Raw genomic sequence first — 51,064 nt, forward strand, 5'->3', positions numbered from 1 at the left:
ATATTTTTATTTTTAAAATAGAACAGTAATAAAGAATGTAACAAGTAAGAGATAAACTTGAAAAAGAGGTTTCAAAGAATGAGTCTTTTCATAAAGAAAGCAATGGATGAAGAAAAGAAAAAAGTATTGAATCAAACTTTAGGAGCGATTGATTTAACTCTTTTAGGTATTGGAGCAATTATTGGTACAGGTATTTTCGTATTAACTGGTATTGTAGCAGCGAAACATGCTGGTCCGGCGATTGTATTATCTTTTGTATTAGCGGCAATTATATGTGCATGTGTAGCTTTCTGTTATGCTGAATTTGCATCTACAGTTCCAGTTTCGGGAAGTGTATATTCATATACATATATGACACTAGGTGAGATTTTTGCATTTATAGTTGGCTGGTGTGTTATGCTGGAGTATTTATTAGCGACTTCTGCGGTTGCAGCAGGCTGGTCAGCATATTTTCAGTCATTGCTACTAGGTTTTAATATTCACATTCCTACCATTTTTGCTTCGGCACCAGGAATGGGGAAGGGTGGAATCATTGATTTACCAGCAGTTCTTATTATTTTAGTTGTTACATTTTTATTAAGCCGTGGTGCAAAAGAAAGTGCACGAATAAATAATATAATGGTTATTATTAAACTGGCTGTTATTGTAGGGTTTATTGTTGTAGGGACACAATATGTAAGACCAGAGAATTGGCAACCATTTTTACCGTTTGGTTTTCACGGTGTGGTAGGAGGCGCTGCTACTGTATTTTTTGCTTTTTTAGGATTTGATGCAGTTGCAACAGCCGCAGAAGAAGTGAAGCGTCCACAACGTAACGTGCCAATTGGGCTACTTGTTTCCTTGTTCATTTGTACGGTTCTATATGTAGGTGTTTCATTCGTGTTAACTGGAATGGTTCCGTTTACGGAATTAAATGTTGCTGATCCGGTTGCATATGCGTTGCGCACTGTAGGAGAAGATAGAATTGCTGGGTTGTTATCGGTGGGAGCGATAGCAGGTCTAACAACAGTTCTGTTAGTAGCTATGTTTGCATTTGTTCGTGTATCTTACTCGATGAGTCGAGATGGACTGTTACCAAAAAGACTTTCAAGTGTCCATAAACGTTTACAAACTCCATTTTTTAATACGTGGGTTACAGGTATACTAGCAGCTTTATTAGCGGGATTAGTGGATTTGAATTTATTAGCTAATTTAGTGAATATGGGAACGATAACAGCATTTGTGTTTGTATCTATAGCTGTCATTGTATTAAGAAAGACACATCCTAATATGAAGAGGCCATTCCGTGCCCCTCTAGTACCTTTTTTACCTATCGTTTCAATAGTAAGTTGTATATATTTGGCATTGAACCTTTCTAAGCTTACTTTAATTAGTTTTGTGGCATGGATTATAATAGGGGTTTTCATATATTTTGTATATGCTAAAAAACATAGTAATGTTAGAAATAGAAATAAAGTATAGTCCATTGAAATAATACTTGTAATGGAAATGAAAACACGCTACTTATTCATATAAGAACAAGTAGCGTGTTTTTTCTATTTAATAATCCCATTTTCTAAAATTTTAATAGTTGGTGCCACTTTCACATTAGCTTTTGAAAAGGCACACGGCCAATCATCTTCGACTTGTTTCCATTCTTTATATTGAAACGCTCTCGCATAATCACCAAATCCGAATGGATCAAGTTGCTGTTTTTGAATGTTGTGGATTAAATCGTTCAAATCTTTGTTTAGTTGTTTTGTAATAAGAGAAGTTAATTTCTTTCTATCTTTGTCTATATCCATATTGAATGTAAGTTCAGAGACAGCAATTTTCAAATCCATTTTAACATGAAATTTGAAGTGGTTATCGCTATAATCTGTATGGATATCACGATCCATGCTAAGAACATTTATTGTTACGAAATCGCCGCCATCGGTATCTTTTAAATCACTATTACTTTCAACTGAAGTAGAAGGGATTTTCAATGTAAGCGAAACCGGTGTATTCGCTTTCTTTTGTAACAAAAGAAGAAGGGCGCTTTCATAACGATTTAATGACATTTTATAAATTCCGCGAGAAGTTAATAGCGCGGAACCAGTAACGATAACATCCTTTTTACCTTTTTTTATTTCTGAAATAGCAGGTGTTATACCTTTATTAAACGTTTGCCTGTGAAATTCATGGAATGTCGTAAAAACGGTCCGATTGTACAGTTTGTTCGTATTAATTAAATCTGTTAAATACTCGGGAAGGGCAGGCTTATCTTTAAAGTTATTATATATAACTGAAGAAATTGGACCGTCTACTGCAACCATGCGCATGTTTCCAGTGTTTTTAGGATCACGATACCAAACATCAAGGTAAGGCATAGCCCCTTCTTGTTTTAAAAAATTTGTGCTAAATAAAATGAGCTGTAACTTTTCTGTAGATACTAAACCGCCACTTGAACTATTAAACGTTGCTTTTGCTTCTCGAGGTGTACGTACTTTCGCTTCATGTGTTTCGTACTTTTTTTCTACATCTTCATTAAAAATAGGATTTACGTGGTACACAATTAATTTTCCTTTTGCTTTTGCATCAAAGCCGTAAATTAATGAAATCGATTGTTTTTCTAAGTCGAGTCGATCTCCACAGCCTGTTAAAAAGGTTATGAGAAAGTAAAGTATAGTGAAATGAATAAAGCGCCTCATTTAAACTCTTCTCCTTTTCCAATGCTGATAAAGTGTCATGTATAAGAGAAATACGACCGGGAATAGAAAAACGATAAAATAACTTGCAGTTCCCCAAAATTCTCGCAACGCACTTATTTGGTAAGAGGAAGGGATATAAAAGAATAAGATGAAGATACACCCGAATAATAAACCATAAATAGGTAATGAACTCCTTTTTTTGTTAAGTAATTGATTGATTCCATCTGAAGCAGTAAAAATATAAGGAATGCAAGAATCAAAAATAATAAAGAGATAAAATGACAAAAAGATAATTTCAAATCGCTCAAGAAATGAGAAGTGAAATGGTGTAACAAGAGAAAGAGTCGGCCATAAAAACTTAGTTATACCATCTGGGCTAAAATAAAGGAAAGAAACGAACGTCACTTGCAGGTAAACGAATAAAGTAATCAAATTCGCAAGAACAATCCCTTTTTTTGCAGATGATTTATTACTGAGGTAAGGATAAAGGACGAATGCAAACTCAAATCCGAGAAAGGCAATAATAGTTGATTTTACTGTGTTGAAAACTGGTATCCATCCCTCTTTAAGGAGAGGAAGAAGATAAATCCAATGCCCATCTTTAAGTGGGATAAATAATAGTAATGGCATCCAGAGTGTAAATAAGACAGTAAAAACAGCATAGCGGCTAATAATAAGAACACCTTTACATGCGAGCATTACCATTGGAATAGATAATAGCATCATGATTAAAAACATTGGAGATCTAGGCAAAATCCAAATGTGAATAACGTATAAGAGGGAAAAAATTAAAGAAACCGCTGCAAGAACAGCATATAAAATCCAAAAAATCATTCCTACTCTTCCTAACCATTTTCCAAGATAACGAGTTAGCACATCAAGTAAATGGTAACCAGGATGCTTCTCCATGATTTTTACAATACATAGACTGACTAAAGTAGTGATAGCGCATCCTATAATAATAGACATCCAGCCATCTGTATTCGCCCCTTGGGCCACTTCACGTGGCAGTGTAAGTACACCGAATCCTACTTGAACACCACTAATCGTTAAAATGTATTGAAATAAACTAATCTCCCTCTTTACACGCTTTGTCACTTATCTTCCTCCTTTTCTTCTATATCCGGTTGTCGATTTTCTTGTTTTAAGTTAAGGGATAGTGGTCGTTTCTTCATTAGTTTCCATGGCAAACGCACAAGAACGTCTTTTAAATCCGTAGCAAATGATGGAGAAAAAGGACTACCGTAAGGAACACCAAGTGATTCCATAGAAAGAATATGGATGATGATAACTGACATTCCAACCATAATTCCAATGACTCCGAATAAAGAAGCGATTATCATCATTGGAAAGCGAAGAATCCGAACTCCTGCTGACATTTCCAGATTGGGAATGATAAAAGAAGCGACTGCGGTAATAGATACGACGATAACCATAACATTACTTACGATTCCTGCTTGAACTGCAGCTTGTCCAATAACAATCCCTCCTACGACGCCAATTGTTTGTCCGACGGGACCGGGAAGTCGAACTGCAGCTTCGCGTAGCATTTCAAGTACTAATTCCATCAAAAGTGCTTCTAATATAGGCGGAAAAGGAATTTTGGCTCGAGATTCTCCAATTGTTAACAATAATTTAAGTGGAATTACTTCATAATGAAAGGAAATCATAGCAATATAAAGAGCAGGAGCAAATATTGCAATAAATAGTCCAGTGAAACGAAGGAGTCGTATAAAAGATGGAATCATAGGTCTGAAGCTGTAATCATCTATCGTCTGAAAAAAGGATGAAAAGGTCATAGGTCCTATTAATACGCCTGGTGAGCGATCTACAATAACGGCAATTCGCCCATCTAGAATATGATGTGCTGTTGTGTCAGGACGTTCAGTTATTGATAATTGCGGAAAGAGAGTAAAGGAATTATCTTCAACAAATCCCTCTAATTCACCAGTAGTAAGAATCGCATCAACTTTTACTGACTCGATACGGGATGCCATTTCTTTTACGACATTTTCGTTCGCAACATCTGCTAGATAAAGCAAAAAAACCTTTGAAGTAGCTCGTTCACCAACAGTGAATTCCTTCACTTTCAATTCGCGATTTGGAATATATCGACGAATAAGTGCAAGGCTGTCGCTCGCTACTTCATTAAATCCTTCGTGTGAGCTTTTTATGGAGCTCTCTGTTGTAGGTTCTTCAATGCTCCTTTTTGGTGCCGCTTGCGTATCAAGCTCTAAAGCGGATAGTTGCCCGTTTATAAATAAAATACTTTTGCCGTGTAAAAGAGATTGTTCAATGTCTGTCCACTGTTGAACTTTTTTAATATTTCCGATAGAAACAGAGGCTTCCCAAAAATCGTCTTCATTCCACTCTTTAAATAAGAGAGGACGAAGAATGTTTACGTTAATAACAGTTTTGTCTACAAGTCCTTCCATATATATAAGTGCAGCTTCCTGTCCGTTTTTTAATGGAAAAGTGCGTGTTATTAATTCTGGAATACCGCTAAACAGTTTGGACAAGTGCTTTAAATTAAGGGAAAGGGAAGAAGAGATAGATTTATTTAATGTGTGATTAGCTTGCTCTTTGGTAGAAAAAGATTTTTCACCACGAATCCATTTATTAAAAGACCCCATTTGTTCGCTTACTCCTTGTTATGTTTTATATGGGTTATTATGGATAGTTACAAGCTGACATATGCGTAGTTTAAATTTTATATTGTATATTTTTAACTTTAACGCTATAATTATAGTGTTAAAGATGGAATCGTGATATGACCTGTTATGAATCTATCGTTTTATTTATGAATAAATGGATTGGTATTTTAGCAAGATGTGCTAATAAACTACTCCACCATGATGATAGCGTGCCAAAAATGTGGTGCGTATATTTTCGTGGTGGAGTTTTTTTATTCTCAAAAAGGGGGAAAGACCATGAATGACAACATGGTTCATATTACAATTGACGGAAAAAAGTATACAGCGGAGCCTGGTTCGACGATATTGGGTGTTATTAATGAGAACGGGATTGAACATCCGCAAATTTGTTACGTGCCAGAAGTAGATCCTATTCAAACATGTGACACTTGTATTGTAGAAGTTGACGGAAAGTTAATGCGTTCTTGTTCGACGATAGCAACGGAAGGTATGAACATTGAACGTGCTTCTGTTCGCGCAAAAGAAGCACAAACAGAGGCGATGGATCGGTTACTAGAAAATCATTTATTATACTGTACAGTATGTGACAACAACAATGGGAACTGTAAACTGCATAATACAGCAGAATTAATGGAAATCGAACATCAAAAATATCCGTATGAACCGAAAGTAGATGTAAGTGAAGTTGATATGACGCATCCGTTTTATCGCTATGATCCTAATCAATGTATTGCATGCGGTCAATGCGTTGAGGTGTGTCAAAACTTACAAGTAAATGAAACGTTATCGATAGACTGGGAAGCGGAACGCCCACGAGTTATTTGGGATGAAGGAGTAAATATTAATGATTCTTCATGCGTTAGCTGTGGTCAATGTGTAACGATTTGTCCTTGTAACGCTTTAATGGAGAAAACGATGCTCGGTGAAGCTGGATTTATGACGGGATTAAAACCAGATATTCTTGAACCGATGGTAGATTTAATTAAAGAAGTTGAGCCTGGGTATAGCGGTATTTTTGCGGTATCAGAAGTGGAAGCGGCCATGCGTGATACTCGTACGAAGAAAACGAAAACAGTATGTACATTTTGTGGTGTAGGTTGTTCGTTTGAAGTGTGGACGAAGGGGCGTAAAATCCTTAAAGTACAGCCATCTTCAGATGCACCAGTTAACGCAATTTCCACTTGTGTAAAAGGGAAATTTGGTTGGGATTTCGTAAATTCTAAAGAACGAATAACAAAACCTTTAATTCGTAAAAATGGAACGTTTGTTGAATCTACATGGGAAGAAGCACTGAATGTAGTTGCAAATAAATTAGGCGCTATTAAAGAAGAGTACGGTAAAGGTTCTATTGGATTTATTTCTTCCTCTAAAATTACAAATGAAGACAATTATGTAATTCAAAAATTAGCTCGACAAGTATTTGGAACGAATAATATTGATAACTGCTCACGTTATTGCCAATCACCAGCAACGGATGGTTTGTTCCGTACAATTGGTATGGGCGGTGATGCCGGAACGATTAAAGATATTGCGCAATCTGGTCTTGTTATTATTGTGGGATGTAATCCGACAGAAGGTCATCCTGTTCTAGCTACACGTATTAAACGTGCACATAAATTACACGGACAAAAGTTAATTGTAGCTGATCTTCGTAAAACCGAAATGGCAGAGCGATCAGATGTCTTTATTAGTCCAAAACAAGGAACAGATCAAGTATGGTTAATGGCTGTTACGAAATATATGATCGATCAAGGTTGGCATGATCAGGAATTTATTAATGAGAATGTAAACTTCTTTGAAGATTTCAAAGAGAGCCTAGAAGAATATACACTTGAATATGCAGAAGAAGTAACAGGTATTTCAAAAGAAACACTTATTCAAATGGCTGAAATGATTCGTGATGCAGATGGTACATGTATCCTTTGGGGTATGGGGGTAACGCAAAATACAGGTGGTTCTGATACTTCCGCTGCAATTTCAAACTTACTTCTTGCAACAGGGAACTATCGTCGTCCAGGAGCAGGTGCATACCCACTTCGAGGTCACAATAACGTACAAGGTGCTTGTGATATGGGTACTTTACCAGGATGGCTTCCAGGATATCAGCACGTTACTAACGAAATGGAACGTGTGAAATTTGAAACTGCTTACGGAGTGAAAATTGATAGTGAACCAGGTCTTAATAATATTGAAATGCTTCACGCAATTGACGAAGGAAAAATGAAAGCAATGTATCTTGTCGGAGAAGATATGGCTCTTGTAGATTCTAATGCAAATCATGTACATGAAGTGTTGTCGAGCCTTGATTTCTTCGTTGTGCAAGATGTTTTCCTTTCTAAAACTGCTCAATATGCAGATGTTGTATTACCAGCAGCGCCATCTCTTGAGAAAGAAGGTACTTTCACAAATACAGAGCGCCGTGTCCAAAGATTATATCAAGTTCTTCCTACGCTAGGAGACGCGAAACCAGACTGGTGGATCGTCCAGGAGGTTGCGAATAAACTAGGGGCAAACTGGAATTATAGCCACCCAAGTGAAATCTTTGCTGAAATGGCAAGTTTATCACCATTATTCTCGCAAGCGAACTATGAAGTGCTTGAAGGATGGAACAGTTTCCATTGGGGAAGTTTTGATGGAACAAATACACCACTTCTGTTCCAAGATGGATTTAACTTCCCAGATAAAAAAGCTCGTTTTGCGATTGCTGACTGGGTACGTCCAGCTGAATTTCCAGCTGAGTTCGACCTTCACATTAACAACGGTCGTATGCTTGAGCATTTCCATGAAGGGAATATGACAAATAAATCAACAGGTATTCAAACGAAAGTACCTGGTGTTTTCGTTGAAATCTCTCCAGACCTTGCAAAAGAACGTGGCGTAAAAACAGGTTCGTTAGTTCGTCTTGTCTCTCCTTTTGGAGCATTAAAATTACGTGCACTCGTTACAGATCGTGTAAAAGCGAATGAGTTATATTTACCGATGAACTCTACAGATAACGAAACGGCAATTAATTTCTTAACAGGTCCTGCTGTGGATGTACGTACGAATACACCTGCGTATAAACAAACGAAAGTGCGTATGGAAGTGTTAGAAGTTGATGGCGAAAATCCGATGCCAAAAGCGAACCCACGCAATAAAAAACGTCACCCTCAAGCTGGCATTGAGGTACATCGTAAGTGGGCACGTCCAGGGTATGTGCATTTAACGGATAAGTAGGAGGAGAAAACTATGGCTGCACCTATAAAAATGATTCAAAAACAAGAATTAACTGAGGAAGAAATAAAACAGCAAAAATTAGATGATTTAAAGGAGCTTTTAACTAATAATGAAGAAGCTCTAAATCAGATGTTTAATATAGTAGGGGAATTAAATGACATTGGAATGCTAGAAGCTGCAAATTCTATGCTGAAAGCGAAAGAACCAATTGCAAAGATCGTTCTAGGTCAAGTAACTCGTGAGCCTGTTACAAATTTAATTAATAATATGATGGGTGCTGCAGGGGCGTTAACTGAACTTGACCCAGAACTTACGAAAAAGCTTATAGGTAGTTTATTAGTCGGGCTAGAAGAAGGTAATGAACATCTAGAAAGTAATAAAAAAGTAGGGGTATTCGATCTTATGAAAGTATTGAAAGACCCAGATATTAACCGTGCTATCGGGTTTGGGCTTCATTTCTTAAAAGGTATGGGGAAAGGGTTAAAAGACGAATAAACTTCATGAAGTGAACCTTTCCGCCTAAATATTTGTACGAAATAGTTTGGGCGGAAGGCTCATTTTGGTAAAATATATAATAAAGTAAAATGAGGCTTTTGGGAGGTATGATTGTATGTCAAAAAAAGTACATGAATTTAATGATATGATAAGAAAACTTCGAAAAGAACTTTTCGGAAAAGGACCAGAACGAATTCATACTGTTTTTGCAGAAAATATGGCTATAGCGACTCTTTATGGAAACTTAACACCTACTGAAAAATTTATTTCAAGTACGATGGACGGTGCGGAAATGGTTCATATGGCTAGAACGAAAATGATTCAAGAGGTGTATGCTGTGAATTCACGTGAACATTTGGAGGAACTTGTTGGAGCGAAATTAGTGAATTTGTTTTCAGATATGAAAGTAGAAGAAGATATTGCAGTTTCTGTATTTGTTTTTGATAAAAATATAACGTGAGAGAAGGATACTGATCGTGAAACCGATACAGGTAGAAAGAGAAATCTTTCGTTATGAACAAGGAGCATTTAAACATATAGAGGACAGCATTGTAACAGAGTTTCCTGTCACCATTAAAATGAACGGACAGGAGTTTGTTACAATGGTTAGTACTCCAGAATATATAGAAGATATGGTAATAGGCTTCTTAGCGTCTGAAGGAATCATTCGGAAGTATGAAGATATTGATAGTGTATGGGTGCAGGAGAAAGAAGGATTTGTGCATGTAACAACGACAAAAGTAAATCCGTATTATGAACAAATGCAAAATAAACGCTATATTACGTCTTGTTGTGGTATGAGTAGGCAAGGGTTTGTTTTTGCAAATGATGCACTAAGTGCAAAAAAAATGAAGGGTGTCCATGTACAGGTTGCTGCAGAGGATTGTTTTCGGTTAATGAAAGAAATGCAGCAATCTGCGGATACGTTTCATCATACTGGTGGGGTTCATAATGCAGCTTTATGTGATGTGAATGGTATTATTTTAAGTCGAATGGATATTGGTAGGCATAATGCATTAGACAAAATTTACGGTTATTGTTTAAGAAACGATATTTCTATAAAAGATAAAATCATTGTTTTTAGTGGTCGTATTTCTTCGGAAATATTATTGAAAGTTGCAAAAATCGGTTGTGAAATTATACTATCAAAATCAGCTCCAACTGAGTTAGCTTTGCAACTAGCGGAAGATTTAGGTATTACGACAATAGGATTTATTCGTAATCACTCCTTAAATGTATATACCCATCCAGAACGTGTTTTAAATATAAAATAAAAGTGAGGCAATGAAGATGAAATCAGTTACATTAGACAAGTTGCAACGTCCGTTAAAGGATTTACGCATTTCAGTTACTGATCGCTGTAATTTTCGCTGTCGATATTGTATGCCAGAAGAAATATTTGGTCCTGATTACTCGTTTTTGTCTAATGATAAAATTTTATCTTTTGATGAAATTGAAAGGATAACACGTATTTTCGTTTCTTTAGGTGTGAGAAAATTACGGATTACGGGCGGAGAACCGTTACTTCGAAGAGGGCTTCCAAAGCTTATTGAGCGCCTTAATAAAATTGATGGTGTAGAAGATATCGGTTTAACAACCAATGGATCGTTACTTAAAAAGTTTGCTCCTGATTTATATAAGGCGGGACTATCACGTGTAACAGTTAGCTTAGATTCCTTAGAAGAAGAGCGGTTTTTCTATTTAAATGGTAATAGGAGCAAAGTGCAAAGGGTTCTGGAAGGAATACAGGCTGCAGCTGAAGTTGGAATGAAAATTAAAATAAACATGGTCGTTCAAAAGGGAAAAAACGAACAGGACATTTTGCAGATGGCGCAATATTTTAAGGAAAATAAGCATATTCTTCGTTTTATTGAGTATATGGATGTTGGAAATTATAATGGTTGGGATTTAAAAGAGGTCGTCTCTAAACAAGAAATAGTAGATACGATTCATCAAGTTATGCCGTTAGAACGGATAGAAGCAAATTATTCTGGTGAAGTGGCTACTAGGTATCGTTATATAGGAAGCGATGAGGAAATAGGTATTATTTCATCAGTAACAGATTCTTTTTGCTCATCATGTACGAGAGCTCGTATTTCTGCAGAAGGAAAATTATATACTTGCTTATTTGCTTCTAAAGGAAATGATTTAAGAGAATTGCTTCGTTCTGAACATACAGATGAGGACATTACAGATGTAGTACGCGATATATGGAATAATAGGGAAGATCGTTATTCAGATGAACGCTTAAATCATACAAATAAGAAAACAATACCTAAAATTGAAATGTCACATATCGGTGGTTAATATATAAAGCTAGCTTCATAGTGAAAAATGGAAAATTTACAAGAGTTGTGGATTTTCTATTTTATAGTAAAAGTGATGATTGATATCTCTGTAAAAGATGTGCAGAGAAATTAAGCAGCATTCAAAAACCTTTATTTTGAGGAGATTTTTTGAAGCTGCTTTTTTATTTGGAGAAAATGGAGGAATGGGTAATGGCATTTCATAAGCCGGAACAAATTGCTGAGCTTGTCATTGAGGCCGGTGTTCAAAAAGTAAGACAGACATTGCCAGCGATGCTTATTCTCGGTTTTTTAGGAGGAGCGTTTATTGCGATAGGTTTTTTACTTAACATTCGAGTTTTAGGGAATTTACCTGAGCGCTGGGGAAGTCTAGTGAATGTTTTAGGAGGAGCAGTATTTCCTGTTGGACTCATGCTCGTAGTATTAGCAGGAGGAGAATTAATTACGGGAAATATGATGTCACTGTCTATGGCGCTTTATGCAAAGAAAATTACATTGATAAGCGTACTGAATAACTGGGTTTGGATTACTCTCATGAATTTTATTGGGGCAATTTTCGTTGCGTATTGCTTTGGGCATCTTGGCGGATTAACAGAGGGAGAGTATTTAAATAAAACGGTAGCGATAGCGGAAGGGAAGTTACATGAATCATTTGGGAGAACTTTAATTTTAGCAATTGGTTGTAATTGGCTCGTTTGTCTTGCTCTTTGGCTCGCTTACGGGACGAGTGATTTTGTCGGAAAAATCATCGGAATTTGGATTCCAATTATGGCATTTGTAGTGATTGGATTTCAGCAAGTAGTAGCAAATATGTTTGTCATTTCCGCTGTTATTTTTGCTGGTCATCTAACGTGGATGGATTTGGCTAAAAATTTTGTTCCTGTTTTTATCGGAAATGTAATTGGAGGAGCGGGGTTTGTTGGTTTTGCTTACTTTGCTTGTTATCAGAAACAACATTCTAATATGAAATAGAGTTCTTGAGAGGAAGGGTATGTAATGGCTGATCGGTATTCACGACAACAGTTGTTCAAACCAATTGGGAGTAAAGGACAAGAAAAAATTCGAAATAAACATGTGTTAATTGTAGGGGCAGGCGCATTAGGAAGTGCAAGTGCCGAAAGTTTCGTACGTGCAGGTGTTGGCAAGTTGACGATTATTGATCGTGACTACGTTGAATGGAGTAATTTACAAAGGCAACAATTGTACTCTGAACAAAATGCGAGAGAGAAAATGCCGAAAGCAATTGCTGCAAAAAATCGGCTAGAACAAATTAATTCGGAAGTACAAATACATGCTTTCGTAATGGATGCAACTTCAGAAAATATGGAAGGTCTATTAAAAAATGTAGATGTAATCATTGATGCAACAGATAATTTTGATATTCGATTTGTAATAAATGATTTATCACAAAAACATAATATTCCGTGGGTATATGGTTCTTGCGTTGGATCGTATGGTATGAGTTATACAATTATTCCACAAGAGACACCGTGTTTACATTGTATGCTTAAAAATATTCCTGTTACAGGTGTGACATGTGATACCGCTGGAATTATTAGCCCTACTGTTCAAATCGTCGCAGCATATCAAGTGGCAGAAGCACTCAAAATTTTAGTGGAAGATTTCTCAGCAATTAGAAAAACATTTTTCATGTTTGATATATGGAGTAATCAAAATCATTTTATAAAATTAGGGAAAATAAAAACAGACGCTTGTCTCTCATGCGGTTCAAATCGAACTTATCCTTATTTATCATACGAAAATCAAACGAAAGCAGCTGTTTTATGCGGAAGAAATACAGTTCAAATTAGAACAGTAGACAATAGGAAATACAATTTTGATGATATAGAAAAAGTATTACAAAAACTGGGGAAAGTAGATCGGAATCCGTATTTACTATCTTGCCAATTCGATGATTACCGCGTGGTTGTTTTTCGAGATGGTCGTGTTTTTATTCATGGTACAAATGATATTTCGAAAGCGAAACAACTATATTATCGCGTATTCGGTTAATAGAGAGGGTGTCAACAATGGAAAGAAGAGTGCCAATTACGGTTGAAGAAGCTGTTCGTAAAGTGATGGGATTTGCTGATAAAGGCTTAAAGGAGCTATTACCAATTGAATTAGCTTATGGACGTATATTAGCAGAGGATTTAGTAGCTGACCATGATGTACCGTCATTTAATCGTTCGCCATATGACGGATTTGCTATTCGAGCAGAAGATACTAATTTAGCAAGTTATGAAACGCCAATTGTATTTGAAGTAGTGGGTGAAATTGGTGCAGGATCGCTATTCCATGAGAAAGTAGCTCCGTTTCAAGCAGTTCGAATTATGACGGGAGCACAAATTCCGAATGGGTGTGATGCGGTTGTTATGTTAGAGCTGACTTGTCAATATGAGAAGAATGGCAACAATTATATGGAAGTGAAGCGATCATTCAAAAAGGGCGACAATATTTCTTTTCAAGGTGAAGATGCTCGTAAAGGAACAGTTCTTGCAAAGAAGGGATCGTACATTAATCCAGGTATTTCAGCTCTTCTTGCTACATTCGGTTATAGTGAAGTACCAGTTGCGAGGAAGCCTGTAATTGGACTGTTAGCGACTGGGAGTGAATTACTGGATGTCAATGATTCATTACAGCCAGGGAAAATCCGAAACAGTAATACGTACATGATATTGTCTCAAATTCGAAGAGCGGGCGGAAGAGTAAAATATTTTGGGAAGTTTAGTGATGATTTTAATACGTGTTTTACAGCTGTGAAAGAAGCGCTTGGCCAAGTAGATATGTTAATTACAACGGGCGGTGTATCAGTAGGAGATTATGATTATTTACCAGCTATTTACGAAAAGTTAGGTGCATCTGTTCTTTTTAATAAAGTTGCAATGCGACCAGGAAGTGTTACGACTGTAGCACAATTAAATGGCAAGTTATTATTTGGTTTATCAGGAAATCCATCAGCTTGTTACGTAGGGTTTGAATTATTCGTAAGACCGTGTATTCGGACGTATATGTTTAGTGAAAAAGTACATTTAAAAAGAGAAAAAGCGTTATTAGGAGAAGATTTTCTAAAACCGAATCCATTTACAAGATTTGTACGAGCAAAATTGCAATATGATGAGGGGAAATTAATCGCTTATCCATCAGGGTTTGATAAATCTAGCTCAGTTTCTTCATTGGCAGAATCCAACGCGTTTATCGTATTGCCGGGCGGGACAAGAGGATATAAAAAAGATATGTTTGTCGATGTTCTTTTATTAGAAGATAACGAAGGTAGTGAATGGCCTTGGACATTTCATAAAGTGAGAGGTGGTTTTAATGGAACAAGTGCTATTTGAGATTGTAGATAATCCGATTTTAGTTGAAGAAGTAACGAATAAAGTCGCAAGAAGAGAAGCAGGTGCGATTACAACATTTATTGGTACGGTGAGAGAATTAACAAAAGGAAAACGAACGCTACATTTAGAGTATGAAGCATATAAACCGATGGCAGTAAAACAACTTATGAGAATTGGAGAAGAAATTTGTGAAAGATGGCCGGATACAAAAGTAGCAATTACGCACCGTGTAGGGCGGCTAGAAATAATGGATATTGCGGTAGTCATTGCAGTTTCATCACCGCATCGTAAAGTAGCTTATGAAGCGAATGAGTACGCGATTGAACGTATAAAACGAATTGTTCCAATTTGGAAAAAAGAATTTTGGGAAGATGGAACGATGTGGATTGGAGATCAACTTGAAAATACACCATATCCAGAAGGAAAACCAAAGAAGGAAGAATGAGAAAATGATTATAATTTTATTGTTTGCAAATTTGCGTGAGGAAGTTGGATCGGATCGATTAGTGATTTCAGAAAAGCAAGAAATGACAGTGCAACAATTAAAAGAATGGCTTAAAGCCAGCTATTGTTTACAATCGTTGGATAAAGTGATGGTCGCTGTTAACGAAGAGTTTGTAATGAATGAAGAGATGATAAAAGCTGGAGATATAGTCGCATTAATCCCGCCTGTTAGCGGTGGATGATAAGCTTTTTCACCAGATGAAGCGCCAAGAAAATGTTGTATATAAATTAGAATAAGAGAAGGGATGAGTTCTATGCTTACTCAAGAACAAATAATGAATGCATTAAAACATGTAGAGGATCCAGAGTTACACAAAAGTGTTGTAGAATTAAATATGGTTAGAAATATACAAATGAACGGAACAGAGGTTAAACTTGAAGTAGTACTAACAATCCAAGGTTGTCCGTTAAAAGCAAAAATTCAACAAGATATTGAAGAATCACTTCACGCAATTGGTGCCTCTAAAGTGGAGGTAACATTTGGTTCTATGACACAAGAAGAACGTACAGCTTTAACAGAGAAATTAAAGAAAAATACTAGAACAGAAACTGGTATGCCGAGCATGCTTCGCCCGGATTCAGGAGTACGTTTTATTACTGTAACGAGCGGAAAAGGCGGAGTTGGAAAATCAACGGTGACAATTAATCTTGCAACTGCACTAGCGCGTATGGGCAAAAAGGTGGGGATATTAGATGCAGATATATATGGTTTTAGTATTCCAGCTATGATGGAAACGAATAAGAAACCAACGATGATTGATCAAACGGCAATTCCAGTCATTAGTCACGGTGTTAAAATCATGTCGATGGGATTTTTTACAGAAGGAAATAACCCAGTTATGTGGCGCGGACCGATGCTAAATAAATGGATTCAAAATTTTCTTGCGAATACGCACTGGGGAGAATTAGATTATTTATTACTTGATTTACCACCAGGTACAGGAGATGTTGCGATCGATGTTGCAGCGATGATTCCGCAAGCGAAAGAAATAATTGTTACAACTCCGCACAATGTAGCTTCATTCGTTGCTTCAAGAGTCGGTGTAATGGCAAAACATACGAAGCATGAGATTTTAGGTATTGTGGAAAATATGGCTTATTATGAAGAACAAGATGGCTCGAAAAATTATCTCTTCGGAAAAGGCGGCGGCGAAATGCTTGCAGAACAATTGCAAACAGAAGTAATTGCTCAAATACCTTTTGCGAAACGTGAAGAAAATAATGGTTCATCTGTATATGATGAAGATTCTCTTGTTGGAGAAGTGTTTACATCGTTAGCTGAGGATATTATTTATAGAGGATAGAGGGGGAAGTTTAGTATGGCATGTAACATTGATCATTCTATTGAAGATGTGATGAATAAGCTTGAAAGTCAAAAGAGTTTTTTACCTGAAGGGATTTTTAAAGAGTTAAAGAGTTTTTTGCAAGGTATTCATTCACAGAAATTATTAAATGATGTTTTTCACCTCCTAAAAAAGTATGATTTAGTCAGTGAGGAAGAACGAGAGACGAGAAACGCACAATTATTGTACATTTTGAATTAAGTACTCTTTGGCTTTAGAATTTTTTCAAAAGGGGTGAATGTGATGGATATGAAAAAGATGATGGAAACGATAGAAGTAACTAGAGTGACTGACGAGGAATTATCGATTTCGAATTTACATCCAAAGCTTGTGAAGTTATATAGTCAAAAAAATGTTGCTCATTATACCGAGTTATTAAAGTATATTTTATCATTATCCGTGCAGCTCAACCTACATCTTGTATTGAAATATTTTGGCGTGCGACCGGTTGTTGCGACAGATGAGCGTATGCAATTTCAAGAGATATTTAAATGCTTAGCTAAGAAAGATGAGAATGGGGAATGGTTTCTAAATTTTGTTTCTTTATATGTAGGGCTAATTGTAGTTCTTCGTTTTGATGAGAAAGTGATTGAGAGCAATTTTTTTGATGATATGGTAGTGGATGAATGTAATGAAATATAGGATTCTGCTCATAACATTTTTCTATATTAAATGCTTTAACTGCGATTTTAGTTGGTTATGTAAATATGAAGGTAACTAATTAAGAAAAAGGAATGAAACTAGTTGGATAAAAAGAGTTCTTCAGTTGTTTCCGTCGTTTTTTCGTGTTACCATTAAGCGAATTTTTCATAAGGAGAGAAAGCGATGAAATGGATTTATTTTCTTATTATTAACATTATAGCTTTTAGCCTTATGGGGCTTGATAAACGAAAAGCGAAGAAGAAACAGTGGAGAACGCCAGAAAGTACGTTGTTTTTATCAGCGGCAGCTGGGGGAGCAGTTGGAGCTTGGATTGGCATGTATATGTTTCATCATAAAACTCATAAAAAGAAATTTGTTTTCGGCATACCGTTACTTGTTGTAATAACGGTATGTTTATTATTCGTTGTATGAGAAATGTCGAAAGAAATGCAGATTGATTATTGGTAAATTGAGCATGTGAGACCGTATAATGGAGAAAAAATGAGAAGAGGAGAAAAAGGAAGATGGGGAGTCAATCAGCAGAGCAAAAAAAAGGGATACTATATGCGGCTGGTGCTTACACGATGTGGGGAATCCTACCGATTTATTGGAAATGGGTTGAGGAAGTTCCAGCAGATGAAATATTAGCACACCGCATCGTTTGGGCGTTTGTTTTTATGTTACTCGTATTAGGTGTTACGAAGAGGTTTCGCCAGTTTATTGGGGAATTTGTGAATCTTTTTAAACGACCTAAATTATTAATGTCATTAACAATAGCTTCAGTCTTGATTAGTGGAAACTGGTTTGTTTACATATGGGCCGTTAATCATAATCATGTTATTGAAGCGAGTCTTGGCTATTATATTAATCCGCTTATTAGTATTTTACTTGGTACAGTCGTTTTAAAGGAAAAGTTAAACTTCTGGCAATATGTTGCAGTTGGTTTAGCTGGAGTGGGGGTTATCATTTTAACAGTACGTTTCGGGGCTATCCCGTGGGTTTCTTTATCACTTGCCCTTTCATTTGGATTATACGGATTAACGAAAAAATTGTTAAACTATGATGCGACAATTGGACTTACGATGGAAACGATGTTAGTAACGCCGTTTGCGATTATTTATCTAGTAATGACAGGAGTACATGGTTTCGGCTCATTTGGCTCTATCTCAATGTTATCGACATTACTATTAATAGGAGCGGGTATTGTTACAGCTCTACCACTTTTTTATTTTGCAAAAGGAGCCCAACTTATTCCGCTTTATATGGTAGGTTTTTTACAATATATTGCACCAACAATTAGCTTAATTTTAGGTGTATTCGTATTTGGTGAACATTTCACATCTACTCATATGATTGCATTTTTCTGTATATGGGTTGCATTATTTGTATTCTCGGTAGCGAAGACTAAGTTTTTAGTGCAGAAACAACCGAAATTTATAAAAAATAAATCAGCAAAAGTATCATAATGCGTAGTATTTTCTACGCATTTTTCTTTATACTGATACTATATAGGATTTCCATTATAGCTAGTAAGGAGCTGAGAACATGGAAACAATTTTACATAATGATCCGCTTATGGCAGCTGTAATTTCATGGTTTTTAGCACAATTAACGAAAGTAGTCTTTAAATTAGTTAAAACAGGTGAATTTGATTTTGCAAAGTTTTTTGCTTCAGGTGGGATGCCAAGTTCTCATGCTTCAACAGTTACAGCGCTTGCTACAGGAGTTGGAGTAGTGGAAGGTGTGGAAAGCTCGATGTTTGCGGTTGCTACTATTTTTGCCATTATTGTTATGTATGATGCTTCAGGAGTAAGGCTTGCAGTAAGTAAACAAGCAAAAATATTGAATGACTTTTTTCACGGTAGAGAAACAGAATATAAGAAGTTAAATGAACTTGTTGGGCATACACCGTATGAAGTAGTAGTCGGTGCTTTATTAGGAATTATTGTCGGAGTAGGGTATTGTTTATGAGCAGAACATTTTATATGTTCTGCTTTTCTTTGTTTTTATACATATTCAGCTACCTTTTTGAATATCGTTATACGGATTTCGAAAGGGTGGGTGAGTAACTTGTTATTATATGAAAAAGTGCATGAAGAAATAGCGAGAAGAACAACTGCACTTCAAACAATGCAACGGCAAGATGGTACGTGGCGGTTTTGTTTTGAAGGAGCTCCATTAACAGATTGCCATATGATTTTTTTATTAAAATTATTAGGTAGAGATAAAGAGATAGAACCGTTTGTGAAAAGATTAGCATCACTTCAAACAAATGAAGGAACATGGAAATTGTATGAAGATGAGGTGGGAGGTAATTTATCAGCTACCATTCAATCTTATGCCGCCTTACTTGCATCGGAAAAATACACAAAAGAAGATGCGAATATGAAGCGAGCGGAAATGTTTATAAATGAGCGCGGTGGGGTAGCACGTGCTCATTTTATGACGAAGTTTTTATTAGCGATTCATGGAGAATATGAATATCCTTCTCTTTTTCATTTGCCAACACCAATTATGTTTCTGCAGAATGATTCCCCTCTCAGTATATTTGAATTGAGTAGCTCAGCACGTATTCATTTAATTCCGATGATGTTGTGTTTAAATAAAAGATTTCGAGTAGGGAAAAAGTTATTGCCAAATTTAAATCACATTGCAGGCGGGGGCGGAGAATGGTTTCGAGAGGATCGGTCTCCAGTTTTTCAAACGTTAGTAAGTGACGTGAAGAAAATTATAACGTATCCACTTTCTTTGCATCATAAAGGATATGAGGAAGTAGAACGTTTTATGAAAGAGCGTATTGATGAAAATGGAACATTATATAGCTACGCAACTGCCTCGTTTTATATGATTTATGCTTTACTTGCATTAGGACATTCTATTCAATCACCAATTATTGAGAAGGCTATAATGGGAATTACATCTTATATATGGAAGGTGGAGAGAGGGAGCCATTTGCAAAACTCTCCATCAACTATATGGGATACAGCTTTACTCAGTTATGCTTTGCAAGAAGCTCAAGTTCCGAAAGCAAGTAAAGTGATTCAAAATGCATCAGCATATTTACTAAGAAAACAGCAAAGGAAGAAAGTAGATTGGAGTGTACATGCACCGGATCTCTTCCCGGGTGGTTGGGGCTTTTCGGATGTGAATACGACGATTCCAGATATTGATGATACAACTGCTGTGTTAAGAGCATTGGCGCGAAGTAGAGGGAACGAACATGTAGATAATGCTTGGAAGCGAGCGGTTAATTGGGTTAAAGGATTGCAAAATAATGATGGTGGTTGGGGGGCTTTTGAAAAAGGGGTAACGAGCCGTATATTAGCAAATTTACCAATCGAAAATGCAAGTGATATGATTACAGACCCTTCTACACCAGATATTACAGGAAGAGTGTTAGAATTTTTCGGAACGTATACGCAAAATGAATTGCCCGAGAAACAAAAACAAAGTGCGATAAATTGGTTAATGAATGTACAAGAGGAAAATGGATCGTGGTATGGGAAATGGGGAATTTGTTATATATATGGTACGTGGGCAGTGTTGACTGGTTTACGGTCACTAGGAATACCATCTAGCGATTCATCATTGAAACGAGCCGTTTTATGGCTTGAACATATACAGCATGAAGATGGTGGCTGGGGAGAATCTTGCCAAAGTAGTGTGGAAAAAAGATTTGTTACTTTGCCATTTAGTACACCATCCCAAACAGCATGGGCGTTAGATGCCCTCATTTCTTACTATGATAAAGAAACGCCAGTTATTCGAAAAGGTATTTCATATTTGCTCTCCAACCCTTATATAAATGAAAAATATCCTACTGGAACAGGTTTACCAGGTGGGTTTTATATTCGTTATCATAGTTATGCTCATATATATCCGTTGCTTACTTTGGCTCATTATGCAAAAAAATATAGAAAATAAACCGAGAGATGTCTCTCGGTTTATTTTGTTGGGTAGTAGGTCCCTTTTGAAAAGAATAAGGTTGTGATGTACCTTATTTTTCGGTTGATTGGCGCTTTTGACGTGCATCAGCGGCATTTGCACGTGCGTTTGCTTCTAAGTCATTGTGGTCAGCGAGTTCGCGAGAGAACTCAACATCAATGCCATCAGTTGTTTTGCTTTGTTTGAAATTTTTTTTATTCATTCGACACAATCTCCTTGCAATTTATCCCGCATAACGGGTAGTAAAACTCCCACCTTAAAACTCAGATGGAACAAAGAAGCTAGGTGGGAGATTAAATGCCCGATTGGTTCAACTAATAATCAGTGGGGGATGAACAAACTTCCCACTGATTAAAGTTTCACTTTATGCGACGTTGCAAAGTTAGTTTGACACAAATAGACTTTTTTATACAAAGAGGAGTTGGAAAGTAAAAAGCCGAAATATACAGTATAAGTAATAGAAATGGGGGATAGGAATGGAGTTTTTAAATGGGAAAACAGCTGTTGTAACAGGAGCTGCACAGGGAATTGGAAAAGAGATTGCAAGGGTTTATGCAAAGCTAGGGGCGAAAGTATTAATTAGCGATGTAAATGAAGAGACGCTACAAAAAACGACACGTGAGTTATCAGATGAAGGATATGAAGTGTGCTCATATCGATGTGATGTGAGTAATCAAAATGAAGCAAAGTCGTTAATTGAATATGCGGTTCAAAAATTTGGTACATTACATATTTTGGTGAATAATGCTGGAATTACAAGAGACGCAATGTTACATAAAATGGAGAAATCTGCTTGGGAACAAGTATTACAAGTGAATTTAACTGGAGTTTTTTATTGTATGCAACCAGCGCTTCTTTATATGAGACAACAAGGATATGGAAGAATTATTAATATTTCTTCTATAAGTAGAGAGGGGAATATTGGACAGGCAAATTATGCTGCAACGAAAGCTGGAGTTGTAGGATTAACGAAAACAGCAGCGAAAGAAGTTGGAAGTTTCGGTATTACTTGTAATGCGATTTGTCCGGGGTTTATGGATACAGATATGACCAAAACGATACCAGATAAAGTGAAAGAAAAGATGGTTGGCGCTATTCCAGTTGGTAGAATTGGAACGCCAGAAGATATTGCGAACGCAGCAGCCTTTTTAGCATCAGAATACGCATCTTATATTACAGGTGAAGTATTAAATGTGAGCGGAGGACTGCAAGTTTAAAGGAATACATAATGAAAAGAACCTGACCGGATAGGTCAGGTTCTTTTCATTAATTTAAGTTAAGCCAAACGCTCTTTACTTCTGTATAGTTATTTAATGCATAAGATCCCATTTCACGGCCAAGACCAGATTGTTTAAATCCTCCAAATGGAGATGCTGCATCAAACACGTTATAACAGTTTACCCACACTGTACCTGCACGTACTTTACTTGCAACATAGTGTGCTGTTTTAACATTTTCTGTCCACACACCAGCCGCTAAGCCGAATTGTGATTTATTTGCACGTTCAATTACTTCATCAATATCGTTAAATGGTATTGCAGAAATAACTGGACCGAAAATTTCTTCTTTTGCGATCGTCATTTCATCATTTACGTCAGCGAATACTGTAGGAGAAACGAAGTAGCCTTGATCGAATGGATTACTTCCTCCGCAAAGTACTTCAGCGCCTTCTTCAATCCCTTTTTCAATGTAGCCCATTACACGTTTTTGTTGTTCTTCAGAAACGAGAGGACCAATTGTTGTTTCAGGGTTAAGACCGACACCTTGGTTTAGTTTTTTAGAATAGAGGACGAGATCAGCCATGACATTATCATACATTTTCTTCGGAACAAATAAGCGTGATCCAGCAGAGCATACTTGTCCTTGGTTAAACATAACACCAGAAAGTGCACCAGGAATCGCGCGAGATAAATCAGCATCCGGCAAGATGATATTTGGTGATTTACCGCCTAACTCAAGTGTAACGCGTTTTAATGATTCGGATGCTTGTCGCATAATTTGTTTACCGACAGGAGTAGAACCGGTAAATGCAATTTTATCAACGAGTGGATGATTAACGAGAGCTTGTCCAGCTGATTCACCGAATCCAGGTACGATATTAATAACACCTTTCGGGAATCCAGCTTCTTCAATTAATTCAGCTAAGTATAGAGCAGATAGTGGAGTTTGTTCTGCAGGTTTTAAAACGATTGTACATCCTGTAGCAAGCGCTGCTCCCATTTTCCACATTGCCATAAGAAGCGGGAAGTTCCAAGGAATAATTTGACCAACGACACCAACAGCTTCATGGCGTGTATAGTTAAAGTAATCACCGGAAACAGGAATTGTTTGACCAACGATTTTCGTAGCCCAGCCAGCGTAATAGCGCATATGCTCAATTGCAAGTGGGATGTCTGCTGCCATTGTTTCACGGATTGGCTTTCCGTTATCTAATGTTTCGAGCTGTGCGAGCTCTTCTTTATGTTCTTCCATTAAATCAGCTAACTTGTACATGAGACGGCTTCGCTCAGCAGTGCTCATACGAGACCAAGGACCTTCGTCAAAAGCCATACGAGCTGCGACTACAGCTTTATGAATATCTTCGCGACCAGCTTCAGAAACGACGGCAAGTGTTTCACCAGTTGCTGGGTTAGGTGTTTTAAATGTTTTACCGGAAGCGCTTTCAATGAAAGATCCATTCACATATAACTTTTTTGTACCTTGAAGAAACTTCTCTACCTTTTCATGAAGATTTACAGCTAGTTGACTCATTGTATAACCCCCTTGAAAATATAATGTAAACGCAGTACGAGACGGCGCTTATTCCGAAATCAAGGATGTGGAAACTAGATGGAAAGCCTCTAATTAAAATCATAATTAAGAAATACTGAAAATTCAAATTTCATTTGTGTTACAATTGTAAAAAATATGTAATGTAAGAGAATCTTCTATATGATTATAAAAAAATCCTGCTTGTTTTTGCTTTCTAGTAGGAAAAACTAGAAGAACAATGGTACAATAATACATCGTGAGAGGAGGGGTAAAAATGAAAGATTATCATGATGATCCACGCTTTCGAATAGCCCATAGAGAAGCGTTAATTGGTCTTGGACTTGCTATTATTAATTTTATAATTTGGTACGGATTTGCTTATGGGCTTGGTAGTAAAAATCCGAATGAATATACATATGTATTAGGTTTTCCCGCATGGTTTTTTTATAGCTGTATCGTTGGATTTATCGTTATGGTTATTTTACTTAGTTTAGTTGTTCGTTTTGTATTTCAAGATATTTCACTCGATGAGGAAGAAAAAAGTGAGGAATAATAGATGAATTGGTATGTAATCATTCCAATGATAATTTCGTTTATCGTTGTATTTTTAATTGGTGTATATGCTTCAAGACGCGTGCAAGCAACTGCTCATAATAAATTTTTGCAAGAATATTTTCTTGGTGGGCGTGAGCTAGGCGGTTTATTATTAGCGATGACAATGATTGCTACGTACGGTAGTGCAAGTAGCTTTATTGGTGGCCCTGGTATTGCTTACAATATGGGTCTTGGATGGGTACTGTTATCTGCGATTCAAGTTGTAACAGGGTATATCGTTTTAACGGTTATCGGTAAAAAGTTTGCAATTATCGCTAGGAAGATGGAAGCAATTACTCTTATCGATTATTTAAAAGGGAGATACAATAATAAAGCAGTTGTTATACTTTCTGCGTTATGTATTATTATCTTTTTATTTTCAGCGACAGTAGCCCAGTGGGTCGGTGGTGGACGATTAATCGAGTCACTAACGGGGCTATCGTATACAACAGCACTATTTTTATTTACTTTTTCTGTACTTGTGTACGTATTAATTGGTGGATTTCGTGCAGTTGCTCTATCAGATACATTATTAGGAATCATTATGTTAGTTGGAACAACAATCATTTTAATTGCTACTGTCATTGCTGGTGGTGGAATTGAAAAGATTATGCAGGAACTTGTTCAAATTAATCCAAAGTTAATTACACCATTCGGAGCAGATGGCAGTTTAACGAAATCATATGTTACATCATTTTGGATTTTAATTGGAATTGGCGTTGTCGGTTTACCGCAAATTAGCGTGCGTGCCATGTCTTATAAAAATTCAAAAGCGATGCACCAAGCTTTAATAATTGGAACCGTTGTCGTTGGCACAATTATGATCGGTATGCATTTAACAGGTGTATTTGCAAGAGTAGTACTTCCAGGTATAACGGTACCAGATAAAGTAATGCCGCTACTTGCGATGGAAGTGTTGCCACCTTGGTTAGCTGGAGTTTTTTTAGCTGCACCGATGGCAGCGATTATGTCTACAGTAAACTCTTTATTATTACTTGTAAGCTCGTCAATTATTAAAGATATATACGTAAATTACATAAATAAAGATGCAGCAGACAGTACGATAAAAAAAGGAAGTTTGTGGATTACGGGTATTGTAGGACTACTCGTTTATGCAGCGGCAATTAAACCACCAGATTTTTTAATATGGCTAAATTTATTTTCTTTCGGTGGATTAGAAGCAGCATTCATTTGGCCAATCGTATTAGGGTTATATTGGAGGAAAGGAAATGCTACAGGAGCGCTTGCGTCTATTTTAGTTGGGGTAGGCTCATATATGTGTATTCATCTTTTCTATCCAAATCCGTTCGGTATACATACAGTTGTCTTCCCGATTTGTTTTGCGTTTATCGCTTACATCATTGGAAGTATGAGTGCTGTAAAAAAAAACAGTATAGGTTAGCTGAAGAAACGTAGTCCTTATAAGACTGCGTTTTTTTGTGTGAATTTGTTCATTTTTTATTCTGTATATCCACGGTTATTCATAAATTAATAACAACTGAGGGGATGGAGTTGAGGTCGATGAAAAAAGTATTATTTTTAGGAGACCCAGGCATTGATGACTCTTTAGCAATTATGTATGGATTGTTGCATCCTGATATTGATATTGTTGGTGTAGTAACGGGATATGGAAATGTAACACAAGAAAAGGCGACAAGTAATGCCGCATATTTATTGCAAATGGCAGGACGGGAAGATATACCTGTTATTAATGGTGCGAAAATTCCTTTATCCGGAGATATTACGACGTATTATCCAGAAATTCATGGGACAGACGGTTTAGGGCCAATTAAACCTCCAAAAACTTTTTCACCAAATATAAAGCCTTTTTGTACATTTTTTGATCTTCTTGAAAAATATAAAGGAGAATTAATAATAGTCGATGCTGGTAGATCAACAACATTAGCGACAGCATTTATTTTAGAAAAGCCGATGATGAAGTATGTGAAAGAATATTATATAATGGGCGGTGCTTTCTTAATGCCTGGCAATGTAACACCAGTCGCAGAGGCGAATTTTCATGGTGATCCCATTGCGTCACAATTAGTTATGCAAAATGCCAAAAATGTAACATTAGTGCCACTTAACGTTACATCTGAAGCAATTATTACACCGGAAATGGTAAAATATATTACGAAACACTCTAAAACGAGTTTTAATAAGTTAATCGAGCCGATATTTACGTACTATTATAAAGCTTATAGAAAGTTAAATCCGAAAATAAAAGGAAGTCCAGTACATGATGTCGTTACAATGATGGTTGCGGCAAATCCATCCCTTGTAGATTATGTATATCGTCGTGTCGATGTAGATACAGTTGGAATTGCAAAAGGAGAGAGTATTGCTGATTTTCGGCCTCAACCTGATGCAAAAGCATTAAAAAATTGGGTGCGAATTGGTTGGTCGTTACATTATAAAAAGTTTCTTGAGGATTTTGTGAAATTTATGACGTAGACATAATAGGAGCATACAAGTTAAAATAATGGAGATGGTTATTTAAATGACCATCTCCATTATTTTGTTTTTAAATGATAAATAGAGAAGAGTTACACAATAGGAGAGGAATTTTACTTGAAAAAAACTATAGTATGCGCAGTAATTGTGGGTATTTTTGTTTTGCTAATATCGGGTAACTTTTTAGTGAAAAAAGTGTGGAGTTCAAATAATGATGATGCACAGTATATTGCATCTTTTATTGAAGAACATAAAGATGAAAAAAATAGTGCGCTTCTAGTAAAGAGAAATGATAAAGTTGTTTATTCTGTAAACCCAAATGTTGTATTGCCAGTTGCTAGTACGATGAAATTAATTGTGGCGCTTGAATATACGAAACAAGTTACTGAAGGGAAAATTGATTCTTCTAGTTTCGTGTCGATTAATGATGTGAATCGTTATTATGTGCCGAATACAGATGGTGGTGCACAAGATAGATGGCAAAAGTATTTGGAGAAGACGGGCAAGATAACTGAAGGAGCGGTTTCTTTAGAAGAAGTGGCAAAAGGAATGGTTAAGTTTAGTTCGAATGCAAATGCTGAATACTTAATGGAATTGTTAGGATTAGATAACATCAATCGAAATTTACAAAGTTTATCACTTCCTGCACATCAACCACTATTTCCAATCGTTTCATCTTTGTATATCCCGGGATATTTGCATAAAGAATTACATGTTCCAAAATATAAAATAGAGAAAAAGTTAAAAGAAATGTCTCAAGAGCAATATCGTGAATATGCGATGATTATTCATGAACGCTTAAAGAAGAAGGGACCATTATTACAGAAGGAAATTCCGCTTTATTTAGAGGAACGTTACGACAAAATTTGGTCAGATAGATTACCAGCAGCTTCTGCAAATGATTATATGGTATTACTTCAAAAGGCAAACCATAAAGGTGGCTTGACAGAGGCTGAAGAAAAAGTGTGGGCAAATATCGTTGAAACAGACATGAGTGCCAAGAAATACCGTAAAACATTCAGACATGCGGGGCAAAAGAATGGTTACACACCATGGACGGTTACAAAAGCAGTTTATGCTATGGATAAACGTGGAAACTGTACAGAAATTGTGTTTTTGGCGAATAATTTAAATGAAGACGATAGTGCAGAAATACGGAAACATTTAGCAAACTTGCATTTCCAAGTGTTGCAAAGTGATAAGTATGATGCGACTTTTATTAAATAAACTCGGTGCAGAGAGCACCGAGTTTATTTTTATGTACAAGCACTTTTTTTCTATCTCTGGGTATGATGGGTAGTAATACTTAGGTGAGAGGGGAAAAGGTGATGAAACAAAGTAAAGAAGAGTTTATAAAGAGTGAAGGCGCTGATTTCCCTGGGAAAACATATGTGGATTGTGTATTACAACATGTATTTGATTTTCAACGAAATTACTTATTGAAAGATATGTTTCAAGTGCATAAAGCACATATTACGATGCTGACGGAAGAAAATTTAATGAAAAAGGAAGAAGCTAAAGTTATATTACACGCATTAAAAAAGGTAGAGGGAATTCCAGAAGAGCAATTGCTCTATACAGAGCAGCATGAAGATCTCTTTTTTTTAGTCGAACATTTAATTTCTCAAGAAGCGAAATCCGATTTTGTAAGTAATATGCATATTGGTAGAAGTAGAAATGATATGGGCGTAACGATGTATCGCATGAGTTTAAGGCGATATGTATTACGATTAATAGAACATCATTTGTTATTGCAAGAAAGTGTACTGCAACTTGCTGCTGATCATAAGGAAACGATCATGCCAGCTTATACACATACACAACCAGCACAGCCAACAACATTTGGTCATTATATGTTAGCAATTTATGATACGATGCAAAGAGATTTAGAACGAATGAAAAAAACGTACCAGCTTTTAAATCAGTCTCCAATGGGGGCGGCTGCACTCTCTACAACAAGTTTCCCGATTAAACGAGAACGAGTTGCTCATCTACTTGGATTTACAAATGTAATTGAGAACTCATATGATGCTGTTGCTGGAGCGGATTATTTATTAGAAGTTAGCTCGCTACTTATGGTAATGATGACGAATACGAGTAGATGGATTCATGACTTTTTGTTGTTAGCAACGAAAGAATATGACGGTATTACTGTTGCAAAGTCATATGTACAAATCAGTAGTATTATGCCGCAAAAACGAAACCCGGTTTCAATTGAACATGCTCGTGCAATTACGAGTAGTGCTTTAGGAGAAGCATTTACAGTATTTCAAATGATTCATAATACACCATTTGGTGATATTGTCGATACGGAAGATGACTTGCAGCCATATTTATATAAAGGGATTGAAAAGGCAATTCGTGTTTTTTGTATGATGAATGCAGTGATCCGAACGATGAAAGTAGAAGAAGAAACGTTAAAAAGTCGTTCCTATAAACATGCAATAACGATAACGGATTTCGCCGATGTTTTAACAAAAAACTATGAAATTCCATTTCGGCATGCTCATCATGCAGCAAGTGCTATTGCAAATATGTCATTGGAGCAGAAAAAAGAACTACATGAATTACACTTCAAAGAGGTAAATATGTACTTGCAAGAACATTTTAAAATAAATTTATTAGAAAAAGAGTGGAAAGAAATTATATCGCCAGAAGCTTTTATTCAAAAAAGAAATGTATACGGTGGACCGAGTAAAAAAGAGATGGAGCGCATGATTAAAAATCGAAAAGAGTCATTTCAAAAAGAAGAAGATGTATTTGAAAAGGAAAAACAGAGAATTTTACAAGCTGAAAATGCTTTGAATACATTAGCTTTGAATATTATTGAATCGTAAAAGAGGGATTTGATGAATTAATCGCCAATACTTAATTAAACTATGAATAGAGAGAAGAGATTGTCGATGATTCAATTACATGTATATGAAGAGATTTTTCATTTTAAAGAAGATGTTACACCATTTCTAGAAAAGAATGAGCAGGAAAACAATCTCATATTAGGTGTATTACAAATGGTCCAAGAACCGATATTTATGGGGATAGCGAAACAAGGAGAAGAAATTGCGGTTGTATTTCTGCAAACAGAAGAGAAGAAACAAATCATTGTTGCAACTTCTGAAATTGCGGGAGTAACTATTGAGGAACTTGCAAAAGAATTAACGAAAGTATATCCGGATATTCCTGGATTGATCGGTAATAAGAAAATTGTACAGAAATTAGCGGAAGAGATTGCCGTATTAGAAAATAAAAAAACGAATGTTGCAATGGAGCAAGGTGTGTATGAGCTGAACAGAGTAAAGAAGAAGTGTAATGCGAATGGACTTTTCCGAGCGGTAAATAATGATGAATTACCATTAATAGAACAGTGGATATATCAATTTTGTGAAGACGTAAAGCTTCCTACTACGAAAGAAGAAGCAAAACAAACTGCGTATACATTAATAATTACAAATCGACTGTTTGGTTTGGAAGTAGATGGGAAACTCGTTTCTGTAGCTGCAAAAACGAGACCAACTAAAAATAATATAACAGTCAATTTCGTATATACGCCGAAAGAAGCAAGGAAAAAAGGGTATGCATCTCATTGTGTAGCAGCACTTAGTCAACGTATGTTAGATGAAGGCTATCAGACGACTACGTTATATACTGATCTAGCGAATCCGACATCTAATAAAATTTATCAAGAAATTGGTTATGAACAAATTGCGGAATCTGTGCTCATATTTTTAGAGAAGTAAAACAAAAAGGCGTGCTATTTTAGCACGCCTTTTTGTTTTTCATCAATTCTAATAACTTCGCCTTGAGGGAATTCCTCAGTTTCTAGTAAGTTACGAATAGCTTTCGCAACATATTCAGGTGATAATAGCTTTCCTTCTTCTTTTAATGCAATGAAGCGGTCTAAATTTGTGAAGTCTTCTTTAGCTGTTTCACGAATTTGTGCTTGCATATTTGTATCAACAACACCGGGGGCAAAAGCGACGATTTTTACTGGATATTCTTTTTCCCACTCTTCAGTTGCTACGCATTGTGTAAACATATTTACACCAGCTTTCGTCGTACAATAAGCGCCCCATCCGAAATAAGGATTTTTTCCTGCACCAGATGAAATATTTATAACGCGTTTATCTACTTTCCATTCTTTCGTATGTTTCATAAACGTAGATGTAAGAATCATAGGTGCAAGTAAATTAATGTGAACGTTCGTAATGAATTGTTCACTTTCTGCTTTTTCAATCGGCTTCATAGGTGCAACTGTACCTGCATTATTAATTAAATGAATAGAGGATACATTGTCTTCTTTAATGGATGAAATGATTTCTTTAAAGTTAGTTTCTAAGTTATGTACATCTTGAAGATCTAAGGAATGAAAAATGCAATTGCTGTTATATTGCTTTGCAAGTTTAGTAAGTTCTTTATTTTCTCTTCTAGAAATAGAGATGACAGTTGTACTTTCTTCTAACAATTGAGTGGCAATAGCCTCACCTAAACCTTGTGAAGTTCCTGTTATGATAACGTAGCGCATAGTTTTATAAACTCCTCTCGTATGTGCGGAATTTTGTTGGACAACGTACATTGCATAGTTTGTCTACATTTTATAGTATAGAGCACTTTTTACTATAAATGAAATGAGATGATTGTGTGCCTTTTATAAACCGTTTTACAACAACAGTACCTGGTGCCGTCACGTTCACTGGGAACACGTTAGGGCTTAGCCCTACATCACCTGCGCCAGGTAATATTTTTGGTACACTTGCTGTATTTACTACGGTAAATACAGCGCTGCAAGTACCAGGGTTCCCAGCAGGAACGACGGATGAATGGCAATTGAATTCTTCAAGTGCAATTTTAAATCTTCCGGCGGGGAGTAGTGTGCTATATGCAGAGTTAGTTTGGGCTGGTACTTTTCGGACTGATACGGAAGATGTTTTACCATTTTTAAATGATGATATTACATTTACAACACCATCAGGGACGTTTGCTGTTACGCCAGATCCCGCTACCGCGCAGCAAGGTTCAGTAGGAAATCAGTTTTATTATGCTCGCTCTGCTAATGTAACGAATCTTGTTAGTGCAGGTGGGGCAGGCACATATACAACAGGTGCTGTGCCCGCTGCAAGAACTTCAGCTGATCCAACAATCAGTCGTTCAGCTGGCTGGACGCTTGAGGTTGTATATCAAAATGCAAGTTTACCTCTTCGGAATTTGTCAGTTTATGCAGGCCAAGAAATTATTGATGCTTCATCCCCGCCTGTTGATGCTACTATTTCAGGATTTGCTACTCCAGCTACAGGAGCTGTTACAGGAAGAGTACTCGTAACTGTTCAAGAGGGAGATTCCAACATTTCTGGAGATCAACTTCGCTTTGGACCAAACCCAAATGCTACAGTTGCATTATTCGGACCGAGAAATCCGGCAAATAATTTCTTTCAATCTCAAATTTGTAATGACTTTGGGGAATTAGATACAACCGGAACGTTTGGAGATTTGAATCAGCCATTAGGGATAGCTTTGGCTGTTCGAAGACAAGGATGGGATATTACAAACGTAGATGCTTCATCATCATTAGTAAATAATCAAACGTCAGCAACCGTTCGGTTCGTTACAAATGGTGATGGTTATGCAGCGGCTGGTTTTGGTGTTCAAATTGATGCGACGGGACCGATTATAAATCCTGTCAAATCTGTTGATAAAGCAGTTGCAGGTATAGGAGATATTCTCACTTATACGATTACAGTTCCGAATACAGGAACAGGAAGTGCGGACAACGTTATATTACAAGATAGTATTCCGAACGGCACAGCATTTATAGCTGGTAGTGTAACGGTTGGTGGAGTAACACAACCAAGTGCGAATCCAGCTAGTGGAATTAATTTAGGAACGATACCAAATAATGCTCAAAGAATCGTTACATTCCAAGTAAGAATTACATCGTTTCCAAATCCAAATCCTATTTCAAATCGTGCAATGGTGTCTTACCAATTTCGTCCTTTCGTTGGTAGCCTTCCTATTGCAAGTACGTCTTCTTCAAATACAGTACAAACGACAGTGAATCAAGCAACTATAAGTATGCAAAAGTCTGTAGATCTACAGACGGCAACACTTAATGATGTATTAACGTACACGGTTAATGTAACGAATAATGGAAACATCACTGCAAACAATGTTATTTTTGTTGATAGTATCCCTGCTGGAACAACATTTGTCGCAAATAGCGTTACGGTAAACGGGGTAGCACGTCCAGGAGCGAATCCAGCAAGTAGTATTAATCTTGGAAGTATTAATGCATCGCAAACGACTGTAGTGCGCTTTCAAGTTCGAGTGACATCAAACCCTCTTGTCAATCCAATTCCAAACCGTGCGAGTGTAACATTTAACTTTACTCCAGTACCTGGTCAACCACCAGTTTCAGGGCAAGCGACAAGCAATACTGTAGTTACGACAATTAATATAGCTGATATAACAACGAGAAAAACAGTGGATAAAGCTTTTGCAACGGTTAACGACGTTCTTACGTACACGGTAACAATTCAAAATACAGGAAATGTACTTGCGACGAATGTTATTTTTCAAGATCCAATCCCAACTGGAACGACTTTTATCACAAATAGTGTAACTGTAGATGGAATTTCGCAACCTGGGGCAAATCCGGCAACTGGCTTTACAGTTGCTAACATATCTCCAGGTGGGACTAGGACAGTTACATTTCAAGTACGAGTAACTTCTACGCCATCAGGAGGTACGATTCCGAATCGCGGAAATGTGTCTGCTAATTTCGTCGTTATTCCGAATCAGCCGCCAATAACGATTAATAGACAAACGAATACAGTTGTGACACAAGTTAATACAGGCAGTTTAAATGTAATAAAAGAAGTGAATACAACACAAGCAGCAGTAGGAGATACTTTAACATATACGATTGCCGTTCAAAATACAGGAAACGTTCCGCTAACAAATGTGTTATTTCAAGACACTATTTCTTCCGCTGTTTCCTTCGTTGCAAATTCTGTAACAATTAATGGAGTACAGCAAAGTGGACTAAATCCGAATACAGGATTCTCTCTTCCAAATATTCCTGCGGCTCAAACGGTTGTAGTCACATTTGACGTAGTAATTGTACAGAATCCAGAAAATGAAGATATTTTAAATCAAGCAAATGTAACAGCAAGCTTTCAAGTGAATCCGAATGAACCACCAGTAACAATCAATGTACCGAGTAATGTTGTGAATACGACAGTACAATCAGGGAACTTTGAAGTTGTGAAAGCAGTGAATACGAATGTGGCAACGGTAGGAGATGTTTTAGTATATACAATCGAAGTTATAAATGCAGGTAGTGTACCAGCTACAAGTGTATTTTTCCAAGATTCAATTCCGCCAGGGACATTATTTATTGAAAATAGTGTATTGGTTAATGGTGTTTTACAAGAGGGGGCAGATCCAGGACTAGGATTCCCATTAAATGATTTACCTACTGGCGCGAGTGTAATTATTTCATTTGAAGTATTAATTGATGAAATTCCGCCAGGGAATAATGTTGTAAATAACGCGAATGTAACTGGAGATTTTCTTGTAAATCCAACAGAGCCACCAATTACTGTGACGGTTCCAAGTAATACTGTTATGACAGTTGTGAATTCCTCAGGACTAAATGTAATGAAGAGTGTAAGCGCTACTGAAGCAGGTGTAGGAGATACACTAACATATACAGTTGCTATACAAAATAGTGGAACGGTAGTAGCGACAAATGTATCATTCCTTGATCCGATTCCAGTTGGAACCACTTTTGTAGCGAATAGTGTAACAATAAACGGGACACCTCAACCAGGTTTAAACCCGACAACTGGATTTCCACTTGCTAATATTCCAGTAGGAGGTATAGTAACAGTTACTTTCCAAGTGGCAATCACGAGTGTACCACCAAATAGAGTTCTTCCGAATAATGCGAATGTAACTGCTGATTTCCAAGTAAGTCCTCTCCAGCCACCAATTACAATTGTAACGATTAGTAATATTGTTGTGACGCGAGTGAATGTAGGATCAATTAATGTAATAAAAAGTGTAAATACACCACAAGCAGGTGTAGGAGATACGTTAACGTATACGATTCTTATTCAAAATACAGGAACTGTCCCCGCAACGAATATTATTTTTCAAGATCCAATCCCATCTGGAGCTACATTTGTAGCGAATAGTGTAACGATTAATGGAGTCGTTCAGCAAGGTGCGAATCCTATAGTGGGTTTTCCTGTTACAAATATTCCAGTTGGGCAAACTGCTACAATTACGTTCCAAGTGACAGTGACAAGCGTTCCGAGTGGTGGAAATATAAGAAATCAATCGAATGTTACTGCAAGTTTCCTTATAAATCCGGCAGGACCTCCTATAACGACTACTACAAATAGTAATTTTGTAGTAACACAAGTAAATACAGCGAGACTAACTATACAAAAATCTTCATCTGTACAACAAGCAGCACTTGGAGAGACTTACACATATTCTGTTGTTATACGAAATACAGGTACAGTTGCAGCTACAAATATTTCTTTTATTGACACGATTGCTCCAGAAACAACATTTGTAGCAAATAGTGTAACGATAAATGGAACGCCTCAACCTGGATTTGATCCAAATATTGGTTTCCCGCTTCCTAATATTGAAGCTGGCACATCATTGACAGTAACATTCCAAGTGATAGTTGTTGCACCATCAACGCTTGGGGCAGTTCTAAACACAGCGTCTGCTACAGCTACTTTCTTATTGAATCCTTTACAACCACCTGTAACAACAACGAACTCAAGTAATACAACGGTAGTTACAATACCGTTACCTCCTCCTGGTGAAGTGACAGCAATAAAAACAGTAAATATTGCAACTGGGGCTGTTGGGGATGTATTAACGTATACAGTGCTAATAACGAATGTAGGAATTATCCCTGTTACAGATGTACTCTTCCAAGATGTCATTCCAGAAGGGACGACGTTTGTTGACAACAGTGTAACGATAGGTGGAATACAGCAACCTGGATTAAATCCAGAAATAGGCTTTACAGTTAGTCCGTTATTAAATGCTGGTGCGAGTATTTCTGTAACGTTCCAAGTGACCATTACGGAAATTCCTGATAATGAAGTCATATTAAATGATGCTGACGTTACATTTACTTCACAACCGAATCCGCAGGAGCCACCGATTACGCAAACGATATTAACGAATTTAGTCGTTACGACAATTAATATAGCTTCAATTTTTCCAGTAAAAATAGTAGATAAAGAGGCAGCGACGGTTGGGGAAATATTAACCTATGATGTACTAATTTTTAACTTTGGAACGGTACCGGCAACGAATGTCCAATTTCTTGATTCTAGTACGAGTGGTGTAGCATTTGTTCCAGGAAGTGTGAGTATAAACGGAGTGCCAGAACCAGGATTAGATCCGTTTATAGGCTTTGCAGTTCCAGATATACCTGTAGGTGATTTTGTACTTGTCACATACCAAGAGATGGTAACGAGCATACCTCAAGGTGGAACAGTTGTTAACTTTGTGGACGTTACGGCTACGTTTGCTGTAAGTGAAACAGAGCCGCCTATTACTGAAACGACGACAAGTAACACGACATTAACAGAAATAAATGAATCTGGTTTGAATGTTTTAAAATCAGTAAGTCAGCCGGTTGTTGCAGTAGGCGATACAATCACATATACAACAGTAGTTCAAAATACGGGAACAGTGATAGCGACGAATGTTCAATATAGTGATGTATTACCATCCTCTATAACATTCGTACCGAATAGTGTAACGATAAACGGTGTGTTACAGCCTGGATTAGATCCTAACACTGGCTTCTCACTTCCGGATATAACTCCAGGTGAAAGTGTAGAAGTCACATTCCAAGTAACAGTTGTTAGCGTTCCGTCAAACGGAACAATTGCCAATACGGCAAATGTTACCGGAAGCTTTATTTTAGTACCAGGAGAACCACCAGTTATAGTAAATCAGCCAAGTAATACAACACTCACAACTGTAAATAGAGGACGCTTTAATGTTATTAAACAAGTAAATAGAGCCGCTACTCTAGTTGGAGATGTATTGACGTATACAGTGCAAATAACGAATACAGGAACAGTAACAGCTAACAATGTTCAGTTTATTGATACGATTTCAACAGGTGCGTCATTTGTACCAAATAGTGTAACGATAAATGGAGCCCCGCAACCAAACTTAAATCCGATTACTGGATTTGGAGTTGGAGATATCCCAGTTGGTGAAACAGTTATAGTGACGTTTCAAGCGACAGTTACAAACATCCCGTCATCAGGAACAATTACGAACGTTGCAAATATAACAGGAAGCTTTACTTTAGTGCCAGGAGAGCCACCGGTTGTAGTAACAGAGCCGAGTAATACGACGATAACTAGAGTGAATAGAGGACGGTTCAGCGTTATAAAATCTGTAAATAAAGAAGCGACACGATTAGGAGATACGTTAACGTATAGTGTGCAAGTTACAAATACGGGAACGGTAACAGCGACAAACGTTCAGTTTAGCGATGTTCCATCACCTAGTTTAGAATTCGTTCCTGGAAGTGTACAAATAAATGGGATTCCGCAAGTAGGTTTAGATCCATTTGTAGGCTTTGCATTGCCTAATCTTGCAGTAGGGGATAGCGTATTAATTACATTTGAAGTAAATGTAATCGCAGTTCCGCCTTCTAGTAGCATTATGAATACAGCAAGAGTAACGGGTGATTTTGAATTAATTCCAGGAGAACCTCCGTTTACAATTACGAATTCAAGTAATACGACAGTCACACCAGTAAATAGAGGCAGTTTAGATATGCAAAAAGAAGTAGATCATTCAATTGTTGGAGTAGGAGAAACAGTAAAGTATACGGTTCGAATATTAAATACTGGTACTGCTGATGCGATGAATATTCAATTTATCGATGTCCTATCTCCGGAAGCTGTTTTTGTACCAAATAGTGTAACTGTAAATGGAGTAGCTCGTCCGGGAGTAAATCCGCAGGTTGGATTTACGATTGTAGACATTCCAGTTGGTGAGACGGCGATTGTAACATATGAAGCTACGATTACGAGCTTTCCAGATGGTGGTACAGTAGTGAACGTTGCTGGGGCGTTAGCAGAATATATTTTAGTACCAGGGGAGCCTCCAGTTACAGTGATGGATACGAGCAATACAGTTATAGTGACGGTAAATACTGCAATCTTATTTGTTGCAAAAGGAGCAAACTTTGAAGTAGCGATGGTAGGAGATGTTGTCACTTATGGAGTTGCCGTTATAAATGACAGTACAGTTCCTGTGACGAATATTGTTTTAACAGATATCATTGATCCGAATACTTTATTTATAAATGGCACGGTAACGGTAAATGATGTACCTCTTCCATTTGCTAATCCGAATACCGGTATTCCGTTAGGTGATTTTCAGCCAAATGACGCAGCAATTATTAATTTCCAAGTTGTAATAACAGGAGGACAAATAAATAATTTAGTTACAAATACTGCTATAGCAAATGGGCTCGCAACTGTAAATCCGAATGAGCCGCCAGTAGTAGTTGAAGGTGATAGCAATACAGTTGTTATCCCGTTTATTTCTCAAAATGTCTCAACGACAGTCGTAAAAACGGCAAATTTACAGGCAGCAACAATTGGCGATGTTATTACGTTTACGATAGTTATTACAAATACGGGGGATACAGCAATACAAAATATTCGTTTTCAAGATATGTTAGATAGTAGTGTTCAATTTGTCCTTGGAACTGTAACGATTGATAATACGCCAGTGCCAAATGTAAACCCAGTATCAGGTTTTATTATAGGAAATTTAAATCCAGGTGAAGCACGGACAGTTTCGTTCCAAGTAGTAGTGCAGAGCGCGCCAAATGGTTCAGGAAATTATATAAATCAAGCGAGTATTCGTTTCGAACATCAAGTAGGCACAGTATTGCCACCTGTTACACAAATGGTAGAAAGTAACATAGTTGTCATTCCATTTGTTCCAACGATAGAACAAATTTGTGAAACGAATCTTAATTGCTTAGGGAAAATTCCTTTTCAATGTTCTCCGTGTAATCATTTACAAATAAATAAAAAATAAATACAGAAAGAGCATCCGGAAAAAGGATGCTCTTTCTGTATTTATCATGTAGATTCTTTTTCGGGTGAGGTGAAAAATTCGTCGATTTTGTCGGAGAGTAGTAATGGAATGGCTCCTTTTATAACAGAAATGTCCCAGTCCCACCATGCGAGATTCTCTAGTTTGTCAATCGTTTCTTGCGGGAAACGATATCGAACAAATTTTGCAGGATTACCAGCTACAATTGCATACGGGGGTACATCTTTTGTAACAATGCTCCTGGCGCCGATAATGGCCCCGTTACCAATTGTAACACCAGATAAAATGCAGGATTGATAACCAATCCACACATCATTGCCGACTACGATATCACCTTTTGAAGAAGGGTGACCAGTAATATGTGCTCCTTCATCAAAAAGTGCATTAAATGGATAAGTTGTTATCCAGTCTGCGCGATGTTCACCGCCAAGTATGAAAACGACTTCTTCTGCTAATGAACAAAACTTACCTATTTTTAATTTTGTTTCATTGTTCCAAGAAAAAATGGTTGGCCCTACTTTACTATAAGTATAATCACCAATATCATATTTATTATATTCAGGTTTTTGATTTAAATATAACATGCTTCTTCAGCCTCCTTTCTCAATTAAGTGATACGTATGGAATATTATATGCAAGATGTAGTAATGTGAACTGTATTAATAGGTGAAATGAACAAAAGGAAGTGGGATGTATGCGATACGAAATGGGTCTATATAATAAACCGTTTCAGTCAATTCAATCAGGAAAAAAAGTATATGAAGTACGCCTATACGATGAAAAACGTCAACTAATAAACAAAGGCGATGAAATCGTGTTTACGAATCTTACGACAACAGAAATGATGACGGTAAAAGTAACGGAAATAAAGCGATACGAGAGCTTTAAAGCCATGTATGAACAAATCGATAAAAAATTATTGGATTGTGAAAATGATAGTTTAGAGGAAATGTTAGAAAGTACATACAAAATATATACGAAAGAACAAGAAAAAGAGTGGGGAACAGTTGCGATTCGTATTGAGGTAATAAAATGATAAGAAATCGCGGAGCGGCTATCATTGTACAGGAAGGAAAAATCGCTCTTATAAAACGTATTCGAGAAGAGGAAACATATTATGTGTTTCCTGGCGGAGGGATTGAGGAAGGTGAAACGCCTGAAGAGGCAACGAAAAGAGAGGTATACGAAGAATTAGGGGTACATATAAAAGTGGAGCACCTTATTGCAAAGGTAAAATATAAAGGAAATGAATATTATTATGCTGCCTATATTACAGGCGGAGTGTTCGGAAGTGGAACAGCTGAGGAATTTCAGTGGGAAGGTAGAGGAAGTTATATTCCGTTATGGCTACCGATAAATGAGTTGGAAAAAGTGAATATAAAACCTTATGAAGTGGTCGGAAATATATTTAATCATTATAAAATATAACGTCTGACAACATACAAAAAAAACCATTGACATAGGCTTCTGATTTAAGTATTGTATTCGAGTATGTTTATAATCAGGAGGTTTATATGAGCAATCAAACTACTACACATCATGTGAAAATGACAACAGCAGATCCATCTGGAATTGGTCTATTTGGATTAGCGATGGTAACACTTGTAGCATCATCTCAAAAGTTAGGCTTAACAGATGGCGTTTCACTTGTATTACCGTGGGCAATCTTTTTAGGAGGATTTGCACAAATCTTTGCTTGCATTCATGATGCAAAGCATAACAATACATTCGGTACAACAGCATTCGGTGCGTACGGTCTATTTTGGCTAGGTGTTGGAATGACTTGGTTAATTCAACTTGGAGTATTTGGCGAAAAATTAGCACAAGCTGCAGATTCAAAACAGCTTGGTGTAGCCTTTATCGGATATTTGATTTTCACAATCTTTATGACAATTGGTGCAATGGAAACACATAAAGTATTATTTATGATTTTCGTCCTTATTGATTTCTTATTTATCGGTCTTTCATTAAGTACTTTAGGTGTTATGCCGCATGCAATGCATAATTTAGCAGCATATTCTGAACTTCTTATTTCATTATTATCTTTCTATGGTTCAGCAGCAGCAGTGTTAAACACACACTTCGGAAAAGTTGTTTTACCAGTTGGAAAGCCGTTTGGTATTTTTAAAAAGTAATAAAAAAGCACAGATGATTGTATAGTCATCTGTGCTTTTTTATTTATTGAAAGCTATAGCAGTCGTCCTTGTTAATTCAGAAATTTTTTGAGAGCTCGCAGAATTACCGTCTATTGTTACATGAACTTGTTGCTTAGGGTTCGCTGTAACTACCCATGCGTTTGGTAAATAGCGTGATTTATGAGATAAGGTGGAAGGGATATTTAAAATATCTCCCATTGCATATAATGTTGCTGATGATCCACCGTCCATTGCCATCGCATTGACAGCACCTTTTTCATAAAGAATATCTTGACAATCTCTCAAGGAAGCACCAATGCTATGAGGTTGTCTACCATCAATGACGAAAAACATAATCGATCCATCTTTTTTCTGAGCCATAATGCTTCGAGGGCCATATCCCCAACCACCATCATTTGTAATCATTTTTTCTCCATTTACAATTAGCTGAGGCATAAATCCAGCAGCGGAAACAACATTTTTATTTAACAATTGGTTAGCAGAAAACTCTCCAGAAACCATTTGTCCATATTTTGTAATACCACTAGTGAGGGTAGGGGTATTAATATCTTTCGGCGTGTTTATAACTTTACCGTTTTCAATAACAATACCGATTCCGGTTTTACCACCACCATGCCCGGTTTCATCCCAAAAACCACTGGCATTGACAGCGGCAACTGCATGGTTTCGCTTTGCCATTACGTATATTTTTTCTCCGACGTCTTTACCTTCTGAACCTTGCTGGGTAACAAGTTTTACGTTGAATGGATTACTAATTGTCATTAATTTCCCTTCGAAAAAATGATCATTATATTTTTTCTTTATTGTTTCAATAGAAACATCTAGTGGTAAATCTTTTCGTCTTTCTAACTCTTTTTTTGAAAGTTTAGAAGTTAAAAATTCACTATTTTTCCATTTTGGATTTGTGATGGATTGAGAAATATCATTTAATTCTTCATCAGACAATAACGTGAATTTTGCATATTGTGGATGCTGAGAAGTTAAAATACTCTCGGCTGCGATAACACGTAAATTATGACCGTATGAAGTACCGAATAAAATAATAGCAGCTCCTATTAGTAAGAATATTGTTAAAAGGGAGGTTGCTTTTAAAAATCTAATAAAATACTTTCTCATCATAAGGACTCCTCTTTCTGTAAAGTGAACAATTGATTAGAGATTGAGCATGATACAAAAACATTTTTTATTTGAAATAAGTAATGTGAAATGATGATAATACAATAATGTTTGAAGATAGATTTGGCAATAGTTGAATATGAATGTAGATATTTAAAATGAAATATAAATAGTCAGATGTGAAATGTAAATAAAAGTAGAAAAAAATCAATTGAAATTGATTCTCATTATTAATATAATGAGAATGAGAATCATTTATTGTTAGAGGGGGATGCCAAAGTGGCAAAAATTTTAATAGCTTATGCAAGTATGTCAGGAAATACAGAGAGTATTGCTGATTTAATTAAAGTTAGTTTAGATGCTTTTGATCATGAAGTAGTATTGCAAGAAATGGAAGGCATGGATGCTGAAGAATTATTAGCTTATGATGGAATCATTTTAGGATCTTATACGTGGGGCGATGGTGAATTACCATTTGAAGCGGAAGATTTTCATGATGACTTAGAAAATATAGATTTAGCTGGGAAAAAGGTAGCGGTGTTCGGATCGGGTGATACAGCGTATGAACTGTTTTGTGAAGCGGTAACGATATTTGAAGAACGTCTTGTAGAGCGCGGTGCAGAGCTTGTACAAGAAGGGCTAAAAATTGAATTAGCTCCAGAAGATGAAGAGGATGTTGAAAAATGCAGTAATTTTGCAATTGTATTTGCTGAGAAGTTCTAAGAATGGGAGTGTCAACGTGGAGACAATGTTAAGTGTAACTGCTATTACAAAGTTAAGAGATGGAAAACTGTTGTTAGCTACTACATATAATGGCTTATTTGTTGAACAAGACGGAGAATGGAAACGAATTTTAAATGGTTTTCAAAAACGAATTAGGGATTTACATAGCGAAGATAATGTAGTTTATGGTGTAGGTGACGAAGGGATTTTTATTCGTAGTATGAATGGTGGAGAGAACTGGACAATTCAGCGTTTTCCAACAAAAGCAACGAGTTGGAATGTATGTAGCAATGTACAAGGAAATGTTGTTGCTCATGGAGAAAAAACGCTGTATCTTTCTAATAATTTCGGTTCGACATGGGAAACTATTCATCCGTTTCTTGAGTATGGCAGTGCGGCACCGTCTATTCGATCGTTATTTTTATATAAACATTACTTATTTATTGGTACGAAAATACATGCTAAATATGGTGGTGTTTGGCTCTTTGATTTGAAGACACGTAAATTAAAGAGGATTAAAATTGCGATGAATCAAATGATCTCCGCGTTGACTTTACACAATTCTTATTTAGTAGCGGCAAGTGGATCGTGCAAGGGAGTTAGCGGGAATATTTCTTATTGTAAAATAGATGAAAGTATTGCAAGTGAAAAAATATATTGGCACACATGTCAAAGTGAGCAGAAAGCAAGTAGTTATTTAGACTTAAGTGTAGATCAACATGTTTTATATACAACTTCAACGCAAAATAAGGCGGGTATTAGTAGTGTGTGCCGTGTGCTTCTTGAAGAAGGTATTGTTACAGTATGTGATTCAGTTAAAGGGCACGGATGGCGCATTGTTAATCAAAAAGAGGGTTATGTAGTAGCCGGATCAGGTGAATTAAAAGCAATGCAGTGGGAACAAAAAATAATTTAAGAAAAAACTTTACTTTTATTATATTGATATGATATAGTATGTTTAAACCATTTTACTTTTAATAATATAGAGATTTAAATGAGCTGTAACTTCCGAGGAGGATAGCAATGTTAAATCTCCTCAGGGGTTGCAGTTTTTTAATATCTGGCTTATTATTGTAAGGTGGTTGAAAATGAATATGTACATATAGGTACATTGTAGGAGGATTTTTTTCATGCAAAACGGTAAAGTAAAATGGTTTAACTCAGAAAAAGGTTTCGGTTTCATCGAAGTTGAAGGCGGAGAAGACGTATTCGTTCATTTCTCAGCTATCCAAGGCGAAGGCTTCAAAACTTTAGAAGAAGGTCAAGAAGTTACTTTCGAAGTAGAACAAGGTAACCGTGGACCTCAAGCTACTAACGTAAACAAGAAGTAATTTTTGAAAAAAGAAGGGCTCGCCCTTCTTTTTTTTTGCACTTTTATAGATGTCCTCCTATTTACATATCATAACAAGACTGAATTTTCATTTATTTATTCGGAGTATTTTTGTATAAAGTACATGAATAAATAAATACTGAAAATAAAGTGTTTGTGTGAAAAGGAATTTAGAAAGAGGTAAATAAATTGAAAAACGCTACACATTTCATTGTGTTTGATATTGAAAGGAATTTCAGACCGTATAAATCAGAAGATCCATCAGAAATAGTTGATATCGGAGCTGTAAAAATAGAAATAGGTACAATGAAGATAATTGAAGAATTTTCGGAGTTAGTAAAACCAAGTGCACGATTAACTCGTCATACAACAAAATTAACCGGTATTACGAAAAAAGATTTAATGGGTGTAGAAAAATTCCCTCAGATTATAGAGAAATTTATTCAGTTCATCGGCGAAGGTTCTATATTTGTTTCATGGGGAAAAGAAGATTATCGCTTTCTATCTCATGATTGTACATTATATGGTGTTGAATGCCCAAGTATAGAAAAAGAAAATAGAATTGATTTGCAAAAATTTGTTTTCCAAGCATATGAGGAATTGTTTGAACATACGCCAAGTTTACAATTTGCGGTAGAACAGCTCGCTTTAACGTGGGAAGGAAAACAGCACCGTGCTTTAGCAGATGCTGAAAATACAGCAAATATACTTCTTAAAGTGTATAGCGAGAGAGATATTAATAAGCGATACAAAAGACATGGTGAACTTGAACTTGTAAAAAACGGAAAACTAACAGAAAAAGCGAAAAAAAAGATGCGAAAATGGGTATTTAAAGAACTAAAGAAAAATACAGAACGCCCTTTTGAATGGAGTACATTTGAAAGTGGTGACACGTGGGAAAGTATAACGGAAAGATATTATATAAGTGAAAATACAGTAGAACTCCTGAAAAAACATTTTCGTACAGCAGTGAGAAAAGCGGAACGACAGATTAGGTATTTGGCTGAGATGGAGGAGAATACAGAGGTTAAATGAATTGCTCCTCCATCTCTAACTACATACATGTAATAACAGCGTATTGATATTAAATAGGCATCAACTTGTTGTTGTGATTGTACATTATAATTGCTTTGGGAGTGTTAAGACGTAATAAGAGTTTTAAACTGTATTAATAAAATAAAAATATATATAAAGAAAAGAGTGTAGTTTAATGGAAACAATCTTTAACATTTTAACTGTTTTAGTTTTTGGGATAATATTTACCACACAATTAGCATTAACTACACTTTCTTTCATAGTAAAGAAGAATTGGAAAAAACTTAATATCTCTTTAAGTTGTGGTGTATTAAAGTTTAAAATAGAAGAGTAAGATTGAGTTTTGTACAAGGGAGGTATGATAGTGGTAGACTTGGATATTAAAGATGTCACAGTAAAGATGGAATTAAACGGTGTCTTTTGGAATGAGGATCGGATTGCTGAAATGAAGGTGACTACAAAAGAAGAGCATTCTGTTATTCTTCGTCTAGTAGTTGATTTAGAAAGTAAAACTATTAGGGCGACGAGTGCGGAAATAGTGAATGGATTCTGCCCTCTGTGCAAACAGAAAAGGGACGAATGTAGTGAACTTAATGACTTGCAAAACAAAATGGAAATTTTAGAAGAAGCCTACGATTGGGTGAGAGAACATCCGGAATATCGTTTTCAATTATCTTTTTACGAGTACAATAAATTTGAGGTAGTAAAGTGAAATTTGCATTTTAACAACTTATAGAAGGACTTGGTCAACTAGAAATATTGAAGTAGATATTTCTAATGGAAATAAGCCTGTATAACAAGGAAGGGATATATTTGATTCTGCAACAAATGTCATCTTGCATCAAAAAAATTTAAAAATAAACATGTTTTATTATAAAGCAGAAAAATCGATTCTTAGTAGAATCGGTTTTTAATATAAATAAAAGAGCGCTTATTAAAAGCGCCCAGTAACAACAGTTATATGGAAGTATTTATCCCGTAAAAGCCCGATTGGTGAGGGCTAATAATTAGTGGGGGATGAACAAAACCCCACTGATTAAAGTTTCACTTTATTCAATACCGCTCGGATCAAACGAATACTGCTGCTTATTCTCAATCCGCTCAATCACATCTTGCAGCTCATCTGGCTTCAGAAACTCAATAGGAGAGAAGCCTTTTTCAAATGTAAGTGTGTCTGCTTCAATCATAAGTACATATCGATCATTTACCTTCGCAATATGTATTTGATCCCCAAAATCCGCAAGCAACGCCTTCACAGAGATATGATCGGCTTTTAGTTTTAATTCCACTTCAGGAGCATGCTCGACGATTTGAGCGGTTGCTTCCATTACTTCTTCAGTTGAAAATTGTTCCATAATTTCGCGTTTCGGACTGGCAGCCCATACTTCCATCGCTTGGTCGAATTGTTCGCGTTCTTCCGTACCTTCTTCAAATACATCTTCAATTTGGTCGTATACCATGTCCATTACTTGTGTTTTCATAATTTCAGGCATAGAGCGTTCATATTCGACGAATTTTAAGAAGTCTTCAAAGTAGCGGGCATGTGATGCTTGATGTATTTTTAGTTCGCCTACTTCAACCATTCCTTCTTCAGGCATGTACGGATATTGGATAGATTTCATATTCTTTGTTGTGATGGCCATTTCAACGTTACGAATCAGTGTTGATTCATCAGAAATAGAAGCAACCTTTGGTTCAAAGTCGCATTTCATTACGAATACGAATGGATCATCAAAGTATTTGCGTAGTTTTGCCTGAGCAATTAAAAATACACCACCACGTACAGCGCTTGTGTCAAGATATGTATAAACGAGAGGTTCGCTCATATCTTTAAAGTTTTCTTTTGTTTCTGCAAAGCGAATACGATTAAAAAGGTTGTAATGAGGGTTTGAATCAAGTTCGTGCCCTTCTTCTACAATAAAGCGACCGATTTTTGTTGGGGCTTGTTCTGTTTTTGCATGACGTTCTACTTTTCGCTTCGATATTTTTAATAACTCACCATTCAAAAATTCTTTTAAGGAACTATCTTCATATTCTTCAGCGTCTAAAGTTTGAAAATGTTTGTAGCGTTTATCAACTGCTTCACCTTTTCCTTCTACTTGTACAACATAAAAGGAAAGATAATTTATTTCAAAATCCATATTTATCACCTTGTTTCATTTCATTAACTCTTATCAGTATAGAGATGGAAAAAACTTTCGTCAATTTATATAAGGAAGGGGAAGCCCCTTCCTTTATATAATCTTTATTTTCTCGATTAAAATCCGTCTTCTAATGCTGCGAATGGAATGTTTAGTCTGTTTTCTACTGTGCGTAAACGTTGGTTTAAGCGGTTTAGTCTACGTGTATGGCGCTCAACTGTATTTTCTAGTTGACGAACTCTTTGTTCAAGCTCATTTACGCGTCTTTCTAATTGACGATTTCCAGTGCCAGGAAAAGAGATTGGAAGTTGGAATTGTCTATTTTGGTCATATGGATTCGTGTGCTCTGCTTGATCTATATAAGATTGATATTGTGCTTGTAAGTCATACTGTGGTTGTTGGTACGCATATTGATTATATGGATCATATGGATTGTAGGGATACATAATAACATCCTCCATTTCTTTAAAATAGGTTGAATTCACCATAATGTATGTGCAAAAGCGGAGCGGTGGCACGGCAAATACCTATTTATGTTGACGGGATTTCTCTTTATCCCGCATTAACGGGCAGTAAGACCCCACTGATTAAAGTTTCACTTTATAAAAAATAGCTTGAGGGTTTTTGATTTGTATTTCTTTTGCTTGATGGTATATACTGGATAAAAGAGAGAGTTTACATAAAAGTTACAATTCTATCAAACTCAAACTTTTATGTAAATATGTATAGACATTTATAAAAGAAAAGAGTAATTTATATAGAGTGAAAAATAACTTGTAACATTTTATAAACATATTGTAAAATGATTGTAACAAAACATACATAAAAATGAAATAAATACATAATAGTGATGTTGGGGAAAGGGAGAGAGTATATTGTTCCGTAAAGTAAAGGGTATATTAGTTGGGGTGTTATGTGTAGCTGTAGTGAGTGGCTGTGGTGCAAAAGTAAGTGATGTTGCATTGGTAAGTGATATTGGTGGGCACACTGTAGAGGCTAAAGCAGAAGTGCAAGATACTATTAGTTTAGTTGATGGTCGAACTGGTACTGAAGTGAAAAAATTAGATTTATCTGGTTTAGGCTATTTTGAAGATGAAGCGAAATTTAAAAAGTCTGTAACAAAGGTTGTTGGTGAGGTTGGAAAAAGCGTCGACAAAAAAATGGTTCCTTCACGTATAGCACCTGATGGAAGTTGGCAAGAAGGAAAACCTTCTTATGAATTAATGGAAAAAGAATTAGTAGATAAATTGTTAAACGTTGGTATGTGGGATGCTACGTATCAGTTGCCGATCGTGGAGAAAAAACCAGTCGCAACATTAAGTGATGCGCAAGGAAATGGTACGGTAATTGGTAGATATGAAACGAACTTAGGTGGTTCAACAGGTGGCCGTATTGAGAATATTCGTTTGTCAGCAGCGAGCATAAACGGAGTTGTGTTAGCAAAAGGAGACCGTTTCTCTTTTAATTCATTAATCGGTGATACAACACCAGATAAAGGATATCAATTAGGGAAAGAAATAGTTGATGGTAAATTAGTAGATGGATATGGCGGTGGTGTTTGTCAAACATCTTCAACTTTATACAATGCAGCAGATCAAGCTGGCCTGAAAATGGTGGAGAGAACTACACATTCTAAAACGGTAGGTTATGTTCCACAAGGAAGAGATGCTACAATTGCATATCCATATTTAGATTTAGTATTTGAAAATACGAATGATGCACCTGTGAAGCTTTATATGGGCATTCAGGGTGGAAAGCTAGTTGCTGAAGTACATAAAATGAGATAAGAGTTATAAAGCCACCTTTTCTGAAATTTAGAAAAGGTGGCTTTTTTATTATGAAAATAAAAATGTATGTAAATTCTGACTTTTCTTATTTACATAGGATGATTTTAGTTGTATCCTTCATAGTAACGGTTATATGTAATGGAAAAATATAGGGATAAGGAGATGGAGTTATTCATGGTACAAATTCATCCGAAAACACGTATTGGTCATGTTGAATTTAAAGTGAAAGACTTAGAGCGTCAAATTGCTTTTTATGAGAATGTTGTAGGATTAGAGGTAATTAAGCAAGAGGGGAATAAAGCATATTTATCTGGAAAAGGTGGAAAGAACGCGTTACTTGTTCTTGAAAAGTTAGAGGACGGGGTACTGCAAGAACCGCGTACGACTGGTATATATCATGTAGCCTTTTTAGTTCCGACTCGTGAAGCTTTTGCTTCTGCGCTATTTGGGGTTCTTCGTAATAAGAATGTAATTGACAGCCCGGATGAGCAAGAAGGGCGTTATACATATTCAAATGAAATTTTACCAATTTCAAGGTTTAATAGTGCAAGTGATCATACATATAGCGAAGCTTTTTATTTGCAAGATTTAGAGGGGAATGGTATTGAAATTTATGCAGACCGTCCGCGTGATCAATGGGGAGAAGGGTCAGGAGGAAGTACACCACTTGATTTAAAAGAATTGGCAACACTCGTTGATTATGAGTTTGATGGTTTGCCTGCTAATACTGTCGTTGGGCACGTACATTTACGAATAGCTGATGTAGAGAAATCACATGAATTTTATGTGGAAACAGTAGGTTTTGAAGTACAACAGCGTGAAGAGGATTGCTTATTTATTTCAGCAGGGGGATATCATCACCATATTGGTGCAAATACGTGGAACGGAGTAAACAATCCACACCCACCAGTATATGCAACTGGACTAAAGGTATATGCTATTGTACTACCGCATAAAGAAGCGTTAGACGATGTGAAAGAAAGATTAATAGAAAAACAACATGAAATAAATGAAACTACAAATGGGTTTGTGGTGGTAGATCCAAGTGGTATTACAGTGCAGTTTGAAATAGAAGCAGTGTAAAATAAGCGAGAAAGTGTATAATCACTTTCTCGCTTATTTGTGATCATTCATAGCTCAATCCAATATCTTCTTACTATATTCCCATCTTCCTCAGTGAAATCATCATCACGAAGCCCGCCGTTATGCAAAATCGTTTTTTCAGAAGCGGTATTCACTGCGTCGCAAACGACAAGTACTTTCGTGATGTCTAATTCCTTCGTTTTTTCTAATGATAATGCTAGTAATTTCGTAGCATAACCTTTTCTTCTTTCAGAAGGGCGAATACCATAACCGATATGACCGCCAGCGTTAAATAAATGTTTGGTTAAACTATGACGTATATTAACAGCTCCCACAATTTTATTTTCATCTGTAACAAGCCAATATGTAGAGTCTGGTACCCAATTTTTAGGGATATTTATTCCGTTATGCGCATCGAGAAGTTCTTGAACCATAGCTGGGAAGTTGGCAGGATTTTTTGAGATAACCCACGGGATCATTGTTTCACCGCTATCTTTCCATTCGTTATAGAAATCTAAGTATTCTTCTTGTAAATCAGTAGTAGGTGTGAGTAATGAGACGTTCATTGTTAGTAAGCTCCTTTATTTATATAGTTTTTATAAAAAATTACGATACAAAATGAAAGCGTTTTCTATAATTTCTCAACCTAA

At 36.4% G+C, this 51,064-nt stretch carries 47 protein-coding genes; 36 read left to right on the forward strand and 11 right to left on the reverse strand.

Annotation, left to right across the window (positions count from 1 at the left end; all coding sequences use genetic code 11):
- The first annotated feature begins 78 nt into the window (after positions 1–78).
- The gene (locus tag ACQGSG_RS07905; protein ID WP_000051652.1) at positions 79–1,461 is read left to right on the forward strand and encodes an APC family permease; all 1,383 of its coding nucleotides are present in this window, start codon (positions 79–81) and stop codon (positions 1,459–1,461) included.
- Positions 1,462–1,535: 74 nt separating this feature from the next.
- On the opposite strand, the gene gerSC is transcribed toward ACQGSG_RS07905, so the two are convergent.
- From gerSC to ACQGSG_RS07920, 3 genes are read right to left on the reverse strand one after another with little or no spacing between them, the layout of a single operon-like run.
- Complete coding sequence (gene gerSC / locus ACQGSG_RS07910; RefSeq protein ID WP_069605282.1) at positions 1,536–2,672, reverse strand: spore germination protein GerSC; 1,137 nt, start codon at positions 2,670–2,672, stop codon at positions 1,536–1,538.
- Positions 2,673–3,770 (reverse strand): endospore germination permease, encoded by a 1,098-nt coding sequence (locus ACQGSG_RS07915; protein WP_000167069.1) that lies wholly within the window; start codon positions 3,768–3,770, stop codon positions 2,673–2,675.
- Positions 3,767–5,305, reverse strand: coding sequence for a spore germination protein (locus ACQGSG_RS07920; RefSeq protein WP_000534506.1), 1,539 nt, complete (start codon positions 5,303–5,305; stop codon positions 3,767–3,769). The genes ACQGSG_RS07915 and ACQGSG_RS07920 overlap by 4 nt, the downstream gene beginning before the upstream one ends.
- Before the next feature lie 297 nt (positions 5,306–5,602).
- On the opposite strand from ACQGSG_RS07920, the gene fdhF reads away from it, so the two are divergent.
- The 17 genes from fdhF to ACQGSG_RS08005 all read left to right on the forward strand — a co-directional run bounded on the left by fdhF (position 5,603) and on the right by ACQGSG_RS08005 (position 21,094).
- The gene (fdhF, locus tag ACQGSG_RS07925; protein ID WP_000999399.1) at positions 5,603–8,542 is read left to right on the forward strand and encodes a formate dehydrogenase subunit alpha; all 2,940 of its coding nucleotides are present in this window, start codon (positions 5,603–5,605) and stop codon (positions 8,540–8,542) included.
- 12 nt (positions 8,543–8,554) lie between these two features.
- Positions 8,555–9,037: a DUF1641 domain-containing protein gene (locus tag ACQGSG_RS07930; protein ID WP_000729897.1), complete on the forward strand. Its 483-nt coding sequence runs from the start codon at positions 8,555–8,557 to the stop codon at positions 9,035–9,037.
- 115 nt (positions 9,038–9,152) lie between these two features.
- Positions 9,153–9,497 carry a DUF2294 domain-containing protein gene (locus ACQGSG_RS07935; RefSeq protein WP_000039583.1) on the forward strand — a complete coding sequence of 115 codons (345 nt, stop codon included), beginning with the start codon at positions 9,153–9,155 and terminating at the stop codon, positions 9,495–9,497.
- 16 nt (positions 9,498–9,513) lie between these two features.
- A complete protein-coding gene (gene fdhD / locus ACQGSG_RS07940) occupies positions 9,514–10,311 on the forward strand; it encodes a formate dehydrogenase accessory sulfurtransferase FdhD (protein WP_000802689.1) in 798 nt (265 codons plus the stop codon).
- A 16-nt stretch (positions 10,312–10,327) separates the two neighbouring features.
- Positions 10,328–11,344 (forward strand): GTP 3',8-cyclase MoaA, encoded by a 1,017-nt coding sequence (gene moaA, locus ACQGSG_RS07945; RefSeq protein ID WP_000844124.1) that lies wholly within the window; start codon positions 10,328–10,330, stop codon positions 11,342–11,344.
- Between the two features lie 191 nt (positions 11,345–11,535).
- Positions 11,536–12,315: a formate/nitrite transporter family protein gene (locus ACQGSG_RS07950; protein WP_000863998.1), complete on the forward strand. Its 780-nt coding sequence runs from the start codon at positions 11,536–11,538 to the stop codon at positions 12,313–12,315.
- A 24-nt stretch (positions 12,316–12,339) separates the two neighbouring features.
- Complete coding sequence (locus tag ACQGSG_RS07955; protein WP_000785270.1) at positions 12,340–13,356, forward strand: molybdopterin-synthase adenylyltransferase MoeB; 1,017 nt, start codon at positions 12,340–12,342, stop codon at positions 13,354–13,356.
- A 17-nt stretch (positions 13,357–13,373) separates the two neighbouring features.
- The gene (locus ACQGSG_RS07960; RefSeq protein WP_325842476.1) at positions 13,374–14,681 is read left to right on the forward strand and encodes a molybdenum cofactor synthesis domain-containing protein; all 1,308 of its coding nucleotides are present in this window, start codon (positions 13,374–13,376) and stop codon (positions 14,679–14,681) included.
- A complete protein-coding gene (gene moaE / locus ACQGSG_RS07965; protein WP_000438664.1) occupies positions 14,662–15,126 on the forward strand; it encodes a molybdopterin synthase catalytic subunit MoaE in 465 nt (154 codons plus the stop codon). The genes ACQGSG_RS07960 and moaE overlap by 20 nt, the downstream gene beginning before the upstream one ends.
- 4 nt (positions 15,127–15,130) lie before the next feature.
- A complete protein-coding gene (gene moaD / locus ACQGSG_RS07970; RefSeq protein ID WP_000583943.1) occupies positions 15,131–15,367 on the forward strand; it encodes a molybdopterin converting factor subunit 1 in 237 nt (78 codons plus the stop codon).
- A 72-nt stretch (positions 15,368–15,439) separates the two neighbouring features.
- Positions 15,440–16,489 carry a P-loop NTPase gene (locus ACQGSG_RS07975; protein ID WP_000957509.1) on the forward strand — a complete coding sequence of 350 codons (1,050 nt, stop codon included), beginning with the start codon at positions 15,440–15,442 and terminating at the stop codon, positions 16,487–16,489.
- A gap of 15 nt (positions 16,490–16,504) precedes the next feature.
- A complete protein-coding gene (locus tag ACQGSG_RS07980; protein ID WP_000752380.1) occupies positions 16,505–16,729 on the forward strand; it encodes a hypothetical protein in 225 nt (74 codons plus the stop codon).
- Positions 16,730–16,771: 42 nt separating this feature from the next.
- Positions 16,772–17,170, forward strand: a complete 399-nt coding sequence (locus tag ACQGSG_RS07985; RefSeq protein ID WP_325842475.1) for a hypothetical protein — start codon at positions 16,772–16,774, stop codon at positions 17,168–17,170.
- A 183-nt stretch (positions 17,171–17,353) separates the two neighbouring features.
- Entirely contained in the window at positions 17,354–17,602 is a 249-nt protein-coding gene (locus tag ACQGSG_RS07990; RefSeq protein WP_000871346.1) for a DUF1294 domain-containing protein, read from the forward strand.
- 92 nt (positions 17,603–17,694) lie between these two features.
- The gene (rarD, locus tag ACQGSG_RS07995) at positions 17,695–18,636 is read left to right on the forward strand and encodes an EamA family transporter RarD (protein WP_000535537.1); all 942 of its coding nucleotides are present in this window, start codon (positions 17,695–17,697) and stop codon (positions 18,634–18,636) included.
- A 79-nt stretch (positions 18,637–18,715) separates the two neighbouring features.
- Positions 18,716–19,141: a divergent PAP2 family protein gene (locus ACQGSG_RS08000; RefSeq protein WP_000447820.1), complete on the forward strand. Its 426-nt coding sequence runs from the start codon at positions 18,716–18,718 to the stop codon at positions 19,139–19,141.
- A 99-nt stretch (positions 19,142–19,240) separates the two neighbouring features.
- Positions 19,241–21,094 carry a terpene cyclase/mutase family protein gene (locus tag ACQGSG_RS08005; protein ID WP_000928151.1) on the forward strand — a complete coding sequence of 618 codons (1,854 nt, stop codon included), beginning with the start codon at positions 19,241–19,243 and terminating at the stop codon, positions 21,092–21,094.
- A 73-nt stretch (positions 21,095–21,167) separates the two neighbouring features.
- Here ACQGSG_RS08005 and ACQGSG_RS08010 read toward each other — a convergent pair whose 3' ends face one another.
- A complete protein-coding gene (locus ACQGSG_RS08010; protein ID WP_001035818.1) occupies positions 21,168–21,317 on the reverse strand; it encodes a YfhD family protein in 150 nt (49 codons plus the stop codon).
- 274 nt (positions 21,318–21,591) lie between these two features.
- On the opposite strand from ACQGSG_RS08010, the gene fabG reads away from it, so the two are divergent.
- Positions 21,592–22,332 carry a 3-oxoacyl-ACP reductase FabG gene (gene fabG / locus ACQGSG_RS08015; RefSeq protein WP_000395043.1) on the forward strand — a complete coding sequence of 247 codons (741 nt, stop codon included), beginning with the start codon at positions 21,592–21,594 and terminating at the stop codon, positions 22,330–22,332.
- Positions 22,333–22,381: 49 nt separating this feature from the next.
- On the opposite strand, the gene dhaS is transcribed toward fabG, so the two are convergent.
- On the reverse strand, positions 22,382–23,866 hold the full coding sequence (gene dhaS, locus ACQGSG_RS08020) for an aldehyde dehydrogenase DhaS (protein WP_000080279.1): 1,485 nt from the start codon (positions 23,864–23,866) through the stop codon (positions 22,382–22,384).
- 274 nt (positions 23,867–24,140) lie between these two features.
- Between dhaS and ACQGSG_RS08025 the strand changes: the two genes are divergently transcribed.
- From ACQGSG_RS08025 to ACQGSG_RS08050, 6 genes are all read left to right on the forward strand, one after another.
- Positions 24,141–24,419 carry a YhdT family protein gene (locus tag ACQGSG_RS08025; protein WP_000656239.1) on the forward strand — a complete coding sequence of 93 codons (279 nt, stop codon included), beginning with the start codon at positions 24,141–24,143 and terminating at the stop codon, positions 24,417–24,419.
- A gap of 3 nt (positions 24,420–24,422) precedes the next feature.
- Positions 24,423–25,862, forward strand: coding sequence for a sodium/pantothenate symporter (panF, locus tag ACQGSG_RS08030; protein ID WP_098022310.1), 1,440 nt, complete (start codon positions 24,423–24,425; stop codon positions 25,860–25,862).
- Between the two features lie 119 nt (positions 25,863–25,981).
- Positions 25,982–26,914, forward strand: coding sequence for a nucleoside hydrolase (locus ACQGSG_RS08035; protein ID WP_325842474.1), 933 nt, complete (start codon positions 25,982–25,984; stop codon positions 26,912–26,914).
- 117 nt (positions 26,915–27,031) lie between these two features.
- Positions 27,032–28,141 carry a serine hydrolase gene (locus tag ACQGSG_RS08040; protein ID WP_000751366.1) on the forward strand — a complete coding sequence of 370 codons (1,110 nt, stop codon included), beginning with the start codon at positions 27,032–27,034 and terminating at the stop codon, positions 28,139–28,141.
- 101 nt (positions 28,142–28,242) lie between these two features.
- On the forward strand, positions 28,243–29,751 hold the full coding sequence (gene argH, locus ACQGSG_RS08045) for an argininosuccinate lyase (RefSeq protein ID WP_325842473.1): 1,509 nt from the start codon (positions 28,243–28,245) through the stop codon (positions 29,749–29,751).
- Positions 29,752–29,817: 66 nt separating this feature from the next.
- On the forward strand, positions 29,818–30,651 hold the full coding sequence (locus ACQGSG_RS08050) for a GNAT family N-acetyltransferase (RefSeq protein WP_000615375.1): 834 nt from the start codon (positions 29,818–29,820) through the stop codon (positions 30,649–30,651).
- Positions 30,652–30,665: 14 nt separating this feature from the next.
- On the opposite strand, the gene ACQGSG_RS08055 is transcribed toward ACQGSG_RS08050, so the two are convergent.
- Positions 30,666–31,436, reverse strand: coding sequence for a (S)-benzoin forming benzil reductase (locus ACQGSG_RS08055; RefSeq protein ID WP_325842472.1), 771 nt, complete (start codon positions 31,434–31,436; stop codon positions 30,666–30,668).
- A 116-nt stretch (positions 31,437–31,552) separates the two neighbouring features.
- Between ACQGSG_RS08055 and ACQGSG_RS08060 the strand changes: the two genes are divergently transcribed.
- On the forward strand, positions 31,553–39,025 hold the full coding sequence (locus ACQGSG_RS08060) for a DUF7507 domain-containing protein (protein ID WP_426947186.1): 7,473 nt from the start codon (positions 31,553–31,555) through the stop codon (positions 39,023–39,025).
- Between the two features lie 44 nt (positions 39,026–39,069).
- Here the strand turns inward: ACQGSG_RS08060 and ACQGSG_RS08065 are convergent, their stop codons facing one another.
- The gene (locus ACQGSG_RS08065; RefSeq protein ID WP_098595627.1) at positions 39,070–39,627 is read right to left on the reverse strand and encodes a CatB-related O-acetyltransferase; all 558 of its coding nucleotides are present in this window, start codon (positions 39,625–39,627) and stop codon (positions 39,070–39,072) included.
- A 110-nt stretch (positions 39,628–39,737) separates the two neighbouring features.
- On the opposite strand from ACQGSG_RS08065, the gene ACQGSG_RS08070 reads away from it, so the two are divergent.
- From ACQGSG_RS08070 to ACQGSG_RS08080, 3 genes are all read left to right on the forward strand, one after another.
- Positions 39,738–40,079, forward strand: a complete 342-nt coding sequence (locus ACQGSG_RS08070) for an ASCH domain-containing protein (RefSeq protein WP_098536457.1) — start codon at positions 39,738–39,740, stop codon at positions 40,077–40,079.
- Positions 40,076–40,471, forward strand: coding sequence for an NUDIX hydrolase (locus ACQGSG_RS08075; protein WP_000620829.1), 396 nt, complete (start codon positions 40,076–40,078; stop codon positions 40,469–40,471). Before ACQGSG_RS08070 ends, ACQGSG_RS08075 begins: the two co-directional genes overlap by 4 nt.
- Positions 40,472–40,557: 86 nt before the next feature.
- Positions 40,558–41,178 carry an acetate uptake transporter gene (locus ACQGSG_RS08080; protein WP_000070938.1) on the forward strand — a complete coding sequence of 207 codons (621 nt, stop codon included), beginning with the start codon at positions 40,558–40,560 and terminating at the stop codon, positions 41,176–41,178.
- Positions 41,179–41,217: 39 nt separating this feature from the next.
- Here ACQGSG_RS08080 and ACQGSG_RS08085 read toward each other — a convergent pair whose 3' ends face one another.
- A complete protein-coding gene (locus tag ACQGSG_RS08085) occupies positions 41,218–42,315 on the reverse strand; it encodes a phosphodiester glycosidase family protein (RefSeq protein ID WP_001233794.1) in 1,098 nt (365 codons plus the stop codon).
- A 279-nt stretch (positions 42,316–42,594) separates the two neighbouring features.
- Between ACQGSG_RS08085 and ACQGSG_RS08090 the strand changes: the two genes are divergently transcribed.
- The 5 genes from ACQGSG_RS08090 to ACQGSG_RS08110 all read left to right on the forward strand — a co-directional run bounded on the left by ACQGSG_RS08090 (position 42,595) and on the right by ACQGSG_RS08110 (position 46,115).
- Positions 42,595–43,038, forward strand: coding sequence for a flavodoxin (locus ACQGSG_RS08090; RefSeq protein ID WP_001062753.1), 444 nt, complete (start codon positions 42,595–42,597; stop codon positions 43,036–43,038).
- Positions 43,039–43,054: 16 nt separating this feature from the next.
- On the forward strand, positions 43,055–43,954 hold the full coding sequence (locus ACQGSG_RS08095) for a WD40/YVTN/BNR-like repeat-containing protein (protein ID WP_000449526.1): 900 nt from the start codon (positions 43,055–43,057) through the stop codon (positions 43,952–43,954).
- 214 nt (positions 43,955–44,168) lie between these two features.
- The gene (gene cspB / locus ACQGSG_RS08100; protein ID WP_001179150.1) at positions 44,169–44,369 is read left to right on the forward strand and encodes a cold shock-like protein CspB; all 201 of its coding nucleotides are present in this window, start codon (positions 44,169–44,171) and stop codon (positions 44,367–44,369) included.
- Between the two features lie 188 nt (positions 44,370–44,557).
- A complete protein-coding gene (locus ACQGSG_RS08105) occupies positions 44,558–45,403 on the forward strand; it encodes an exonuclease (protein ID WP_000786417.1) in 846 nt (281 codons plus the stop codon).
- Between the two features lie 364 nt (positions 45,404–45,767).
- Entirely contained in the window at positions 45,768–46,115 is a 348-nt protein-coding gene (locus tag ACQGSG_RS08110) for a hypothetical protein (RefSeq protein WP_000227983.1), read from the forward strand.
- A gap of 337 nt (positions 46,116–46,452) precedes the next feature.
- On the opposite strand, the gene ACQGSG_RS08115 is transcribed toward ACQGSG_RS08110, so the two are convergent.
- On the reverse strand, positions 46,453–47,544 hold the full coding sequence (locus tag ACQGSG_RS08115; RefSeq protein WP_000345046.1) for a DUF3900 domain-containing protein: 1,092 nt from the start codon (positions 47,542–47,544) through the stop codon (positions 46,453–46,455).
- Between the two features lie 116 nt (positions 47,545–47,660).
- Positions 47,661–47,990: a hypothetical protein gene (locus ACQGSG_RS08120; RefSeq protein WP_098618799.1), complete on the reverse strand. Its 330-nt coding sequence runs from the start codon at positions 47,988–47,990 to the stop codon at positions 47,661–47,663.
- A gap of 429 nt (positions 47,991–48,419) precedes the next feature.
- Between ACQGSG_RS08120 and ACQGSG_RS08125 the strand changes: the two genes are divergently transcribed.
- Both ACQGSG_RS08125 and ACQGSG_RS08130 read left to right on the forward strand, forming a co-directional pair.
- Positions 48,420–49,331 carry a VanW family protein gene (locus ACQGSG_RS08125; RefSeq protein ID WP_000488980.1) on the forward strand — a complete coding sequence of 304 codons (912 nt, stop codon included), beginning with the start codon at positions 48,420–48,422 and terminating at the stop codon, positions 49,329–49,331.
- Between the two features lie 174 nt (positions 49,332–49,505).
- Entirely contained in the window at positions 49,506–50,414 is a 909-nt protein-coding gene (locus tag ACQGSG_RS08130) for a VOC family protein (RefSeq protein ID WP_000249876.1), read from the forward strand.
- A 47-nt stretch (positions 50,415–50,461) separates the two neighbouring features.
- On the opposite strand, the gene ACQGSG_RS08135 is transcribed toward ACQGSG_RS08130, so the two are convergent.
- Positions 50,462–50,980: a GNAT family N-acetyltransferase gene (locus ACQGSG_RS08135; protein WP_001103124.1), complete on the reverse strand. Its 519-nt coding sequence runs from the start codon at positions 50,978–50,980 to the stop codon at positions 50,462–50,464.
- Positions 50,981–51,064: the final 84 nt, after the last annotated feature.

It is taken from the genome of Bacillus sp. GMa5/1 (genome assembly GCF_050172015.1).
GTDB lineage: Bacteria > Bacillota > Bacilli > Bacillales > Bacillaceae_G > Bacillus_A > Bacillus_A cereus.

Bases quoted from the DNA above. Each gene is read 5' to 3' on its own strand.
- ACQGSG_RS07905 (WP_000051652.1), top strand. From the start codon at position 79: ATGAGTCTTTTCATAAAGAAAGCAATGGATGAAGAAAAGAAAAAAGTA.
- gerSC (WP_069605282.1), bottom strand. From the start codon at position 2,672: ATGAGGCGCTTTATTCATTTCACTATACTTTACTTTCTCATAACCTTT.
- ACQGSG_RS07920 (WP_000534506.1), bottom strand. From the start codon at position 5,305: ATGGGGTCTTTTAATAAATGGATTCGTGGTGAAAAATCTTTTTCTACC.
- fdhF (WP_000999399.1), top strand. From the start codon at position 5,603: ATGAATGACAACATGGTTCATATTACAATTGACGGAAAAAAGTATACA.
- ACQGSG_RS07930 (WP_000729897.1), top strand. From the start codon at position 8,555: ATGGCTGCACCTATAAAAATGATTCAAAAACAAGAATTAACTGAGGAA.
- ACQGSG_RS07935 (WP_000039583.1), top strand. From the start codon at position 9,153: ATGTCAAAAAAAGTACATGAATTTAATGATATGATAAGAAAACTTCGA.
- moaA (WP_000844124.1), top strand. From the start codon at position 10,328: ATGAAATCAGTTACATTAGACAAGTTGCAACGTCCGTTAAAGGATTTA.
- ACQGSG_RS07950 (WP_000863998.1), top strand. From the start codon at position 11,536: ATGGCATTTCATAAGCCGGAACAAATTGCTGAGCTTGTCATTGAGGCC.
- ACQGSG_RS07955 (WP_000785270.1), top strand. From the start codon at position 12,340: ATGGCTGATCGGTATTCACGACAACAGTTGTTCAAACCAATTGGGAGT.
- ACQGSG_RS07960 (WP_325842476.1), top strand. From the start codon at position 13,374: ATGGAAAGAAGAGTGCCAATTACGGTTGAAGAAGCTGTTCGTAAAGTG.
- moaE (WP_000438664.1), top strand. From the start codon at position 14,662: ATGGAACAAGTGCTATTTGAGATTGTAGATAATCCGATTTTAGTTGAA.
- moaD (WP_000583943.1), top strand. From the start codon at position 15,131: ATGATTATAATTTTATTGTTTGCAAATTTGCGTGAGGAAGTTGGATCG.
- ACQGSG_RS07975 (WP_000957509.1), top strand. From the start codon at position 15,440: ATGCTTACTCAAGAACAAATAATGAATGCATTAAAACATGTAGAGGAT.
- ACQGSG_RS07980 (WP_000752380.1), top strand. From the start codon at position 16,505: ATGGCATGTAACATTGATCATTCTATTGAAGATGTGATGAATAAGCTT.
- ACQGSG_RS07985 (WP_325842475.1), top strand. From the start codon at position 16,772: ATGGATATGAAAAAGATGATGGAAACGATAGAAGTAACTAGAGTGACT.
- ACQGSG_RS07990 (WP_000871346.1), top strand. From the start codon at position 17,354: ATGAAATGGATTTATTTTCTTATTATTAACATTATAGCTTTTAGCCTT.
- rarD (WP_000535537.1), top strand. From the start codon at position 17,695: ATGGGGAGTCAATCAGCAGAGCAAAAAAAAGGGATACTATATGCGGCT.
- ACQGSG_RS08000 (WP_000447820.1), top strand. From the start codon at position 18,716: ATGGAAACAATTTTACATAATGATCCGCTTATGGCAGCTGTAATTTCA.
- ACQGSG_RS08010 (WP_001035818.1), bottom strand. From the start codon at position 21,317: ATGAATAAAAAAAATTTCAAACAAAGCAAAACAACTGATGGCATTGAT.
- fabG (WP_000395043.1), top strand. From the start codon at position 21,592: ATGGAGTTTTTAAATGGGAAAACAGCTGTTGTAACAGGAGCTGCACAG.
- dhaS (WP_000080279.1), bottom strand. From the start codon at position 23,866: ATGAGTCAACTAGCTGTAAATCTTCATGAAAAGGTAGAGAAGTTTCTT.
- ACQGSG_RS08025 (WP_000656239.1), top strand. From the start codon at position 24,141: ATGAAAGATTATCATGATGATCCACGCTTTCGAATAGCCCATAGAGAA.
- panF (WP_098022310.1), top strand. From the start codon at position 24,423: ATGAATTGGTATGTAATCATTCCAATGATAATTTCGTTTATCGTTGTA.
- ACQGSG_RS08035 (WP_325842474.1), top strand. From the start codon at position 25,982: ATGAAAAAAGTATTATTTTTAGGAGACCCAGGCATTGATGACTCTTTA.
- argH (WP_325842473.1), top strand. From the start codon at position 28,243: ATGAAACAAAGTAAAGAAGAGTTTATAAAGAGTGAAGGCGCTGATTTC.
- ACQGSG_RS08050 (WP_000615375.1), top strand. From the start codon at position 29,818: ATGATTCAATTACATGTATATGAAGAGATTTTTCATTTTAAAGAAGAT.
- ACQGSG_RS08055 (WP_325842472.1), bottom strand. From the start codon at position 31,436: ATGCGCTACGTTATCATAACAGGAACTTCACAAGGTTTAGGTGAGGCT.
- ACQGSG_RS08065 (WP_098595627.1), bottom strand. From the start codon at position 39,627: ATGTTATATTTAAATCAAAAACCTGAATATAATAAATATGATATTGGT.
- ACQGSG_RS08070 (WP_098536457.1), top strand. From the start codon at position 39,738: ATGCGATACGAAATGGGTCTATATAATAAACCGTTTCAGTCAATTCAA.
- ACQGSG_RS08075 (WP_000620829.1), top strand. From the start codon at position 40,076: ATGATAAGAAATCGCGGAGCGGCTATCATTGTACAGGAAGGAAAAATC.
- ACQGSG_RS08080 (WP_000070938.1), top strand. From the start codon at position 40,558: ATGAGCAATCAAACTACTACACATCATGTGAAAATGACAACAGCAGAT.
- ACQGSG_RS08085 (WP_001233794.1), bottom strand. From the start codon at position 42,315: ATGAGAAAGTATTTTATTAGATTTTTAAAAGCAACCTCCCTTTTAACA.
- cspB (WP_001179150.1), top strand. From the start codon at position 44,169: ATGCAAAACGGTAAAGTAAAATGGTTTAACTCAGAAAAAGGTTTCGGT.
- ACQGSG_RS08115 (WP_000345046.1), bottom strand. From the start codon at position 47,544: ATGGATTTTGAAATAAATTATCTTTCCTTTTATGTTGTACAAGTAGAA.
- ACQGSG_RS08120 (WP_098618799.1), bottom strand. From the start codon at position 47,990: ATGTATCCCTACAATCCATATGATCCATATAATCAATATGCGTACCAA.
- ACQGSG_RS08130 (WP_000249876.1), top strand. From the start codon at position 49,506: ATGGTACAAATTCATCCGAAAACACGTATTGGTCATGTTGAATTTAAA.
- ACQGSG_RS08135 (WP_001103124.1), bottom strand. From the start codon at position 50,980: ATGAACGTCTCATTACTCACACCTACTACTGATTTACAAGAAGAATAC.